The sequence below is a fragment of the Cohnella pontilimi genome (assembly GCF_005049045.1).
GTDB lineage: Bacteria > Bacillota > Bacilli > Paenibacillales > Paenibacillaceae > Cohnella > Cohnella pontilimi.
Window position 1 is genome coordinate 173,015 of record NZ_SUPK01000004.1, and the last position, 57,671, is coordinate 230,685.

A 57,671-nucleotide genomic window follows, 5' to 3' on the forward strand; every position below is an offset into this window, starting at 1 on the left:
GAAAAGTTTCAAGCAGGCTCGTCACGATGGGGGCATAGGCGGAAATCCGCTTCAACCGATTCCAGGCTCCGTTGTCTTTCGCGGGATCTTCCCCCGCCGCCGGCCCGGCATGGGCGGTCATCTCCCGAATATGCGAGCGGAGCTTCTCCGTCTCTTCTCGGGTGAGCAGCGGGCTCAGCTTGACGTAGCGGTCCGGCTCGACGGGCAAATCGATCGTGCTGATGATCAAATCGTATTGGTCGTCCGGTACCCGTGAAGCTTCGTACCAAGAGTAATTGCCGATCAGGTCGATTTGCGGAATTTCTTTGGAAATCCGCACGGCCAGAAGCTTCGAGGAACCGATTCCGCTCGTGCATACCAGAATGGCTTTCACGTTACCGGGGCTCAGCTTCCAACGTTCTTCCGCCGCTCCGAAGTGCATCGTCAAATACCCGATCTCTTCGTCCGGTAAGGACAGTTCCGGCCAGACTCGGCCGGCGCACCGCCGCACCGTGTCGAACAACTCGCTGTAATCTTTACGAATTTGCTGCAGTAAAGGGTTCCGAATCGTTTCACCTCTCCGGATGCGGTCGAGCGCCGGACCTAGATGCCGGATCAGGCCGTCCAGCAGGGAACGGTCTCTGCTGAGCTCAATTTCCATACGATTCTGAACGCAGCGGATGAACGTCACGGTCCGGTCGGCGAGTTGAAGTCCGTATTTCTCTAAAATGACGGTCGACGCGTCGGCCGCACTTTCTCTCGCTTCGTCGAACATAGCTTGGAGGAAATCCGCTTCTTTGGCGGGCAGCTCGAGTCCAAGCGTTTCGGCGAAACGGGAAAGCTTGATGTTCGACCCGATGGTCTGTCGCGCGCCAATATTGTCGTCTTTGTCGGAGGCGGCGGTATCCAGTCCATGCTTCCGCTTGATTCGCGTAATCACCACCGACAATCGGATGAGCAGCTTGGTGTACTCAGATTCACCCACCTTGGCGCCCCATTCCTCGGCTTGCTGCCACAACGCCTGCTCAATCTGCAGGAACGTATCCTTGCCGACCAAATCGAGCAGCCGGCGGGTTACCGGCGATTGCAGGGAGTTGTCGGCGGGAGCGCCGAACCAGTCGGAGTGGTCCAAATACTCTTCCGCCATCCAGACGATAAACCGCCGCTTGGCCGTTTCCGGACCGGCGATCTCCACCCCGTAGCCTCTTCTTCGGACGAGCTCCAATCCGTGTCTCTCCAGCTCGGGATGCAATTCGTCCAAATCGCGGCTGACCGTCGGGATCGCCGCCTGCACCTCGCGGGCTAAGGTGAACAGCTTGGCGGGCTCCTCTTGTTCGAGCAGCCGGCACAGGAGGAGAACTTTGCGCTCGTCCGGCGAGTAAGCTTCCGTCTCCGAGCGGCGCAGCTCCTCCTGAAACCGGGCCAGCAGCGAAGGGCTGCCTTGCAGGGAAATGCCGACCCCCGATTTCTTCACCAGGAACAACCCATGCTGCTCAAGGACGGGCTCCAGCTCATGCAGCTCGCGGTGAACGGTTCGGGCGCTTACGCCGGCTTCCGCGGCGAGCCGGCCCGCGGTCACTTCCTCCTGCCGGCTGAGCAGCACTTCTAATATGCGCCGCTGCCTGTTCGACACTTTCATCCGCGCGGACTCCTCTCCACCATCCATACCGTACAAACGGGCGAAACGCCGACGTAATTTATACGTCAGCGTCACGCTTCCTTGCTGCTTTGCCGATTATTTCCCTAACCGTTTCACGAGCGCGTCGTATTCGGGGCTGTTCATAAAATTGTCGATCGAGATGTGCTCAGCTTGTGGAGCTTTGTCTCTCGCCCGGTCGGTCAACGTTTTCTGGGTGATGACGATATCTGCGTCCGCGGGAATATCGTTGATCGCCGTGTTGACCACGGTCACGTCGCTGCCGGCCGTTTTCAGCTTCTTCCGCAGCACGGAAGCTCCCATGGCACTTGACCCCATTCCGGCGTCGCAAGCGAACACGATTTTGTCCACACGTGCCGCCGTGTTGGTTACAGCTGGAGCCGCAGCGGCAGCCGCTTGCCCTTTGGACTGGGCTTTCATTTCCTGAACTTTGGCCGTTGCCGTTTCCAGATCGTCCGCCTGATTTTTACGCGAAGTTTTCAGGAGCAGCGAAGCGACCAGGAAGGAAGCCGCCGTCGCAAGGATGACACCCAGGAGAACCGGGAACAACCCGCCTTTCGGCGTCATGGCGATGTAAGCGATGATACTGCCCGGCGAAGGAGCCGCAACCAAACCGGCACCTAACGCCGCGAAAGTGCCCGTACCGACAATGCCGCCTGCAATTGCCGCCAGGAGAAGGCGGGGATTCATCAGCACGTACGGGAAGTAAATCTCATGAATCCCGCCGAAGAAATGAATGATGATGGCGCCCGGCGCCGAATTTTTCACCGTGCCACGTCCGAAAAGCCAGTAAGCAAGCAGAATGCCGAGACCCGGACCCGGGTTGGACTCGAGCATGAACATGATCGACTGGCCGACTTTAGCGGATTGTTCCACGCCGATCGGGCCGAGAACGCCATGGTTGATCGCATTGTTAAGGAACAAAATTTTGCCGGGTTCAATCAGGATGTTGACCAGCGGCAGCAGGTGGGCGTTCACGAGCGCATCGACGCCGTTGGCCAGCCCTTTGCTGATTGCTTCCACGACAGGTCCGATCCCTTTGTAAGCCAGCACGGCAAGCAAGCCGCCGATAATGCCGGACGAGAAGTTGTTGACGAGCATCTCGAAGCCCGATTTGACCTTGCCTTCGATCGATTGGTCGAACTTCTTCAGGATCCAGGCCGCGAGCGGTCCCATGATCATCGCTCCGAGGAACATCGGAATGTCGGTTCCGATGATCACGCCCATCGTCGCGACGGCGCCGATGACGCCGCCCCGGTGTCCGTGTATCGCATGACCGCCCGTGAAACCGATCAGCAGCGGAAGCAAGAACCGGATCATCGGACCCACAAGCTCTGCCAGGCTCTTGTTCGGCAGCCAGCCGGTCTCGATGAACAATGCGGTGATCAAGCCCCACGCGATGAAAGCGCCGATATTCGGCATCACCATGGCGCTTAAGAATCGGCCGAACCGTTGGATGGCCACTCGGGTTCCGCCGTCAGGCGAGCCTTGCTGTTTCGTTATGTCGCTCATAAGAGAAACTCATCCTCCTTCTAATATTACCCATTTACCCGGAATGGTACATATGATGCACCAGCTTTCCTTTTCTCATCATAAATCGTAAGCGTTTGCAAGATCAATGAAAGGAAAAACAGCTTTCGTCATGAAAGCTGTTGACAGGATGTTACTCGGAAGAGGTTCTATTTAGATTCTAAAATGGAACTGTGAATCGTTAACTGGTCGTTGTTGTAGCTAATGACAACATAGTGCTGCTGTTTTGTTGCTGTCGTCGCGAATTGTTCCTTCGCCTGTTTTCCATTAGCCTCGACCTCAAATGTATAGACGTTGGCGGGAAGCTTTAGGTAATAATTTTGTGCGCCGGATGAAGCAAGGCTTTTCGTCGCAAACCTCTGACTGTTGATGGAAATATCGAAATTAACTTTTTGCTTGATCGCACTGGCATTTTCTATAAGGAGAATGACGTTCGGTTGATCATCCATGCCGGCTACAACGTATCGTTCAAACGATTGCTTTTTTTGCATCTGGAACAAAAGAAGAATGACCACTGCTAGGACAATAATGGAAGCGGCTATTCCGATGGTTGTTTTTTTGCTTACCAATGGTCATTCGCTCCCTTTAGCTCGGTACTACCGGTCTGCTGAATTAGACACTTGGCACTAGGGAATAGTTGCAATCCCCAAAAAACTACCACCTATGTGGTCCAAGGTACCGCAACTGTCTCCAGTCCACACTCCCTATTCCTCACCGATGTCTGACAGACGAGTCAAAATGTGCCATGTCGATGCCACGCCAAATGTTGTTCACCCTCACTTGCTCCGGATGATCGAATACCAGGAACGCAGTCGGCAAGTAGCGAGGCCCAGCCTTGCTCGCCGGCCGGTTCATGACCTGGTTGTCCTTCACCAGTACGGTGGAGGACCCGCCGTCCAGATTGGCCGCGGTCACCGCTCCTTTTTCGAGCAGGATCTTCTGCACGTCATATAGAGTGGCGCCGATCGAGTATCCCGGCTGCCGGCCGTCGATGATCACGAACATAATCGTGCCGTCTTTCCGCTGGGCCATGCAGGTGCGCGGCGCGATGCCCCAGCCGTCCGCTTCGTTACGGACCAGCCCTTTGCCGTTCACGATAAATCTCGGCTGGAAAGTCACCGCTTCGCTGACGCCCATGTCCAGCAGTTCGGACGGCTTGTATTTGCCGGCTACCATCAAGCCGTTGCGGTCGATTCCGACCACATTGACGGGCGTATTCATACCGACATCCTTATACAAAATTTTACCGCCCGACATGACGATACCGGCAGGCTTGAAGCCATTGCCTCTCCAGTTCGGGTCGTCGAACGCCCCGCCGTTCACCCCGGCGATCGCGCCGGTTCGCTGCACCATGCTGAGCACCCGCTCTCCCCGGCCCACCGTATTCGTGGTCACGACTCTGAGCATTTTCGGGTCATGGACATACAGGATGTAGCCTTGAAATTTTTTGCGCGAAATCGGCTCGATCTCCACACTGTCACTCGGGTGAGACGACAACCGGATATTGTGCTGATCCTTCACCTTCGCCATGGCGTCGAACTCTTTAAAGTAATTCGCTACCCGCCGATCCAGTTCGGCCTGGCCGATTAAATACTTCGCCCAATTCCGGTGCTGGCTCGTAATGAGCGTATCCGCCATCATGTAGCGTAAATCGGATCCGGAAGGCGTGAAATAAAACCAGCCGCCAGCGCCCAGTACGACGATCAGCAGTACCGCGAACCAACGCGCAAACCGCTTTTTCCTGCGTTTCGGAGACTTATGAGCCTTTTTACGATATGTCTGTCTGTTTGTTCTCGTTGCGATATCGCGCTCCAAAATCCCACTCCTAACTGTCTGAATGATTGCAGCAAGCCACATCTCAGACAGCATAGCGGAATCGGATTAACTAACCATTAAAAATGGGATGATTTAACGCGTTTTCCGCTCATTTCCCAACGCCAGCTCTATTGCCCCATACAACCCGGCATCGCTCTCGAAGCGGGCCAGTACCAGCTGAGGCGGATACGGCACAAATTGCTCCACCCGCTTCCGTAAATACGGCAAAACCTCTTCATTCCTCGCAGCCATTCCGCCTCCGAACACCACAATTTCCGGATCCCACGCAATGACGAGATTGATTAAATGGAACGCGATTTCCTGATACCTGTCATCGAGAAACTTCCGCGCCGCTTCATCCGTCGCAGCACGAGCGTACAGCTGCTTGGCGGTCAACGGTTCACCGAAATGCTTGCTGGCCTGATCTCCGATTCCTTTGCCTCCGCAGTGCTCCTCGAAGGGGGCGACTCCTTGGTGATAACCGGCCTTCTCGTCTTGGCTCCGGAGGAAGTAAGCAACCTCTCCGGAAGCCCCGTTGTGTCCTTGAAGGACGCGGTCTCCGAGCGTGAAAGTAATGGCAATGCCGGTGCCCATGTTCACATAGATCCCGTAGTCCTTCCCCTGAAGGGCACCTCTCCGGACTTCCGCCAACGCCGCCGCTTTCACGTCGTTGTCGATGCGGATCGGGACGCCGGGAAACGCGGCTTGCATCGCGCCGGGAATGTGCAGTTGATCCCAACCGGGAACGTTCGGCGCCATCTCGACCCGGTCCGCGTGTGTAATCCCCATCGTCGAGATTCCTACACCCGCCAGTTCTCCACCGTACGATTGCTTCGTTCGCTCCACGAGCTCCCGGCCGGCGGACAGCGCCTTCTCCAACGCCGTCGGACCGTCACCGCATTCTACCGTGCTGAGTTCCACCCGCTCGAGGATCTCCCGATCCGGCGTCGCCGTCGCGATCGCCATCTTGGTACCGCCGAAATCGAATGCCAGTACGAATGATTTCATCCTCATAACCTGCCTTAGTAAATGTCGTTACAGCGCATAAACGAAACCCCTCGACAACGAGGCTTCTGTTTCTATCCGGGAATCTACCCTTTCCTTGGCTCGTAGCCCCAGGCTTGATAAATCATCTCCGTCAGCTCGACGACCCGAAGCGCGAACTCGCCCGGCACGAGCACCTCATGACGGCCCATTATCGCGTCGATGAAGCTCTTGTCCTGATTCGTCGTCTGCTCCGGGATCTCCGGATACTCTGGCTCCTGCTGCATGCGGCGGATGGAGATTTTGCCGTTGTCATAGAAAATGCCGCCCGTCTCGCCGCAGAACACATACGTCTCATGCCAGCAAGGCGCATGTCCGACGATGTTCAGCCCCGCAGTCGTGCCGTCCGTGAACCGGATCGACGTGAACGAGTTGATCTCAACCGGCGTCCCCTGCTTATGCAGCTGCGTCGAAACCTCGGCGGGTGTCAGTCCGGTCGTCCAAAGCAACACATCCACAATGTGGCTGCCCGAATCCATCAGCATGCCGCCGCCCGACAGCGACGGATCCTGCCGCCAGGTGCCGGTCGTAAGCTGCGCCCATTCCTGGTAGAGCGACGCCGTGATCGACGTCAGCTTGCCGATGACGCCGGAGGCGATCGCTTCTTTGATGTACAGAAAATCCGGCTGAAAATGTCGCTGATACGAAACTTGAAGCAGTTTACCCGTACGCCGTGACACCTCAATCATGCGCTTCGCCTCATCGGACGAGCAGGCCATCGGCTTTTCGATCAGCACGTGGCAGCCGCTTTCCATCGCCTTCGTCGCTTGCTCGTAGTGAAGCGTGTGCGGGGAGCAAATCACGACCGCGTCGGGCTTATCCTGCTCGAGCAGAGCACCGTAATCGTCGTATTCATTCACTTGTACCAAGCCGAACTTCTCGATGAACTGCTTGCGGCTTTGCGGATTCGTATCGGCGAGTGCGACAATTTCCACTTCCGGAAGCTCCAGAAGCTGCCTGCCGTGCCAATGCGAAATACCGCCCGTTCCAATCATTCCGATGCGTAATTTGCTCATTTTCCCATTCCTCCCCGAATCCTCGTTTTCCCGGTCCCCCGGTCATCCCTTTCGCTGTTTCAACGCATCGACCCCGAGCGCCAGCGCACCGCACAACCCGGCATTGTCGCCCAAGCCCGGTGCTACGATGTACTGCTCAATCTCAGACAGAATGGCCTCATGCTGAACATAGCCGTTCAAATTGCGCTGCACTTCCCGATGGATCAGCGGAAACAGCTGCTCCTGATGCATGACGCCGCCGCCCAAAATCACCTTCTCTGGGGACATCAGCAAAATCGTCGACGCGACCGCTTGTCCGATATAGAACGCTTCGATCGCCCATGCGGGATGGTCGGCGGGCAGCTCACTCCCCTTCGTGCCCCATCGTTGTTCGATCGCGGGACCGGCGGCCATGCCTTCCAGGCAATCCCCATGATAGATGCAGCATCCTTGAAAATCATCTTCCGGATGTCTCCGCGTCAAAATGTGGCCGCCTTCCGAATGGACAAGCCCGTGCACTCTCTTCCCCTCGACATAGACGCCTGTGCCGATGCCCGTACCGATCGTGAAATACACACAGCTTTGAAGATTCTTCGCCGCTCCCCACATCGCTTCGCCATACGCGGCCGCATTCACGTCCGTATCCCAGCCGAACGGCACGTCGAACGCCCGCTTCATCGTGCCGAGAAAATCGAATCCCGCCCAGCCCGGCTTCGGCGTTGTCGTGATGCAACCGTACCGGGGACTCGACACGTCCACATCGATGGGACCGAAACTGCCGATCCCGATCGCATCCGCCTGCCGGCCACGGAAATACAAGATGACTTGGCTCAGCGTCTGTTCCGGATGCTCGGTTGGAAAGCTGACTCTTTCCTGAATTTCTCCTTCCTCATTGCCGATCCCGCAAATAAACTTCGTGCCGCCGGCTTCAATCGCTCCGATTCGCATCGATCGCCTCTCCTGTTCTGTTATCCCTGCTATCCATATTGTAGTAAAAAAACAGGCCATTGTCGCAGCCTGTTTTGCCCTCGTCCTATTAAAAAAATCTCTCCGCACACTCGTCGCACATGTTCACCATTTGGGACGTCCACGTGTCCATCCGTTTTTTCGTGGCCGGCTTCTGCTTGCAGCTTTCGCAAGGACCGCTCGGCGGCTCGCCGTCATCCTGCCAGGGGAATCCCTGAATTTGCGGCTTCGGTTGCTCGAACAATACTTCCACCGTCAATCCCTTCTCCTGGGTCTGGTGGTAGAAAGCCGGCTCGAACAGCGACCAGGTTCGGTCCCACTCGCTCTTCAGTATTTTCACATAGAAAATGATTGTGTGCGTAACGGTGCTGCACGTTTGGCCGACATGCATCAGCGATCGGGTGATGACTTCCGCCGCCGGCAGCTCGCCGTCAATCAAGCTGAGCAAGACAGGCTTACACGCGGACGGCGTTCCGTACGGAATCGTGTTGCAATCGTCGGACCGCAGCCCTCCTTCTACTAATGCTGCCTCATTAATTTCGTCCATGATCGGGCTGAAATCGTATTCCGGATGCATCGGTACTCTCCCTCGTCAACTCGTTGTTGTCAGCCTTCCGCGAGATTTTCCCCTGAGACGGCTCTGCTGCTGGTCATATTTTTGCCGCTTCGTTTGGCTTGGTACAGCAGGCTGTCCGCGGCTTGAAACCATTCATATTTCGTGTACGCTGGCGCAAACGGCTCCACGCCGATACTGACGGATACCGCACTGTTTCCGATTTCCGGTATGTTCGTGCGCACGATGCTGGACCGTATTTTTTCCAACGTCTCGATCGCCGTCGGCAAACTTCTATCTACCAGCACGAGAGCAAATTCTTCGCCTCCGTAACGGGCCGCAAAATCGTCCGGTGTAAGCTCCTTGGAGATCACTTCCGCCAATATCCGAAGGGCCGCATCTCCCGCTTGATGTCCGTAGCTGTCGTTAATCGTTTTGAAGTTGTCGATGTCGATAATCGCGAGCACGGGCGGGACGCCCAATTGCGGCGCGTACCCGATCAAATGATCCAAATAATCGTGAAACGCCACATGATTGTATAGGCCGGTGAGCCCGTCGAGCTTCGTAATCCGGTTCATTTCGACATTTTGCTCGATCAGCATCCGGTTGGAGGCCGTCGTCTCCCGGAGGAAGCGGACCACTTGCCGGTTCCGTTTCAAAATTTGCAAAAGAATGACCATGACGCCGATTTGCAAAATGAAAACGGTAATCAGATCGAAGGTCAACCCTTGATTCCGCCAAGCCGGATTCAGAGAATAAACCGCAACCAGCAGCGCTTCGGACAATATAAACACATAAAGCGAAAGCTTCCGGTTGTAAAAAATGTGGGACACCACAAGCGGAATCATGATCACGAGCATGACCGACTGCACATCGTGATGAAACCAAATCGCGACGGATGCGGCCAGCGACATACCGGTCATCAGGTAATAGTCGACGCCGGGCATCGAGAGAAATACGGCCAATTCGCATGCACAGAGGATGAGCATCATCCAACAGGTACTGGGGATCAAACCCTTCGTCAAGAAATTGGGATAAACAGAGTCCGGCAACAGGAACAAAGAGGCAAGCTGCGCAATGAGATAAAGCCCCGCGCAGATCCACAGACTGTTCATGATCCGGCGGCGCCACTCGGCCATATTCCGTTGCAGAAACTCTTGTTCATCCATGATGTCACCGCGTTTCTGTGCGTTTAGTATGAAAGTTTCAAGACCATCTACCTATAAGATACTCGTATTTCCGATAATTTTCCAGAAAAAAAGTGGAAGCCTCGCGGCTTCCGGTTCACATCTGTCGATCACGCGTGGAGGTATCTTTGGCTCGAAAAGGCTTCGTCAACATCAGCGCATACAGATGAAAATCCGCACGAAGCGACCAGAAGGGATGACCGAATGTGGCCGGCTTATTGCCTTCGATGAAAAAGTGGCTGAACCAAGCCAATCCGTATGCGATCACGGGAGCGAGCAGCAGCAGCCAGTAATTGTTGAGGACGACGGCCAGTATGACGCAAACAAAGACGCACGACGTCCCGACGAAATGCCAAGCTCTCGTAGAAGATTTGCTGTGCTGTGTGAGATAAAACGGCCAAAACTCGGAATAGTTTCGGAATTTCATCTGAGCAGCCTCCTAGGCGGCAAAGTTTATTCAACTCTCTGTTAAGTATTTGAGCATGGAGGCCTGAATTCCTGCTGGAGGAGTTGGGTCAGCGGTGAGCCTCGTACCGGTTGGCCAATGACATACGCCGGATAGCAGCCGCTTCTTCGTCGCTGAGCGGCGGCACTTCGGCGGCCGCGATGTTTTGCAGCAGCTGTTCGCGCGTGCTTGCGCCCGGAATGACCGCCGCGACCGCCGGGTGGCTGAGCGAATAGCGGATTGCCATCTGCGACAGACTCCGGTTCCCGCCCGTCAGCGTCTGCAACTGCTTCCTAAGCTGGATAATCTGCTCCGGCGAGTGGTTCAAATAACCTTTCTCCACTTTCTTGCCTTCCGCCAGTGCCCCGCTCGCGACCGGTCCTCTGGCAATCACGCTGATTCCGCGTTCCTGCAGAAGCGGCAGCACAGCTTCTTCCGCACGCCGATCGAGGATGCTGTACGGATTCATCACGCTGACGATCGACGACCGTCCGGCGTATTCCCGGATCACGTTCGGACGGATCGAAGAAATGCCGTAATAACGAATCACGCCTTCCCGCTTCAGCTGCTCGAACGCTTCGATCGTTTCGTCGATCGGATCGTCGAGCGTGCCGCCGTGAAGCTGGTATAAGTCGATATAGTCCGTGCCCAGCCGGCGCAGGCTTACTTTCACCGCGGACAGGATGTAAGCCTTGGAAGGATCCCACGTCCAACCCTCTTGACCCGGAATGCGCCGGTTGCCCACCTTCGTCGCCAGCACCACTTGATCGCGGCGGCCTTGAATCGCTTTTCCGACCAGTTCTTCGTTGCGCCCCGCATCGTATAAATCCGCCGTATCCAGCAGGTTCACGCCCCGTTCGAGCGCCTCATGAATGATCGATATCGCCTTCGATTCATCCGTGCCGAGCGTCATGCAGCCGAGTCCGATCTCTCCGACCATGAGCTCCGACGAGCCTAGACGGTTCTTTTTCATACCAGTCTCCTACCTTTCGATCACGATTGGTGCAGCAACCCTTTCCTATATCATAAAGCATTTGGCAGTTGATCACGAATCATCTGCCTCGCATCTCCCCCGAAGAGCGGCGGTTGGCAAAACTGCGCCTATAATTGTGACGGATTTTTCGCTATGCTGAGGGTAAAGCGATTCCAAATCCATGGGAATGGAGAGTTGGGCATGGGACTGTTCGCGAATGATTTGCTGAAGGATAAAGTGGTATTGATCACCGGCGGAGCCACCGGGCTCGGACGCGGCATGGGAGAAAAGTTTCTGGAGCTGGGAGCGAAGCTGGCGATTGCCGGCCGGCGGGAGGATGTGCTTCGGCAAGCGGCTGAGGAGATGGGCCGGGACGGCAAGGAAGTGTTCTTCCATCGCTGCGACGTACGCGATCCGGCTCAGGTGCAGGAAATGGTCGAAGCCGTGGAGCGGCATTACGGCCATCTCGACGTGCTGGTCAACAATGCGGCGGGCAACTTCATCAGTCCGACCGAACGGCTCTCTCCCCGGGCGGTCGACGCGGTGCTCGGCATCGTCCTTCACGGCACCTTCTATACGACATTGGAGGTCGGCAAAAGGTGGATCGCGCAGGCCCGCGGAGGCACAATGCTCAACATCGTGACGACATACGCTTCCTCCGGCGCCGGCTCCGGATTCGTCGTGCCTTCCGCCGCCGCGAAAGCCGGCGTCCTGGCGTTAACCCGTTCGCTCGCAGTCGAGTGGGCGCAGCACGGTATCCGCCAGGTCGCCATCGCGCCTGGTCCGTTCCCGACGGACGGTGCGTGGTCGCGTCTGGCCCCGACTCCCGAGCTGGAGCGGAAAATGCTCGACCGCGTCCCGCTTAGGCGGGTCGGCGATAAAGAAGAGCTGGCGAACCTGGCCGCCTATCTCATCTCCGACTACGCAGGTTACATCAACGGCGAAGTGGTCACGATCGACGGCGGAGAATGGCTCAAAGGCGCCGGTCAATTCAACGATTTGCTCGAGGTCACGGAGGCACAATGGGATCGGCTCGCTGAAATAACCCGCAAAGGGAAATAAGTCACGATTCGACAGGAATTTCGCGAAAGGAGTCGAATTCATGATAGTTAACGATTGATCAGATCTTGGAGGCCTCGTACGTGTCAATAAAAGCAAAGCTCTCACTGTTTATTTCCCTGATCGTAACCGTCATTCTGGCGCTCAATATATCGATCTTTTATTTTTCCACCAAGGCGGGCCTTCAAAGGAACGCCGAGCAGCAAATGGTCACGATCGCCAAACAGATCGGAACCTCTCTCGAATTGTCGGAACAATCGAGACGCTACATGGAAGACGCCGTCGGAGAAAGACTTCGCGCCGTGGCGATCGCAGCCAGTAAAGAATTGGATCCGCACGTGGGTCACGTGACGAAGGAGCAGCTGCGCGCGCTAAGCCTGAAGCTCGGCGTAGATCATATCACGCTTCTGGTCCGGACGGAGAACGACATCGTCGGGAGAAAATCGTCGGATCCGAAAGAGATCGGCATAAGCACGAAGACGTGGGATTACTGGTACAAAGCGTTTAACCAGCTGTTCGACCTGCAATACGTCGACATCCCGCAAGGACAGAAGCTTCGGAACTTTTGGTCCGGACCGATCCAATTCTCCACTTCGAATCCCTCGCAGGTCGACAAATGGGGCTATTATTACGACGGCACGACCGACTATATCATCAATCCGTATATTCACGCCGAGGAGCTTTTGCAGTTTTCGGACACGCACGGCACGAATGCGCTGATCCGCAAGCTGCTGGATGACAATCCCGACATCGTCGAGATCACCGGCTTTAACTCGGAGTTTTTCGGCAAACCTCCGATTATGAAAATCAAGAACGGCGTGCTCGTCCGCAATCTGGATGTCCGTGATATTGAGTTCGGGAATTATTCGTACAAAGACGAACTGGACGTCGCCAACGTCGAGCGCTCTTCGCAAACAGGCCAAGTGTTCACCACCGAAAGCATGGTCGGCGGCAAGCGTGTGCTCAAAAGCTTTATCCCGCTGAGCGAGGGAAAGAAGTACGTCGTCGGCGTCAGCTTCGACGGGAACGTCATCCGGCAGGATTTGAACCGGCAGCTGATCATTCACTGCGTCATCTCGCTCGGACTGGTTGTCGCCGCTTGGATTTCAAGCTACTTCATCGCCGGCTTCCTCATCCGGCCGCTCAATCAAATCGTGCGGCATGTGAACGAGATCGCGCAAGGCCGGTTTACCCGCAAAATCACCGTCCGCCGTCATGACGAGCTCGGCCTGCTCTCCTCCCGCGTCAACACGATGGCCGACAGTCTGCAGACCTATATGGGGCAGCTCATCGATACGGCCAAAGAGCTGCGCGGAACGAAGGAATCTTTGGAGTCTTTCTTTAATCATACGTCGGACGCGATACACGTTACCGACCTGGAAGGCCGCGTCATCCAGGTCAACAAAGCGTTCGAAAAAATGTACGGGTGGACCGCGGAAGAAACTTTGCACCAGCCGCTCATGATCATTCCGGAGGATAAACGCGGGGAGTTCGAGGAAATCAGCGTCCGCATCCTGAATGGGGAATCGGTCACCGACTATGAGACGGTGCGGGTCACCAAAGCCGGCCAAACGATCGATACAAGCATCACCGTCTCTCCGATCCGGAGCGAGAGCGGAGAAATCGTGGCCATCGCCGTCATCTCCCGCGACATTACCGCGAGGAAACAGACCGAGGAGCTGATCCGCCGTTCGGAGAAGCTCTCCGTGGTCGGGCAGCTGGCTGCCGGCGTCGCGCACGAAATCCGTAATCCGCTGGCGACGATCCGCGGGTTCGTCCAACTGATTCAAGAGCAAGGTGCGCTCGCCCAGCCCTATGATAAAATCATGCTTTCCGAATTGGACCGGATCAATTTTATCGTCAGCGAATTCCTTGTGCTGGCTAAGCCGCAAGCGCAAAACTTCGAATCCGCGGAGCTGCGCTCGATCCTCGACGACATTATTGTGCTGCTGGGTTCTCAGGCGATTCTGCACAATGTGGAGATCGTCCCCCGCTTCGCTTCCAGCATGCCGCCGCTCGTCTGCGAGGTGAACCAGCTGAAGCAGGTATTCCTAAACGTGCTCAAAAATGCGCTCGAGGCTATGCCGGAAGGCGGCAAAATCACGATCGATCTTTTCGAAGTTCCGGATGAAAATATGGTGGCGGCGCGGATTTGCGACGAAGGCGTCGGGATACCTGCAGACCTGCTTCCGAGGCTGGGCGAACCGTTCTTCACCAACAAAGAAACCGGAACCGGCTTAGGGCTGATGGTGTCCCAGCGAATCATCGCCAACCACAAGGGCAGCATGAAAATCGAGAGCGCTGTGGGACAAGGAACCTGCGTTGAAATCCGGCTCCCCGCGGCCGTTATCCCAAGAAAGGAGCAGGCTGGATGATAGAGTTCACCGCCTCTAAAGCGCAACTTGAAGATACCGATGCCGTGAAGCGATTGCTGGTCCGAACGGCGGAATGGCTGAAGAGCAAAGGCTCCACCCAATGGAGCGGGCTTCTTCACGGAGAAGATTACCACGATACCGCCGGAGCGATCCGGCGCGGAGACGTGTATGTGTTTCATGTGGGCGGCGTGCTGGCGGGGACGGTCATTTTGCTGCAGCAGCCCAGCGCGTGGGACCGCGATCTATGGGGAGACGAAGGGCATGAACCTTCGATCTACCTGCATCGGCTGGCGATCAACCGCGAGCTCGGCGGCACGGGTCTCGGCACCCGGATCATGCGCTGGGCGGAGACGGGCATCCGTTTTCCCGGCAAGGACCGTATCCGGCTGGACTGTATCGCGGACAATCCGGTGCTCAACCGCTTCTATTCCGGACTGGGTTACGAATTCAAAGGCACCGCGCCTACCGGCTTCAACCTGTATGAGAAGAAACTGTGACGGAATTCGCCGACTATGACGCTATATAACGGGGAATACTATCCGCGATTTTAGCGCCATGAGGGGGCAGTATGGTGAGCGACGAGCTGGAAGTGGATTCCGACGTCCGAGAAGACCGCGGGCGGGAAGCTTTGTTGGACGAATCGTTTAACAATTGGGTGACACGTAATATCGATCAACAAACTAGGCAGCAGATGGATCTCACGGATGTCCCGAACGGCAACGTATGGGACTCCGCGGACCGTGTAGACGGCGGTACATAAACAGAGGACCATCAGGGATCCGAACATTCCCTGACGGTCCTTTTTACGCTTCAAAGCCGGCTCCCCTTCTGCTGTAGTCCGAATTCGCCGAATTGCACAGCTATGCCCGCCGATTCTTCACTCTGTAGTCCGATTTTGCCCACTTAGACGCGCAAGTGATGAGTGCTATCAAGGAAAAGCGTCCATTAGCTGGGTTTTTTCGGATTAGAACAGATGTGATGGACGATACCGTAGCAGTAATTGGGCAAAACCTGACTACAGCAGCAGTGGATGCTCCGTTGCTGTAAAAATGTTACCCCTTCGTCCCGCCTTGCATGCCGAAGCCTTTGGACATGAACCGCTGCGAGAGTATATACAGCATAACCGACGGAATCGCGTACAGTACCGAAAACGCCGCCAATTTTCCGTAGTCCACCATTCCGTATTGCCCGAAGAACTGATAAAGCTTGAGCGAAGCCGGGAATTTCTCAGGTGTGTTCAGCAGAATATACGGGACGAAAAAATTGCCCCAGCTGCCCGAGAACGTAAAGATGGCGACCGTGCAAATGCCCGGAATCATCAAGGGCGCGACCACTTTGCGAATGCCGGCAAACACCGATGCCCCATCGACCCACGCCGCTTCTTCCATATCGTTCGGCACCGAATCCATGAAGTTTTTGAGCATCCATATGCCATAAGGCATCGCAGACGCCACATAAAACAAGATGACCCCGAAAATGTTGTCGTACAGCTTGAGGCTCAGGAACAATTGATAAACGGGCACCATCACGGCGGTAATCGGCAACGACGTCATGAACAAAATGGTCAGCATGAACGACTTCTTATACTTCAATTGATAGCGGGACAACGGATACGCCGCCAGCAGTCCGATGACCACCACGAGCAGCGCTTGTCCGAGCGACATGAGAAGACCGATCCCGAATGCGCGCTGATTGGGGCGGCTGCTGACGACGTCGATATAGTTGTTCGCGGTCACCTTGTGCGGCATTTTCAGGGACTGCATCGCGTTCGTATCGAGCGACGACACGAGCACCCACAGCAGAGGAAGCAGAAAACAGATGCCGATGAACGTTAAAATCGCGTATGGCATGATGCGGTAAATGATTTTGCGCTGTTTCGCATTCATACGATGTCTCCTTGTCCGATTACTCTTTCACCGAGCGAATATAGAACAAGCTCAGCACCACGCCCATGATGAGCAGGAGTAAGGAGATGGCGGTTCCGTAGCCGAGCTGATAATTGACGAAGGCCTGGTTATACATAAAAATCGGCAAAGTTGTCGTGGAGGTACCCGGACCTCCTCCGGTCATCGCGTAGATGAGTCCGAATACGCCGAGCGTCTGCAGGGTCACCAGCATGGCATTCGTTGTAATGGTTTGTTTGATATAGGGAAGCACGATCCGGTACAATATTTGCCACCTCGACGCGCCGTCCACAACCGCCGCTTCTTCGATCTCATTCGGCACATCATCTAGCGCCGCTTGAAACACGAGCATCGAGAATGCGGTGCCGTGCCAGATGTTGGCCAAAATAATCGTCAGCATAGGAACGGTATACAGCCACGTGACAGCCGAAATGCCGAAAAACTCAAGGATCATATTCAGCGTGCCTTCATCTCCGAAAAAGCTGTACAGACACAGTGCACACACAATTTCCGGCGTAACCCAGCCCGCCAGCACGACCGTACCGATCACACGCCGAAACGTTCTATTTTTATGCTTCATGAGTAAGGCGATGATGAATCCCAACACCTGCTGGCCGATGACGGCCGAACCCATCAAGAACACGAGCGTATTCCAAATGCTGATTCGGACGGTTGGGTCTTCCCACATATGAACGTAGTTATCGAATCCGATGAACTTCAATTCCTTCGCGGCTTCACCGGTCAGGGCCAAGTTCGTGAAGGAATACAAAAAGGTCAGCAAAATCGGATAAATGAAAAATACGAGCATGATGGCGATCGAGGGGAATAAAAAATAGAACCATGTGAAGTTTGTCCTTCTTCTTCTCTGATAGAGAACATTAGCCGTCACGCTGCTCATGCATCGCTCTCCTCCCGCGCGCGGTAAATAGCAAAAACCGCTTGCCCAAGCACACCTGCATCGCCGCAGGATCCGCTTGGGCAAGCTTGCTTCCTATTACTTCTCGACTATTTTATCCTTGCCGACAATCCGGGTGACATCCTGCGCATATTTCTTCGCGGCATTTTCCGGCGATGTGCCCGATGCGACCGATTCGACCATCGTCTGGATTTGCGTGGACACTTCCGGATATTTGTCCTGTGCGGGACGGAATTCCGCTTTCTGCAAAAAGTCCGTAGAGATTTCATTGAACGGCATCGCCGTATACTCCGGATCTTTGCCTACATCCGCGCGAACCGTAATGTTGCCGGAGGCGAGGATGAGCTTTTTCGTATTGTCTTTATTGAGCGCGTATTTGATAAAATCCCACGCCTCGTCTTTATGCTTCGCATTCGCCGGAATGGACAATGCCCAGCCTCCGGCAAGCGTGATGGCACCCGGGTCCTGGCCTTTGTTGGTCGGGAACGCCGTAAAGCCCAGCACGTCTTTGTACTCCGGCCATGGAGCGGCGCCGTTGGACAAGTAATTGCCCGCGATCCAAGAGCCGTCCAATGAGATAGCGAGCTTGCCTTGCGGCAAATATTCACGAGAGGAAGTATTGCCGGCCTGACCGTTCAAAACTTTGGACAACGGCGGACCGAGCTTCTCTTTGTTCACGGTCGAAACGAAATTCAGAGCATCGAGAATGCCTTGACTCTTCACGATCCATTTACCGCTGGCATCGTCGTAGAGCCGCTCGCCCGTTCCGTACAGCAGCATCTCATAGGTTTGCATGGAGGTGGCTTCGCCAGTGGCCTTGCCCATGTTCATCCAAATCGGAACGACGTTTTTCACTTTTTCTTTGACGGTTCTTGCTGCTTGGAGGACTTCATCCCAGTTTTTCGGATGCCAATCTTCCGGAAGACCGGCTTGCTTGAAAATCTGCTTGTTATACCAAAGTCCGCGGGAATCGGTGTTATAAGGCACGCCGTACACTTTGCCGTCGCTGGCCGTCACGCCCTTTTTCAACGCTTCGATGAAGGAACCGTTCGTCCAGTCTTCCCAACCGCTTACTCTGTCGTCCATCGGTGTCAGGTATCCCGCGCTGGCGTCGGAGTTAATCATGAAGGTGTCTTCCGTCACGATATCCGGCGCCGTGTCCGGCGACTTGAGCGCCAAGGCGATCTTCGCGAAGTAATCGCCTTCGGACGCCTGAATCGGTGTTTGTTTGATTTCGACATTTTTGTTCGGATAGCTGGCTTTCACTTCCTCGATCCACTTATACAGCGTTCCTTCTGGTCCCCGTCCGTCATCCCGGTATGTAATCGTGATTGTCGTCTTCTCTGCAGGTGTCGTCTCGCTCGGCGAAGCGGACGGACTCGGTTCGGCCGATTGGCTCGGCTCCGCAGAAGGACTGTTGGACGCCGGCGGGCTGCTGGCCTCAGAGTTGTTTCCTTTGCTGGAACAACCGGCGATTAGCAATGCGATACATAATAACGCCGAGGTGATGATCATCCATCTCTTTTTACTTCTAACCATGCTTTCCCCTCCTTTGCTGTTTCTCACCTTTCTTCCTCCTTTAACCAAATTTACAAGATAGTTAACAAGTAAATAGTAAAGGTTTACATCGGAATTTGTTGTCGATGCGTACTGCTGAAAGGATGGAACTATCGTCGAAACAACAAAAACCGGCTCCTATTTTCGGGAGCCGGCCGGCATGGATTTAATTTTATGAGATTAAAAAATACAAGAACCAGACGGCATGGTTTTGCTCGTCGGCGGCTATGCGTCTGAAGCTTTCTTTAATGAACGGGTCGCGAGCCTGATCCGAAGCTGCGAGATAGAAATCGACCGTATCCTGTTCATCCTTAAACGCAAATTGCAATCCCGCCCGATATTCGGCAGGACAGCTCTCCGTGATTTGCGGAACAGGCTGTCGACCGGTTAATACCGTGTAGATCTGCGAAAATATGTGAAAATGACGAATTTCATCTTGCCGGATTTCGAGAATCTGCCGACGCACTTCCTCATTTGGAGCCAAGCGGGCTAACCTTTCGTAGCACGAGATCGCGCTGTATTCCCCGTTTATCGCTTTTGTTAGGTTCTGAATTAACGTTGGATCCGCCTGCGGACGGAAATCATAACCGTAATCATACATACGAGCTAACCCCCATGGATAATGTCACTGCCAACATATGAGCAAAAATAGGCAGGTGTACATTGTCCACGGGCTCGGTTGAAACAATAACTCATCTCACCACATTGATTGATTTTCCCTTCAGGAAAGCCTCCACATTCTTCACGGCCGCATCCAGAAGTCTCTGCCTCGCTTCTTGGGTCGCCCAGGCGATATGGGGCGTAATCACACAGTTTTTCGCCGTCAGCAGCGGAGAACCGTTCCGCGGAGGTTCGGCCGACAGCACGTCGAGGGCGGCTCCTGCCAGACGTCCCTCGTTGAGCGCGTCCGCGACATCCTGTTCGACAAGCAGCTTGCCCCGCGAAGTATTGATTAGAAAAGCCGACGGTTTCATGCGCGACAACGCCCGGCGGTCGATCAGCCCCTCCGTGTCGGGAGTAAGCGGGCAATGCAACGACACGACATCTGACGTCTCCAGCACATCGTCCAGACTCGCCCACTCGATGAAAGCGTGCGGCGGAGCCCCTTCCATGCGCCTCGTATATGCCTTCACTTTCATGCCGAAAGCCGCCGCTATCTCGGCCGTTCGCGCGCCGATGCGTCCCATGCCGATGATACCGAACGTTTTGCCCGCCAACTCCAGCAGCGGTGTACGCCAATAAGAGAAGTCGATGCTGCTTGTCCATTCTCCCCGCTTCACCGACTCATCGTGCCGCCCGACATGGTGACACAGCTCGAGCAGCATGGCAAATACAAATTGCGCCACAGAATCGGTAGAGTAAGCCGGCACATTGGCGACGACAATTCCTCGCTCGGACGCTTCTTTCGCATCGACCACATCGTAGCCGGTCGCGAGCACGCCGATGTACCGCAGCCCCGGCAGCTCTGCCAAGGTTTCTTTCCGAAGCGGCGTTTTGTTCGTCAATAAAATTTCCGAACCCCGAGCCCTCTCGATAATCAGATCGGCAGGCGTGCGATCATATACCGTCACGTCCCCGAGCCGCTCAAGCCCACTCCAGCTTAAATCTCCCGGATTCAATGCATATCCGTCTAGTACGGTAATTTTCATTTAGCCTTTCACTCCACCGGCTGCAATGCCCTCGATTAAATAACGCTGGAAAAATACAAACATGACAAACACGGGAATCAAAGTAAGGAACGACATGCTGAACAAGGCGCCCCATGAGCTTTCCCCCATTGAATCCGTAAACATGCGAAGCGCCAGCGCGACCGTGAATTTGCGGATATCACTAAGATACAGCAGTTGACTGAAAAAATCATTCCAAGTCCATATAAACGTGAAAATGGTCGTGGTAATCAAAGCCGGCAGCGTGAGCGGAAGAATAACATACCCGAACATGCGGATCGGTCCGCAGCCGTCGATTTCTGCGGCTTGGTCCAATTCTCTGGGCAGTGATCGGATGAATTGCACGATGAGGAAAATAAAGAATCCTTCCGTGGCAAAGAACTTCGGCAGAGTTAAAGGCAGGTAGGTATTAATCCAGTGCAGCTTATTGAACATGATATACTGCGGGATGACGGTGACGTGGAAGGGAAGCATCATCGTCGTGAGCATGATGGCGAAAAAAGTGTTTTTCAAAAAGAATTTCAACCGCGAAAACGCGTAAGCAGCCATCGAGCAGGAAAACAAAGTGCCGATGATGGACAAAAGCGTGATATAAAAGGTATTTAAAAAAAACGTGCCGAAAGTGACGCCCGAGACGCCTTTCCACCCCTGAACGTAGTTATCGAGAGTAACTTTCGTCGGGATCAATGATGTATTTGTAAAGATTTCCGTATTGTCCTTGAATGAGCTGATGAGCATCCAGATCAGCGGGTACAGCATGATCAAGCAGCCGGCGATGATCGGGATATGATAGACCAGTCTGGCGCTTCCTCTGATGGGCACGAAACATCACCTCTACTCTTGATAAAACACCCATTTGCCGGATGACAGGAACATCAGCGCCGTGACGAACGCAATAATGAGCAGCAAAAACCAAGCCATCGCGGAAGCGTAACCCATCAGAAAGTGGGTGAACCCTTGCTGGTACAAATATAAGGTATAGAACAAGGTAGAATTCAGCGGCCCGCCGGTACCGCCGCTGACGATATAGGCCGGCGTAAAGGCTTGGAAAGCTGAAATGATATGCATGACGAGGTTAAAAAAGATAATCGGCGTCAGAAGCGGTGCGGTGATGTTCGAAAATTGCTTGAAGCGGCCCGCTCCGTCGATTCTGGCAGATTCATACAAGTCCGTCGGAATCTGTTTTAGGCCGGCCAGGAAGATCACCATCGAGGAGCCGAACTGCCAAATCGTCAAAATGATCAGCGTATACAGCGCGGTGCTAGGACTGGAAAGCCAGTTCATGCCCTCGATGCCGATCGATCCGAGCAAGCGGTTGACCAAACCTTCCGCTCCGAACAGTTGGCGCCACAAGAGCGCAATCGCGACGCTTCCGCCGAACAGCGACGGCAAGTAGTAGACGGCTCGGTAAATACGCAATCCTCCGATTCCGCGATTCAACACAAGGGCGATGAACAAAGCGAAAGAGAGCTGCAACGGCACGCCGATCAGCACGTATTTCGCCGTTACTTTCAAGCTGGCGATAAACTTTCTGTCGCCGAACATCTCTATGAAATTATTCATGCCTATCCAGTGAGGAGCAGAGAACATATCATACTGCGTAAAGGCCAGATAGAGGGAGAATCCCATGGGGAACGCGCTAAGACATACAAATCCGATCAGCCACGGACTAAGAAACAGATAGCCGACCCAGTTGTTTTTCACGAAAGTTCGAATGGCGTGCATAGCATCGCTCCTTCAACGGGGCCGAACGGAACCGTGTCGGCTCCGCTCGGCATTCCGCCAGTTCACGAGATTGGTCTTATTTTTTCAAAATGGCCTGCGCCTTGGAAATGAATTCGTCAGCTGCCTTATCCACCGATATCTGGCCGAAAGCGAGAGCCTCCGCTTCATCGGAGAGCACCTCATTCACTTGTCCTTGTCCGGCAGGCGGCAGCGGAAGTTTGCCGGCGATTTTGAGCGTATCCTCAATCGCTTTTACTGCCCGTTGCTGCGCAGGATTGAGCAAAGGCTTAATGATTTCGTTCCCTTTTGTGGATCCTAACGCTCCTTGTTCGGTCTTGAAAATTTTGACCGCTTCTTCGTTATTGACGAAGAAGCTGATGAATCGGGCAGCTTCTTTAGGATGCTTGGATGTTTTGGATACGCTCAGGTAAGCGCCTTCAATAAACTCGCCGTCTTTGCCGCTCGGATCCGTCGGTCTGCGAAGCGCGCGCACTTCTCCTTCTTTGGTAAAGTTCTGATAGTTGGGGATCTGATTATAGGGAACGGTCGTAAAGGCAACCTTGCCGGTTATGAACATACTTTGTTCCAACGGAACGCCCGTGTATTGCGCGTTCGTGGCCGCGTCCGGAATCAGCTTCTCTTTGCGGAATTTGTCCCAGCGTCCGAACCAGTCCACCATATCCTGCTTATCCACACCGAGCGAGCCGTCCTCATTGAACAGGTTTTTGTCTCTTTGGCGTGCAAACATCATCAGACTCGTCGCGTCCGAGGACAGATCAGCGGACGGCCAGAAGTTCTTTTCTTGAGATGCCGCCCGAATTTCTTTCAGCTTCGCTTCAAACTGTTCCCACGTCCAATTGAAGTCCGGCGGCTGAACGCCCAATTTGTCCAGTTGCGAGGAGTTGTAAAAAATTCCTGTCATCGTTACACCTTGCGCTACCATCAGCATTTGGCCGTTCAACTTGCCGACCTCCACAACCGCAGGCGGGAAATCATCAAGGTTGATGTCCCCGGAATCTACATAGGGGGTTAAATCGAGCAGCGCTCCGCGCTGAGCGTAGTTCGCCACTTGGGTGGCATGCATGCCGACGACGTCGGGCGCATTGCCTCCGGCCGTTTGGGTGGCCAGTTTATTCCAATAATCGTCCCAACTGCCGAATTCTCGTACAACCTTGATATTCGGATTTGCTTTCTCGAATAAATCGGCGATCGCGTTGTATTTCTCATGCCTCTTCGTATCACCCCACCAAGTGAACCGGATGCTGACCTGTTCGCCGCTGCCGCTGTCCGCTTTGGACTCCGACGGAGCAGGCACCGATCCCGAGCTGCCGGCCGACGGTTGGGAACTGCTGTTGCTGGAATTACCGGAACCACTGGAGCATGCGGTGCTAATCAACATCAATAAGGCCATAAATCCGTATAACACCACTCTTGTGATCTTCAACTAAACTCCTCCTCAACATAAGATAGATTTTGGGCTGAATCCATCAACTCGCGGGCGGACTCCAGCTCGAGCTCGTGCAATTTGCGTACCCTTCTTTGAAAATGCTCCTCGGTGCTGAATTTTGCGGTGAGGAACGTTCGGATCAGATCTTCCGCGAGCCATGATCCAATGATCTGCGCTCCAATGCACATAACATTCGCGTTGTCGTGCTCGACGCTTTGATGTGCGGAATGCACATCATGGCAAACCGACGCCCGGATTCCTGGAATTTTGTTGGCTGCCATGGCGGCTCCCACACCGGTGCCGCAAATCATGATTCCGCGCTCATACTCTCCATTTCGTACGGCGTCACACACCTTGCGGGCGATATCCGGAAAGTCGACGGGTTCCGTAGACACACACCCGAAGTCTGTAAACTGGCACCCGAGTTTCCGGAATACCGGCAGCAGCGCGGTTTTCATTTCATAGCCGCAGTGATCGCTCCCGAGCGCGATTTTCATCACGTTTTTCACTCACCTCCGCCTTTCGTGTAGACGACTTTCGTTCCCGTAAAAAATTCCTGGTTGCTGTGACCGATCGAGAATGGGCCGAATCCGGAGTTCTTCACACCGCCGAAAGGGATATGAGGTTGGCTAGCGGTACCATGGTTGATATGTATCATGCCGCTGTCAATCGCATGGATCATCCGGTCGGCCGTGCTCAGGCGGTTCGTAAATACACAGGCCGCAAGCCCGTATTCCGTGGAGTTGGCCCAATTCACCGCTTCTTCGGCGTTTTCCGCTTCAAGCACCGTGAGTACCGGCCCGAATATTTCTTCCCTCGCAATTCGCATTTCCGGCTTAACGCCGGCGAACAAAGTCGGCGCCATGTAGTATCCGGGATCATCCGTCCGAATCCGGTCACCGCCGGTCACCAGACGCGCGCCTTCCTCCAGTCCAATGTCGATATATTGCCGGACGGATTGATAATGGCTCTTGTTGATGAGCGGCCCCATGTTGGCCCCCTCTTCCCAAGCAGGCCCTACCTTGACGGCGGTCATGCCGGCTTGCAGGTGACCGATGAGTTCCTCAGCGCGATCTTTCAGCACAATGACCCGGCTGACGGCTGTGCATCGCTGCCCCGTACAGGTGAACGCGGCGCTTACGATTTGGGAAGCCGCATCGGAGAGGTTTTCGTAATCCAGTACAATCGCGGCGTTTTTGCCGCCCAGCTCCAGCTGCGTTCTCGCAAACCTTGAAGCGGCGCTGATATGAATCTTTCGTCCGAGGGCGGTGGAGCCTGTGAAGCTGATGCCGGAAACAAGCGGATGAGCAACCAGCGGATCGCCGACTTCGGAGCCGGAGCCGATGACCAGGTTGACGACTCCCTCCGGCACTCCCGCTTCCTCAAGCAGCTGTACGATGCGAACCGACGACCAGGGGGTGACGGAAGCAGGCTTGAGCACGACGGTGCAGCCGAATGCGAGTGCAGGTGCGATCTTGCGAACCGGTGTGACGATCGGGAAGTTCCAGGGAGCGATCGCTGCGACGACACCGATCGGGTAACGGAGCGTCTCACAGCGCACACCCGGCACCGCACTGGGCAGCGTTTCGCCCTGTATTCGGGCCGCTTCCCCGGCAGCAAACCGTGTCTCATCCGCCGCGCGTTTCACTTCGCCGAGCGATTCGGCTAATACCTTGCCCTGTTCCGCAGACAGCACATAGGCGAGTTCCTCGCGATGCTGATCCAGTAATTCCGCGAAACGGTGCAGAATGGAGGCTCGGTAGGCTCCCGGTGTGCTTCCCCAGGACTTGAACGCTTCGTGTGCCGACTGTACGGCAAGCTCTACATCCTCATAGCCCGAGTTGGGAAACTCGCCAAGCCTATGTTCCGGCAGCGCGGATTCATATAAGGTGTAACTTTTATCGCCCGCCGCTGCCCGCCATTCTCCGCCGATATAGTTGCCGTAACGCCGGCCCGCATTCTCCTCCAGCCATTGCCGCATGTTCATGCTGATGGCTCTCTCCTTTCACATCGCCTGCCGGCAAATCTGCTTCAGATCCTCATGCGTGGGTTGGCGCGGATTCACCGGCACGTTGCCGCTGGTCATCGCTTCTTCCGCGACCAAGTCGAGGTGCTCTTCCTTGACGCCGTAATCGGATAAAGTCTGCTGAATGCCGATGTCATCTTTCAGCTGACGTACGGCTTCCACTGCCAAAACCGCGGCATCCCGGGAAGAGAGTCCCTCCGTCGGCATTTCGAACAGCTTGGCGATGTCCACAAATTTCGGGATATTGCTCCACACGTTGTATTGCATCACTTCCGGCAGCAAAATCGCGTTCACGGTGCCGTGGGGAATATGAAACCTAGCGCCTAGAGGCATGGCCAACGCATGCGATAGGCCGAGTCGTGTCGGATTGAACGCCATCGCCGCCATCAGGCTGGCGAGCAGCATATCGAATCTCGCCGCCAAGTTGTCTCCTTGGGCCACCGCAACCCGCAAGCTGCGCGCGATCAGCTTCATTGACTGAACGGACATCGCTTCGGAGATCGGCTGTGTCGCCTTATTCACATAAGACTCCAGAGCGTGAGTCAGAGCATCCATTCCGGTCGCCGCTGTTAGGTTAGGGGGAAGCGATACGGTCAGTTCCGGATCGCAAAGCGCAACATCCGGGCAATTGTAAGGGCTGCCGACACTGAGTTTCACCTTGGCCGCCTTATCGGAGAGCACCGACCAGATCGTGATCTCGCTGCCGGTGCCGGCAGTCGTCGGGATCGCGACCACCGGCGCCCCTTTGCACGGCACTTGACCGATGCCGACATAATGCCGGATGTGCCCCTCATTCCGAAGCATCAGCCCGACCGCTTTGGCTGTATCGAGCGCGCTTCCTCCCCCCAGACCGACTACACAGTCACACCCTTCGCTTTTGGCGGCGTCGCGGCCTTCCATAACCCCCTCGATATCCGGATCAGGTTCAATATCGCTGTAAATATGAAACGGAATCCCGCTTTGCTCGAGCACATGCGTCACGTGTTCGGCCACTCCCGCTTTGACAAGGCCCGGATCCGTCACGAGCAGTACTTTACCGCCGTTCAGCCGCTTGATATGATTGGGCAAATCTTGTACCGCACCGTTTCCGAATTCGATGGCCGTTGGAAGTTCATATCTGAATACCCGGTTGATCGTCATGATTCAAACCCCTTTCAAGCGGTGGAAGCGGGAGTCAGCAAAGCATCGGATAATTGCAAGCCGTACTGCTCGCCCCAAAACCGCAGTTCTCCCTCAACCCGGGAGGGCAGCACAATCCCTGTTTTCATCCGTTCTAAGGACATTCGGTGTTCGAGTTCTCCCGGAATGAAAATTTCGCTCACACCCGGCGCTTTGGGCTCCGCCTTGATTTCATCGATGTATAAATCCATGCGGTCCTTAAACTGCTGCACCGGCATGAACCGGGCGATATCCAGGCCGATGAAGAAATGGCCGACATTTTGCGTTTGTTCCCAATTCTCATACATGTTGTTCACGTATTTTCCAAACCCCGCACCCGTCAAAACCCCGCTGAGGATATCGACGAACATCGAAATGCCATAGCCTTTGGCTCCGCCGACCGGCAGCACCGAGCCTGCCAGCGCCGCATTCGCATCCGTCGTCGGATTCCCGTCCTTGTCGATGGCCCATCCCAGCGGAATCGATTCGCCGGCTTGGGCGGCAGCGATGATTTTTCCTCTGGCGACTACACTTGTCGCCATATCCAAGATAAAAGGCTGATGCCGTCCTGCCGGTACGCCGACGGCAAACGGGTTCGTTCCGATGAACGGCCTCACACCTCCTGTTGGCGGCATCGTTTGGGACGCATTGGACAGCACGAGGAGAATCATATCTTTGGCGATCGCTTTGAGCAGGTAGTAGGAGCACGTGCCGAAATGATTCGACCCTTTCACCCCGACAACCGCCACGCCATTTCGCTTCGTCCCTTCTTCCGCCAATTCCAACGCCCGGCTGCCGACCACCGCCCCAAAGTGATTGCCTCCGTCGAGAACGGTGACCGGTCCGTCCGTGTGAGCCTTCATTTCGCCGTCGACCGCCACCATTCCGGCTTTCAACCTCTTCAAATAGATATCCGTACGAATGACGCCATGGGAGTCCACCCCCCGCAAATCCGCCTGAACCAGCGATTCGGCGATTACCGTTGCTTCCGCACCGGGTACACCGGCTTTCTCGAGTAATGCCGCGCAGTAATGCTCCAATTTTTGATAATGATAGACTCCGTTCATGGCAGGACACATCCTTTTTGCCTCAGCGCCGCATCTACCCAAGACCGGTCGACCGTACCGTCCTCAATCGAAGCGAGTATGGCCTGCTCCCGCTTCAGCTGTTCCTCCGCCAATCCGACAATTTGTTCGGCATGATCCAAAGGAACCGCCACCAAACCATCGTGGTCACCAACGATAATGTCGCCGGGATGCACGACCATTCCTCCCACGACGACCGGCACGCCAATCTCTCCCGGCCCTTCTTTATAAGGACCTCTATGCGTCACTCCTCTTGCGAAGCATGGGAAATCGAGTTCCTGGAACGCTCTCGAGTCACGGATGGCGCCATCCACAATAAATCCGGCAATTCCTTTCTTCTTCGCCAATCGCAGCATGATCTCGCCCAATATCGCTTGCGTCATGTCTCCGCAAGCGTCTACGACGATGACATCTCCGCTCTCTGCCATATCGATCGCTTTATGCACCAATAAATTGTCTCCGGCTCTGGTCTTTACCGTGAATGCCGTGCCGAGCAGCCGTCCGCTGCCGTGTATCGGCCGCAGCCCTGCTGCCGCTCCTTGCAGCCGGTTCATATTATCGCTGATCAGCGGCGAAGCCGCTTCGGCGAACCGGTCGAGCAGCGATTGAGACGGCCTGCGCTCCAGGGGTTTGATGCGAAAGCCGAGGTTTTCCGTCATTCCCATCCCCCTCAAGTCAGCAATGGTTTGCCGACAGCGGAGAAATCGAGTTCTCCATATTCCGCTTCGGTATCCCGATACAGCTTCAAAACAAACTCTGTTAACGGCAAGCGGAGATCTTCCGATTCCTGGGCGGCAATTTGAATATCCTTGGTCATCAATCGATGTTTGAAGCCAGGCGCATACTCTCCTTGCAGCAGGCCGTCCAGCTTGTTCAGAAGCATCCATGACGCACCGGAGCTGCTTCCAATGACCTGTTTGAGGATACCCGGATCGATGCCGAGCTTCCCCGCAAGCGCCGCAGCTTCCGCTGTCGCCGCCATATGGATGCCGGCCAGCATCTGATTCACCGCTTTCATTCCTTTGCCCGCTCCGATGTCTCCAACCCGATAAATCTTGGCGGCCATCGCCTCCAGCACGTGGCGGACGGAGTCCAGCACCGATTCATCCCCGCCCGCCATAACGGTCAAAGTTCCCTTCTCCGCTCCGACGGTACCACCGCTTACCGGAGCGTCCAGTACCCGGACTCCTCTGTCTCCGCAAGCGGCCGCTACTCTCTTCATCATGCCGGGAGAGCCGGATGTCATTTCGATCAGGATCCCGCCGTTTGAAGACAAGCCTTCGAGCACTTCCCCGTCCAGCAGCACGTCGGACATCTCTTGGTCTGCAGGCAGAATGCTGATCAAAACGTCGCAGCTTTTCGCGACTTCCGCTGCGGAAGAGTGCTCCACGGCGCCTTCGTTGCTTAGTTGTTCGACAGGCTTCCGGTTGCGATGCGCCGCAATGTGCAGTTGAAAGTCTTTCTTAAGCAAATTGTGCGCCATCGGGAGGCCCATAGCCCCCAAGCCGAGAAAGCCGATGTTCCGGTAATCCATCCTCTTCACTCCCCTCCAAAGAAAGTACAGGAGCTAATTCATCCGAGATGTCATTAGCCCCTATCAACATTTTCTAGAGTTTTAATCAAAATATGGTATATATTGCGATGATGAAAAGCCGTTCAAGTGACGTAACCATACGCTGTTGAAGGCCTTCTCTGTAGGTTTCCGTTATCTTTAATCTAATACTGTCTCGTCAAGTTCCCATCCGAGCTGTTGATAAAGCCTTCTGCGTCCGGCTTTGTCTCCGCGAAGTTCTTGTGTCGCATATTTCGCCACGTCGCGTGCCATTTTACGAGGAACTACGATGACGCCGTCCCCATCCGCCACAATGACGTCTCCGGGATAAACCGCAACTCCGCCCATGGCAACCGGAATATCCTTCTCGTGATAGCGGATTCGCGCCTGGTCCATCCCTTGGGATACGAATTTCGACCAAACCGGTATTTTCTGCATGATCACTTCATCCGTATCCCGAATGCCGCCACCGTTGAGAATATATCCGCGGCAGCCTTTGAGCAGGCAGGATAACGTGTTGTTCGAGCCGAGTAGACCGACGTCCAATCCGCAAACGTCAATCACCATAATATCGCCGTCCACGATGTCCTCCGCCCACGGATCGTAGCATACCTCTTTGTAATACCAGCTGACCCATTTCGTATATTCCTCCGGCGTAAGCTTGGGAGCAGGACCCTCGAAAGGAAGGTAACGGGCTGTACGGGCAATGCCTGTAATTTTGGTCCGCCACAGCGGTTTGATATCCCGGTGCATCGTGCCGTAATGGTGCATGCCCATCCAATCCATCCCGTCCCGTACATCCGTAACCCGCAGATCCTTATAAAGCTCCAAAATCTCTTGGCGATCGTCTACCGTCGTCTGGTTCGTTTCCACTGACATGTTCTTCACTCCTTCAATGATTTTTCTACTCCGATTACGCTTCGACACTTTTGTTCAGAAGCAAGCCCGAAAGAGAATTTCACCTCCTTTAATCGGGAGTCACGACCGGACGGCGCCGCATGACTTTCGAACGATCAATTCCGGTTCAAGAACAATCGTCTCGGGCTTCGGCTTCCTTTTGGCCTTTATCGATTTGATCAGCATTTGCGCAGCCAGATAGCCCATTTTGTAGCCGGGCTGCATAATGGTGGTCAGCGGAGGGTCCAAATGCTGCGACCAGACGGTCTCGTCATAGCCGACAATGGCGATGTCCTCCGGCAGCTTCAAACCCATCTCCTTGACCGCCTCGATGATCTGCAAAGTTAACATGTTGTTCGTGGAAAATATTCCGTCGATCTCCGGATGCTCACCCAAGTAGCGCATAATTGTAGATTTGGCGGTGCCCCCCTCCAACTCCAACTCTAATATCCGCAACTCCTCCGGTGAACGGCCGCTTCCTTGCAATGCCTCGCGATATCCGTCAACGCGTTCCTTCCACGTACTGACATATGGGTTATCGTAGACGAATGCCGCGATGTTGCGTCTTCCGTTGTGAAGCAGCTGATGCACGGCCATCGTGGCACCTTTCATGTTGTTCATAATCACGTGATGAACATCGAGTCCGGGCACCCGCCGATTGACCACAACCATCGGATATTTGCTGGCCGCCAGTTTGGTGTACAGCTCCAAATTACGAGCGGTCGGATTTATAACAATCCCGTCTAATCGCCGCATTTGAAATTCTTTGATGTATTGCTCTTCCATCGCCGCTTGTTCGCTGGAGTTGCAGATCATGAGATTGTATCCGAGATGCCGGCATGCATCCTCAACCCCTTCAAGGACGACCGTCCAAAAAGGATTTTTCAGGTTGGACAACACGATTCCGAGCACATTCGTATGTGACGATTTCAACCCTTTGGCAAGCGCGTTGGGGCGATAATCCAATTCCTGTATCACTTGCAGGACACGATTTTTAGTCTCATCGCGCGTGTGCGCAAAATTGCCGTTCATGATCCGGGAGACAGTGGTTTTGGATACCCCGGCTCTTTCCGCGACAAGGTCGATCGTAATTTTCAAGAGGATCCACCGTTTCTTTCATGGATTTGGTTATCGATTTCGGAAACCGATTAACAAATGCGCGGCGGGTTGGGGAACGTTTTTGGAAACCGATTCCCAAACCAAATGTAAGCGCTGTAACTTCTGGCAACACGAAACTATCATGCGCCCCGAACAGCGTCAATGCTTTCGACAAACACTCTAAAAACGTTATCGGATTCAGCATAGGCGACAAAAAAACGCCCCGTTCATGCACAAAGGCACAAACGGAGCGATTAATGTCGATATTATGATTACTGCAAACTATCCCCTTCAAACGCCGTAATCTTCTCCCGAACTACGTCGGGCAGCGGTGCGCTCTTGCCGGATTTTTTATCGATGTATACCATGGCTCCCCGGCCGACCGCTTTCGGCTGCCCGGTCGATTGGTCCACGATCGCATATTCCAAATCGTACGAGGAACGCCCCAGCTTCGCCACCCTTACCCGCAGATGCAACGAATCCTTAAGATAAATTTGCTGCAAATACTGGCACTCCAAATCCGCGACGACCACGACATTTTCCTCGTTAAACAGGACTCCGGCAACCCCAAGATTCTCCATATACTCAACCCGGCCCTGCTCGAAATAAATAAAATAACTTACGTTGTTCACATGCCCCGACATGTCGGTCTCGACGTAACGAACCTTGATCGGGATCGAAAAATGGAACTTGTCCAGCCACCCCTGCGGATCGGGCTGAACGTACGAAATTGGCCGCAACCGACTCTCTCCCTATGCTGTGATGTTTTTGCCGTAAAAGATCTCATCCATTTCCTTTTTTAATTTTTCGGTAATTTCCGCTTGTTCTCCTGCCTCCAGTTTATCTTTCGTGTAGCCGAACAAGTAATTGTTCAGGTCGAATTCCCGCAGCTGGCACTTCGTATGGAAAATGTGCTCCTGATAGACGTTGACGTCGATCATATGATACTGTTCGATCACTTCGTCCGGAATATAATTTTGGATGGAACTGATTTCGTGGTCGATAAACAGCTTCTGGCCGTGCACGTCCCGGGTGAAGCCGCGCACGCGGTAGTCGATCGTCATGATATCCGTGTCGAACGAGTGGATCAAATAGTTCAGCGCCTTGAGCGGGGAAATCTCTCCGCACGTCGAGACGTCGATATCCGCGCGGAACGTGCTGATGCCTTCGCTCGGATGATACTCGGGATACGTATGTACCGTAATGTGGCTCTTGTCCAGCTGGACGACGACCGATTCCGGCAGCGGACCCGGCGATTCGTCATAATGTTCCGCCGGAACTTCAACGACAGGACCTTCGGATACAAGCATGGTGACGCTGGCGCCTTGGGGAACATAATCTTGCTGGGCGATATTGAGCGTATGCGCTCCGATGATGTCTGCCACGTGCTGCAAAATATGCTTCAGCCGATCCGAGTTGTACTGTTCATCGATATATTCGAGATAGGCTTCACGTTCCTCTTTCGTTTTGGTGTAACAAATGTCGTACATGTTAAAGCTCAACGTTTTGGTCAAATTGTTAAAACCATGCAGTGTGACCACCTGTTCCGGCGTCAGTGGCATCGCTCAAACCCCCACCTTTTTTGTCGAATATGTATTATTCCCCTATTTCAAGGGAAATAAAAAGCGGACTGTGTACAAGCGCAATTCTGCCGGAGCTATGCGAATACACGGACATGCCGCGCAAAATCGCCATACATTAACTGTGTGATGTTTGTTCATCACAAATCCGCAAAGAGGGTGGTGATTTTATGAGTTTTGCAGGGTCCTGCGCGTCCTGCGCCGGATTTGGTATTGGTCGTATGGCTGCGTTCGTTCTGGTGCTTTTCATCCTTCTGGTGATCATCCTGAGCGCCGGCGTCATTTAATCAATCGAGCCCTCTAACCACAATGAAGAAAGCGGCTTGCCGCCTAGGGCAAAGCCGCTTTCTTCTAGTCCGCCGGAAAGACAAGCCCCATTTGCCTGCGCGCTTCGTCCATGATTTCCAAGGCGGCCAGCGAACGGGCATGCGTGTTCACACCGGATTCCAAGCGTCCGCTTTGGATCAATCGGATGAACTCTTCTACTTCATACCTCATCGTGAGCGGGTCTTGCGGCTGCGTAATGTCCTCCACGGTTCCGTCCCGCATTCGGATCTCCACCTTTTGCGGTTGGCTGATTTTGTGGATGATCATGCTGCCGTTCTCGCCCTGAATTTCGGAAGGCAAGGAAGACTCCGTGATTTTCGAGTATAGGACGACAGCTTCCATGTCCGCATATTTCAGCAGTATACTTCCTTCGCCGTCGACTCCGGAATCCAGCATGACCCCGGTCGCTTTCACTTCATCCGGCACGCCGAACAATGCGACCATGGGATAGATGCAATAGATACCCAAATCCATCAGAGCGCCGTTCGAAAATTGAGGATTGAACGCATTCGGCAAATTTCCCTGTTTATAGGCATCATATCGGGACGAGTACTGGCAGTAGCTCGCAAAATATCGGCGCACCTTGCCCAGTTTATGAAGATTTTGCTCGATCGCCACAAAGTTCGGGAGGAAGGTCGATTTCAACGCTTCCATGAGCAGCACATGGTTGCTTGCCGCAGCTTCGACCATTTGCCGAAACTGCCCGGCATTGGAGGCCGCCGGCTTTTCGCACAGCACGTGAATCCCCTTGTTCATGAACAGAATGCTCTGCTCCGCGTGCAGCGAATTCGGACTGGCGATATATACCGCGTCGATCTCTCCGCTATCGGCCATCGTCCCGAGATCCGTGAACGTTCGGCTCACGCCGTGCTTGGCCGCAAATTCGGCCGCACGCTCCTCCGTGCGGGAATACACCGCACTCAGCGAGAAATCGCTCACCTTCCGAGCGGACTCGATGAACTGATCGGTAATCCAGTTCGTTCCGACAACTCCGAATCGTATCATGAGATACTTCCTCCGCCGTGTTTAGACGCCTGTTCGTTTCTTTTGATTGTTCGGCCTCTTTTTAATCTGGCTCTTCATTTTTTTCGTCTCGGTGCTAAAGTGATCTTGCTTCCCTTGGTCCTGAGAATGTGCTTGCTTTTTCTGCTGAAGCTTCTGCTTCATCGCCTCGGCCAGACTGATTTTTTTCGGTTCCTCGCTCAAGCTTTCACCTCAGATCCGGCTGTTGAAGCCCGTCCAATTCGTCGAAGCCATTATACCGGACGGCAGAATGAAGGTCAAAGCGATTTCCCTGCAAATAAAATAAGAGCCCAGCTTTACAAGCTCGGGCTCTTGGCCATATTCCGTTATCCTTTGGAGCCGGTAATGACAATTCCTTGGATGAAATACTTTTGCGCGAAAAAGAAGAGCAACAGCGGTGGAATGACCGCCACCATAGAGGCCGCCATCAACAAATTCCAAGGTGTGGCGGCGTAAGCGGCCGTGAAATTCGACAGACCGAGTGAAAGCGGGTATTTGTCCCCTGTGCTTAAGTAAATGAGCGGGCCGATCAAATCGTTCCAGCGGTACATAAATTCCAGAATGGCGGCTGTGGCCAGAGCCGGAATGGACAGCGGGAGAATGATCCGGAAGAACGTCGTCGCATACCCGCCGCCATCGATTTTCACCGCTTCGTCCAGATCCTTGGAGATCCCCAGGAAGAACTGTCTGAGCAGGAATATAATGAAGGCGCTGCCCCCAAAGGCGGGAACGACGAGCGGCAAATAACTGTCGATCCAGTTAAATTGGTTAAACAGCAAATACTGCGGAATCAGGGTAACCTGCGGCGGAATCATCATCGTGCCGAGCACGATGGCGAATAACACGCCGCTTCCCCTGGCCTTCAACCGGGCGAATGCATAAGCGACAAGCGCCGAGCTGATCGCGACCGCAAATACGGTGATCGCCACATAAATCACCGTGTTCCAGACATACGTCAGCAGCGGCACGTCATCGAAAATTTGGGAGTAGTTGTCCCACTTGAATGGGTTGGGGATCCAGCTCATCGGCATCCTATGAACGTCGCCGAGCTCCTTCAAAGAGGTGATGATCATCCAATATAACGGAAAAGCGAATAAGAGCAATCCGAGAAGCAAAATAGCGTACACGAAAAATTTACCTGCAGCGCCCAATTCTCCATAAGACACCCTGACGCTTCTAAACATAGTCCGTCTCCCTCCTACCCTCTACTGTCATATTCGTAATAGACGAGTTTTCTGGAAAGCACTAATGACAGTAAAGTTAAAAGAAATACGATGACGAACATGACCCATGCCAGAGCGGACGCGTACCCCATTCTAAAGTGAAAGAACGCGGTATCGAACAAGTAATAAACATAGAAGTACGAATTCCAATCAGGCCCGCCTTTGGTGATGACATAGGACTGGGTGAAAGCTTGAAAAGACGAGATGATGCCGATAATCGAGTTAAACAAAATAACCGGGGAAATCAAGGGAACCGTAATGCGGAAAAACTGCCGCATGCGGCTTGCGCCGTCCATCGCAGCCGATTCATAGAGGTCAGACGGCAAGCTCTGCAGGCTGGCAAGAAAAATAACCATCGTGCCGCCGATGGCCGTCAGCTGCATAAGAACCATCGAAGGAATGACGAGATGGGCATCTGTAAACCAACCGGGACCTCGGATGCCAAACCACTGGCCTAACAAAGAATTGACGACACCGAATTCCGGATTCAGCAGCCAGGACCATAAGTACGCCACGGCCACGCCTGAGATTATCGAGGGTGTATAATAGAGCGTTCTGAATAGCGGCTGGCCTCTCACCTTCTGATTCAGGAGCACGGCGAGCAGCAGCGAGGAAATCATGGTGAACGGAACGACGAGAACAACGTAGTAAGCCGTCACGCTAAGCGATTTGTAAAACAATCTATCGTCAAATAGTCCAGAAAAGTTTCCGAGTCCGATGAATTTCGGGGGATCGATGACATTATAGTCTGCAAAGCTCAAAACAAGCGAAGCGAGAATCGGGCCGCCCGAAAACAATATAAATCCGATCACCCAAGGGGAAATGAACATCCAGAACGCGCGTTCCTCGCGCGCTCTTTCCGGGTTCCTTCTTTTCTTCAGTTTGGCAGCCGACTCTGCACGAAGCTCCGTCGCATTGACCGCACTCAACCGCTTCACCTCTTTTGGGAAGAATGGTTTCCCTTGGGGGAGCCCCAAGGGAAACCGGTACCACGTACAGTTACGATGATTAGAACTTTAAGGATCTGAGGTTTTTGTCGATCTCCTGCAATCCTTGGTCTACGCTCTTTTGTCCGTTCCACAAAGAGTTGGCGGTCTGGTTGATCGTCGTGCTGATGACGGCGAACTTGTCGATCAGGTGGTTATCCGCCTCGCGGCCGTTCTGAACGGCACCCTCGTTCAGCTGCTTCACTTCTTCAACCTTCATGCCGGTTTTATCCGCCATCTGCTGATACCATTGATCGGCGAGCGATGTATCCGCAGGAGTTGCGGATGTTTTCTCCATGAACTTCTTACCGCCGTTATTCGGGTCGACCAAGTATTTAATAAACTTCCAAGACTCTTCCGGATGCTTACTCTTCTCGCTGATACACCACGGGTCTACGAACAGCGGCACTTTGCGGCCGTCATGGTAAGGAATCGGCGCAACGCCCCATTTGAATTTCGCCGGCCCATAAGCCCAGAAGCCCCATCCTCCGTTAATAACCATGGCAACTTTGCCCGTCAGGAACGGATCCCCGACTGCGCTTACCGCGTCAACCGTCGCCTGGTTCGGAGCGACCTTATGCTTTTGGATCAAGTCTACGTTAAATTGCAGCGCTTCTTTGTTCTGCGGATTCGTCAGCACGGCCGGTTCGCCCATAACGGCGGAAGTGTAAGCCTCGGGTTTGAACATATCTCCGCCGAAGCCCCAGGTTTGCAGGTTCGGACTCATGGAATTCAGCACGCCGAACACTTGCTTGTTGGCGTTGCCCACGTCATGCGTCAGCTTTTGGGCTTTCTGCAGCATCGCGTCATAATTCCAGGACGTGTCGTTCCAATCCGTCGGCGGATACGGAACACCGTCTTTATCGAAAAGCTCCTTGTTATAGAAAAGGAAGCTGCCGATCGCGAGCATCGGGATTCCGTATGTTTTGTTGTCGATTTTGTAAATATCCATGATCTGCTGGTTGATGGTACTAATGTCTCCCGAATCTCTCTCGATAAAAGAAGTCATGTCCTTCAGTGCGCCCATCTTCATATAGCTGGCGAACCCGGAGTTTGCCCAGTTAGGTGACCATACATCCGGAACTTTACCGCTGGAAATCATCGTGGTCAGCCGCTGGTCGATTTCGGCTTGAGGAATGGTCGTCAGTTTGACCGTGATGTTCGGGTTATCTTTCTGAAAGCCTGCGATCATATCTTTCTCCCAGTCGATCATGTTGGGATCCGTGCGCACGAGCCATTCGATTGTCACTTTGTCCCCGCCGCTGGAGCCGGTATCCCCGCTCGAAGCGGCATTATTGGATTTCCCCTTGGAGCATCCGTACAGCAGCGAAACGGATAAGAACAATGCGAGCAGAAGAGCCGTTGTCTTTGTCTTCATTGTCACACTCTCAACCTCCAAAATAATTTGTTTTCCAAGCACGATCACGTTTACGGGTTAGTTTCCGAAATAGACCCTCCAGCACCCCCCACACGATCTGTACAAGCCGTTACATTCGTTTTAAAATATGAATGTAATCGCTTTCCTAAGATTGTAGATTAAAAAGTAAATTTTGTAAATTAAATAAATTTTGTCGTATGTTGTAAGGGATTGTTAACTTTTATCATCTTTTCTTCGAAATTTGTCGGATAGCGTCAGTTTCGGCTGCAGCAGATACAAAAAAGCCCAAGCCATTTTGGCTTGGGCTTTACGAATGATGCTGCTTTTCGGCCGAATTTACTCGGCAGGACGGTTTACCGTTTCTGTCTCGCGATCGAAATCATCGTCCGGTCTCGCCAATTTAGGCGGCAGCTGCCAGGCTGTCACAACAGCGAGAAGCACGAACACAATATCCATTCCGCCGAACAAATCGGAGAAGACTTCTTGGAATAAGGTGAACGTGACACTATCGAACATACCCGTCATACCTTCGTTAAACATATAAGCGAAAATAAAATATTTGCCCAGCAAAATGCCGATCAGGCTTGCGACAACTGCGATGATCTGGTGCGTCACACCGGTACGCCTACCGGATAAATAGGAAACAGCGTACCCCGACATCCCGCCGATCGCCCAAGCGACCAGGCCGAGTTCATAATCCGTCACAACCGCGATCAGCGCCCACAGCACGCCGCCGATCACCGCAGCGGCCAAAGCTCCGATTGTGGGTAAGACGACTCCGTTTCTTTGCACTTCCCAATTCCTCCTCATAGTTGCATTAGCTTGTGATATTCAGTTTGCGTTCCCCCTAAACATTTCTCCAAACGACACGAAATTCCTTTTTTAGACAAAGTTCTGCATTAGAAAACCTGGAACGCGATTCAAGCGCTCCAGGTTTCGGCATGGGTAATGAATCGTTATTTTTTTGCCGCGTCGTGCGGCACCGTAACCGTGACGCTGGCCGTAGTCCGGTTACCGGCATGATCCGTAATGAGATAGGTTATCGTATAGATTCTTCCGGTCCCATTACCGGATCTTTCAGCCCGCAATTCGAATGAAGTATCGCCGGTTCCATATTGTGCGCCGGCAATGTCCGCCGATGTGTTTCCGTCTCCCGCTCCATTGGCCGGCTCGCTGCTGGAGATGGACTCCAATATGATTTGGGCCACCTGGGAGCCGGAATCTTTCGCGTTCAAGGTGACCGTGACCGGAATCATTTTATGGTTGGCGGGCCATAGTTGGGATGGGTTGGCGGAAATGGTGAAGGCGGGTGCCGTATGATCCACCTGGATGGTTTCCTCCCGAACCGGCTCGGTATTTCCAGCCAGATCCACACTGCGATATTCTACGCGATAGACTCCTTCCGTCAAGGTGAACGGACCCGAGTAGGAAACCCAATCTCCCTGATTCAAGCGATATTCGGTTCGGTTCACTCCGGATAAAGCATCGGATGCATCGAAGGACACAACCGCGTCCGCATCGTACCATTCGCCGCTGCCCTTCGGCTCGGCTTGATTGATCGCGATGGTCGTTGCCGGAGCCGTATGGTCAGATTTAAAGGAAATCGACTTTACAGTCTCCATGTTCCCCAAATTGTCGGAACTGCGGTAATCGATGACGTGCTGTCCTTCACCGAGAACAATACCGTCTGTATACGTAGTCCAGTGTCCGCCGTTCAGCCGGTACTCCGTCTGCGCAACACCGGACAAATTGTCGACTGCCGTAAACTTAACCGCCGGATCGCTGATGTACCATCCGTTTGCCCCGTCGGGTACCAAAGGAATGATCTCCAAGACGGTGGTCGTCGGAGCATCCGTATCGAAAGTGACGGATGTTTCCGCATAGGCGCCGCCGACAGCGACGGCCTTGATGGCAGCGGTTCCTGAGACGCTGCTCGATACAGCAGCTTGAGCTATGCCGTTCAAGTCGGTCGTGGCCGTCGGTTGAATCGTCCCGATTGTCGTGGAGAAACTGACCAACTTGCCAGCCGCCGGGGAGTTATCGTGATTTTTCACTTCTACGGTCACGAGGCTCGAATCGTTCGTTAATGCCGGGGAGGCCGATGCCGTCACTTGGGTAGGTGCGGCTTCATAGATGTCAATATCCGTATCGATCACCGTGTTGTCGTTATCGAAATAAAAGTTACGGATATCATGATTTCCCCAACCGCTGCCGGTCGAAGACGTAAAGCCGACAAACACTTCATCTTGATTGAGCACCACTTCAAATCCACATCATAGGACAATATAGGCGACGCCGGACGAGATTTCGAATTTTGCGAGGCGCGAACCTCCAGCTTTTTCGTGTCTCCGTTATAGTTCACCCAAGCATACCAAATGCCGCTTTTCAGATTGCCCGGCAAGTTCGTCGCGGTGACTTCCGAAATCATGTTCCCGTTAAGATTGATCCCGATATGATTATCGTTCGGATCCCGCGCATAGGATTCGTCATTTCTCCACGTATCGAATTCCACTGCGATACTCGGGCTGATTCCCTGATACCCGATACCGCCGCCGTTGCTGCCGACATTGTTATTGACCGTTTGAATAATGAAGCTCAGTCCGTCCGCCCCTGGTATGCCGAAGTCGCCGCCGGAAGCGGAGATCTGAAATGAAAAATGCGCGCTGAAAGAACGCTGGTTGACCAGCGATACCCTTTTGGTGAAAAAGGCGCTTCCAGATTGCTGTCTGGCCGCTCTCGTCAATCGCAGCACTCTTTGCCCGTCAGGTCCTACAGCCCCCGTGCTGCCTGGGTTGTTGGACAAAGTGCTGTTGTTCAAGGTGAATTGCGACAAATCATTAAAATTTTGAAACACTGCGGTAATCACTTTCGGTTCATTAGCCGCTGAGATGGAGCCCCCTATTGAAAATAAGGCCAGGATGAAAATCAAAACTCCGAATATCAGCTTGTTCCAAAATTTCTTCAATTTCAATCGTCCTTCCGCGGGAATTTTATCGGAATCACCGACTGTTCAATATATAGGTCTACCGATGAGAATAGTCCTCCGCAGGACGTTAGCTTGGTTGATGAGATCGCCCTTGATGTTCTTCGGATCATTCGAAAGATCGAACTGGCCCTGCTTTTTTTGAGATTCCCTTGATATAGGAACGTTTGTTCCCATATAATAATACCACGCGATGCCCCGCGCGCATTCGACGTGACGAATCAAGGAGGCTTTCCCGGTGAATCAATCCCAAACCCAACAAAAAACGGAATTGAAAATTTTGGTGTGCTTCAACTGCTCGACACAATATCCCGTTCCGGTTCATACAGGATGTTCGATCTGCCCGACCTGCGGCCAGAAATCCTGCTCGGAGTAACGGAAACATGAAGTTCCTTCGTTCACATACCCGGCCGTCAAAACGGACAAATTATGTTCGAACGGCACTTTGCGGAAGAGGAGTCACGATCCTCGATGACCATGCACCCGAATAAACACGATCTCGCGGATTTGGTAAACAACAGAAGCCGCTCCGTATATGTATCCGGCCTGGACATGCAAGGACAGGATCCGACAGAGGTCGATAAAAGCGAACGAAAAGTCCTAGATGATCCGACCGCGCTTTATGATCTGGGTGTTCCCAACGCCTCGCCTCCACAATAACGGACACGGATTTCAGCGACACAAGCAATGGAAGCGGGACGAACTGGAGGTGAAACCATAGATGGCAGAGGAATTTAAACAGAATAAAGGCAACATGCTGCGTGAGCACGGAGAAGAGTATGTGGAGGACGTGCTGCGCAAAAATCATAAACATCACGCGCAGAACAACCCGAAGGAAAGGCATACCCAAAAGCCGTAACCTGATGAAGTCATGACAGGAGCGATAACATGGGCATTTTGGATGGAAATTCGAAACACGAGCCTCTCCATTACGGAGAAGTTTTTCAATTGTGGGAATATTCCATGTTAAGTGGATTAGCTTTGTCCGCTTTTCAAAAGTTTAAATCTCATGCCGGCGACAAAGATCTCAAGGAATTGCTCGAGGATTGCGCCGACCATGCGAAAAACAGCATCGAAGAATGTGACGAGCTCTTGAAGAATAACGGGATCGCTCCGCCGCCTTCACTGCCCGAAACGCCACCGGCCAAGCTGGAAGATATCCCGGTCGGCGCACGCTTCACCGATCCTGAAATCGCAGCCGCCATCACCAGCGACATCGCCATTGGGCTGACCGCGAGCAGCAAAACCATGGCGACATCCATCCGGGAAGATGTCGGCGCTTTGTTCGCGAAATACCATGCGGCGAAAACAGTATTGGGACTGCGAGCACTAAGACTCAACAAGGACAAAGGCTGGCTCATCCCTCCTCCCTTACACATTCAGCAGTCCGATTGAAGGAGCAAAAAAATGGACCGTCGGAGAAAACTCCGCGGTCCATTTTAGTTTACAGTCTTATCCTGTAGAGATTCGCGTTATTTTGTCAACACGCCGAATCCCGAAATCATTTAGTCGATAAATTCAAGGTATTGCAAAGTTTTAAGCAGGATGACCGCCGCTTGTGCCCGGGTTGACGTGCCGAGCGGATCAAACCGGCGTGTGTCCAAACCGCTCATAATACCTTTAGATACAACAAATTGGATGGCTTCCTTGGCCCATACCGCCGATCGACCGACGTCCGCAAAGCGTGACAGGTCAGTTTTCCCGGCATCCCGGTTGGGATCTACATACTTGATCGCGTTGACCGCCATGACCGCCATCTCCTGCCTGGAAATCGGATGGTTCGGATGAAACCTCCCATTATATCCGGACACCAGACCCGCTTGGCTGGCGATAAGCACATCCTGATTGTACCAATCGTTTGCTTGGATGTCTTTAAATGCACCAGGGGCTTTCTTATCGTAGAGTCCGAGCGCCCGGACGAGCAGGGAAGCAAATTCGGCGCGGGAGATCGGATCGTTCGGGTGAAAAGCAGAAGCTGATTTCCCGGAGACGATTCCTTTGGAGGCCAACTGATTGATGGCCGATTGCGCCCAATGACCGGTCAAGTCTTTAAAATGGGGATTCTTATAACCCACGGCATACGTGCTGTTTCCTGTACGCTGCAGAACCGCCGAAACGGTACCGTCCGAAGCGGTAAAAAAACGGGTAGGTACGGGTGAAAGACGTTGGCCGTCGCGGAGCATGAAAACGGAGGCACGATCCGGATTAACCTCTATTTTCCCTAACGAAATAGACCGGGACACAAACGTACGGTCAAAATCTTGGATCGTGCGGGTTACTCCCTTGTTTATAATCGACAGGCTGTAGGCTACGGCCGGGGCAGGCAGCAAGGTTATATTTTCATTTAAGGCTGCCGTTTTTAATTGATCGGCGGGTTCCGAGCCGGCCGGTACAATGGAAATGCGAATTTCCGCATTGTCATCAAAGCCTGCGTTGGCTTGCAGTACGGATAAAGGAAGCATGAAGGAACCCGTCTTCGTCAGTACAAGAATGGAACCTGTGAGGCCTATCTTATCCGCAGCCAATTTAGCCGCTGAAGAGGGAATCACGAAGACAGCGGGATCCTGGATATCGATTCCAACGGTTAATATTCGGGTATGCTCCGGCATGTCCCGAATAAGAGATGCTGCCAGTGAAGCATCCAAGCGAATTACGTACGCTCCATCGATTCTCTCAATTTTCATCGCTTCTTGCAGCGAAACAAAAGGCAAATTGCCGGTTAAATGAGCATTCGGCAGTAGAATGGGAGGCAGTTCCACTGGTGCAGGGCTCGCAGGCACAGGTGGAGGACCTCCGTCGCCGGTCGAACCGGCAATCGTCACGGAAGCGGTGGCAGAGGAAACATGGTATACATGATCTTTCGAGTCCAAAATATCCATGGACCGGTCTTGATTATCGCCTTTCAAAACAAATGTTTTTATACCGGCGGAGGCATTCAATCTAACTTTTAGTTTTACGGTAAATAAGGTCGAACCGTTCACAACCGGGTAATCAGCTTCCTGGTTTGCGACGAGATAAGTAATCGTGCCGGGGACAGTAGAATCCGTCTTGGCAGCGGATTTGATCGTTCCATCCACGAAGTAATCTTTTATCTGGCTTGCCGCTGGCTCAAAGGCGGAGGCATCATAGACAAAACGGAATGTTGCGCTATTCATTTTAGCCCCGGCTTCAAACCCATCCAGCTTGAACTGCACTTCAACCGGGTCACCCGGGTGATAGACGGACTTATCGGTAACAAGCCCCGCGGAAGGAGCCGCGAAGGCGGCTCCAGGCAGCAGTCCGACGGCGAGGCAAATGATCAAGGAAATACTTGCGGCGATACGAAACCCGTTTTTAATTGGACTCAAACTTTCTACCCCATCTCGTGGAAGTTTCGATCAATGTTTCCTGTAAGCGGCGGTCCATAACGAGAAATCCTCGTTATTCACAATGCCGTTCCTTGTGAAGTCCATGAGTGCTTGATTGTATGCCGATGCCGTTCCGCTTTGAATGTCTTGGAAAATTTTTAACCATGCCGAGAAATCGACGTTATCAATAATACCGTTGGAGCCGATCGCAAAGACGCCGTTATCAATACGTCCGACGTCCCCCGGGAGGAGAACGATAGGCTTGTCGACCGAAGTGCCCAAGGCGTTCGCTTGATCCGCAATCAGGTTTACGCCGGTTACCGGATGTACGAGATATCCGAAACCGCTAATTTCCACAATTGCATTATTCAAGGGTGTAATGGCCGAAATGTTTAATCTTCCGGTCACCCGATTATTGCTGTCGACGGCGGCAAGGTGTCCACTCGCTTGCGGCACCCAATAAGAACGACCCTGATACGTGACACCGGTATCTGTAGAAGACGATTTTACCGTGATCGTGAGATTTTCAAAGGCTTTGTCGATTTCCCCCGGCACCACTTTACCCAGCAGCAGGCTGTTGAGATTGGAGCTTTCATCGCCGAGATAGAGACTGACGAATGCAGTGATTTTGGCACCGCTTGTGATCGTGACGGCTGACGACACGGACGGCACCTGATAGACTTTAAAGCTGGAATCGAGCATGTTGATGGATAAGTCCGCATTCGTACCTTTTAAAGTAAAGGTTGATGTTCCTAACGGAGCATTCGGCTTCACCTTGAACCGTACGGAAAACACAACTGAATCGTTCACGACCGGATAATCGTTGCTCGGATCCGCCACCAAATACGCCAATGTGCCGGCCGTCGGTTCCGACTTTACATGCGCCGGAATGCTGCCGTCGACAATATCGGTTTCCGGGTTGCCAACCGCTAATTCAAAAGCTGCAGTGTCGTAGTCCAGTTTGAATGTGGCGCTGTTGATTTTATCCGTATTCGCAAACCCGCGCAGCCGAACGTATAGCGTCACATCATCACCGCGATTGTAAGCAGGCTGGTCCGTCGTCAACACGGCGGCCCGAACAGGAGAGTCTGAGGGAAACAAAACTTGAACGGGAGTCGATCGATCCGTCCATGTCCCGTCTCCAAGTTGCGCGAATTCATTATCACCCCAGGTCCAGACCGTTCCATCGCTTTTCAGCGCGATTGTATGATAACTACCGGCTGCAACGGCAAGTACACCGCTTAATCCGGCCACTTGAACGGGATTCGTTCTACTCGTCGTTGTACCGTCTCCGAGCTGACCTGCTCCATTAGCCCCCCAGGCCCAGACCGTCCCGTCATTTTTCCGAACGACCGTGTGCAGCCACCCGCCTGCTACGGAAGACGCACCGTTTATTTCGGGTACTTGAACCGGAATGGAACTATTCGACGTTGTCCCGTTTCCGAGTTGGCCTGATCCACCCGCTCCCCAGGTCCAGATCGACCCGTCGGCTCTCCGAACGACCGTGTGAATGGCCCCGCCTGCGATGGAGGTAACGCCGCTTAAATTGACTACTTTAGCGGGAATCGTTTTGTATGTCGTAGTCCCGTCTCCTAGTTGGCCGAATTCATTATATCCCCATGTCCAGACTGTCTCGTCGTCTTTTAGAGCGATCGTGTGGGCGGACCCGGCAGCAATAGCAGTCACACCGGTTAATCCGTACACTTGCACCGGCGTGTATTTATCCTCCTGATTGAACCGGTCTGTTCTTGTCCCGTCCCCAAGTTGACCGTAGCTGTTTGACCCCCAGGTCCAGACCGTCCCATCACTTTTTAGAGCGACGGTATAGCTATCACCTGCCGCGATGGCGATAACTCCGCTTAATCCGGACACTTGAACAGGTCGTGTTCTACTCGTTGTGGTCCCGTCTCCGAGCTGACCGGATTCGTTATTCCCCCAGACCCACACCATCCCGTCGTTTTTGAGCGCAACCATATATTCCGCGCCGCTCGCAATGGCGGTCACTCCGCTTAAGCCGGAGACCTGAACCGGCAATCTTCTATCCGTATTTGTCCCGTCCCCAAGCTGACCGAATTTATTCAACCCCCAGGTCCACACCGTCCCGTCGCTCTTCAGCGCTGCCGTATGCCCTATCCCTCCGGTAATCGAGGAAATCGGCGCGGATGCAGGGGTATCGGTTACCGTGACCGAAGCCGTTGCCGTATGGCCGAGATAAGTAACGGTAATGGTCGTTTGGCCGGCTTTGCTTCCAGACACCAGACCGGATGCGTTCACGGAAGCAATATCCGAATTCGACGATTGGTAACTTGCCTGATTTGTAACCGTCTGAGTCGTGTTGTCCGAATAGTGACCTGTCACGATCGTCTGATGTGTGTTTCCTTTGGAAAGGGTATAAGATGCCGAATCCAGTGTTATTCCTGTTAAGCTCGGCATCGGAGCTGCAGACCATTGAACCTGAACAGGGGCCGATCGATGAGTCGTAGTCCCGTCGCCGAGTTGACTTTCGAAGTTGCGGCCCCAAGACCACACCTTCCCGTCATTTTTTAATGCGAGAGTGTGAAGCCACCCGCCCGCTACAGCGCTTATCCCGTTTAATCCGGAAACTTGAACCGGAGTCCGCCGATCGGTCGTACTCCCATCGCCAAGTTGGCCTAATTGGTTGTTGCCCCAGGCCCATACAGTGCCGTCGTTTCTAATTGCGATAGTATGTAATCCTCCAGTTGCAACAGCGTTTATTCCTCTTAAATCGGTCATTTCAATCGGAGCCGTTCGATTCGTGGTGGTTCCATCTCCAAGCTGACCGTAACCGTTAGCCCCCCAGGTCCACACCGTCCCGTCGTTCTTCCGTGCGATGGAATGCCCTTCACCGCTTGAAATGGCGGTGATCCCGGTTAACCCGGACAGTTGAACCGGACTTAAACGATTCGTTGTAGACCCGTCTCCGAGCTGGCCGGCCGCGTTTAACCCCCACGCCCAAACCGTCCCGTCGTTTTTTACCGCAACGGAGTAAGAGAGCCCGGCTGAAATCGCGATGACACCGCTTAATCCGTTCACTTGGACGGGTGTTGACCGGTTGTTCGTGGTCCCGTCGCCAAGCTGACCGTTTTCGTTCGCCCCCCAGGCCCACAGCGTCCCGTCACCCTTCAGGGCAATCGTGTGGTTCCAGCGGCTTGCGATTGCGGTGACGCCGCTTAATCCGGATACTTGAACGGGTGCCGATCGATTCGTCGAAGTTCCGTCACCAAGCTGCCCTAATTCATTAATCCCCCAAGCCCACACCGTCCCGTCGCTTTTCAACGCGACGGTGTGGTTTCCACCGCCTGCAACGGAGACCGCACGTATACCCGGAACTTGGGCAAAAACCGGCCGATTCGTCGTGGTTCCATCTCCGAGCTGGCCGTAGGAATTGGCTCCTGCCGCCCAAACCGTTCCGTCGTTTGCCAGTGCGATCGAATGGTATCCCCCACCCGATAACAAGGTTATGGATGGTGAACTCAATGCCGGATCCCCGAACCCTTGAACTTGCACGGGAGTCGATCGATCCTCCGTTGTCCCGTCCATAAGCTGGCCGTAATAATTGTACCCCCAGTTCCAGACCGTCCCATCATTTTTCAAAGCGATCGCATGGTAGGCCCCGGCTGCAATTACGGTCGCACTACTGAAGCCCGAAACTTGAACCGGTACGGATTGATTCGTCAGGGTCCCGTCTCCAAGCTGGCCGAGGTTATTTTGTCCCCAGGTCCAGACGGTCCTATCGGTTTTCAGCGCAATCGAGAAGTTTTCTCCGCATTCAATTGCTGTTGCGCCGCTTAGTCCGGACACTTGCACCGGTGATAACCGATTCGTCGTTGTCCCGTCTCCAAGTTGACCGTGGCCGTTTTTCCCCCAGGCCCAGACCGTTCCGTCGTTTTTCAGCACGAGCGTGTGGTCACCTGAGCCTAAATCGAACGTTGATGATCCGTTACTCGCAACTGCTGTTACTCCGTTTAATCCGGAAACTTGAGCAGGAGTTGTTCGATTTGTGGTTGTCCCGTCTCCCAGTTGGCCGGTATTGTTGTCCCCCCAGGTCCAGACCGATCCATCGGTTTTCAGTGCTACCGAATGGGACCTCCCGCCGGCAATGGAAGTCACATCGCTTAATCCGTAAGCTTGCACAGGTGTCGTTCGATCGATGGTCGTCCCGTCTCCAAGTTGGCCTTGCCGATTGTCACCCCATGTCCAGACTGTTCCGTCGTTTTTCAGTGCCATGGAGTGGGATGCCCCTGCGGCAATTGCTTTTACCCCGTTTAAACTGGACACTGGAACAGGAGACAAAATTCCTGTCGTTGTCCCGACTCCGAGTTGACCGTAATCATTGCTCCCCCAGGCCCAGACCGTTCCGTCGTTTTTGAGCGCAAGCGTGTGGGATCCACCGCCTGCAATGGCGACGATTCCGCTTAATCCGGAAGCTTGAACGGGTGTGTACCTGACCCTGGTTGTCCCGTCTCCCAGTTCACCTTTTCCATTAGCCCCCCAAGTCCAGACGGTTCCGTCGCTCTTCAGGACTGCCGTATGCACTCTCCCTGCGGTAATCGAGGTAACCGACGCGGATGCGGCCAATAAGGGTTCAGCCGGTGTGCTCGGTTCTGAAGAAGCGAATAACAAAGTGGGTGAGAAAGTAGACAACAGCAATACGAGGACACACATCAAGCTAAGCTTTTTGGTATGTATTGCGTACCAGCCGTTCATCGAACTCCTCCTTCAATCCACGCATGATACATATTGTATCAAATTTAGGTTATTAAAAAAATGCAAGTTATCCTTTAATTGTAAAAAAACACTTCCTAAGCGGAAGTGTTCAGAGGGAAACGATCATAGACTTCGACAATACATGATCGTGGTTGGCTTTTATTCTTGCTTCGAGTCCGCCAACCGTTCGTATAGGAAATCGACGATATGCATGGCCTCCATCTTCTCCTGCGGCCGATGCTTCTCGATGCCGAGCTTCATTTGCAGCAGGCACCCCGGATTGCTCGTCAGGAGATATCGGGCCTGCGTCCGGTCGGCGTGCTCCATTTTGTGCTCGAGCAGCTGCCCGGCCATTTCCGGCTGGGTCACGTTGTAGATGCCGGCGGAGCCGCAGCAGCGGTCCGCCTCCTTCATCTCGACGAACCGCACGCCGGCCACTTGCCGCATCAGCGTCCGCGGTGCGTCCGAGCTCCGCATCGCATTGCGCAGGTGGCAGGAGTCCTGGTATGTGATGCACGGTTCACCGCCGCTTTGCGCCTCCGCGGCGAACACGGGAACACGGCCTTTTTCCACGATCAGCCGACTGACGTCGATCACCCGCTCGGCGAACCATCGTGCATCCTCGCGGCAGGACGGATCGTCCTTCAGGACGTGATCGTACTCGATCAACAAGGCGCCGCAGCCTCCCGCGTTCGAGACAATATAATCGACGCCCGCCGCTCGGAAGGCTTCGACGTTCTTACGCGCCAGCTTCCGCGCCGTATCCATTTCCCCGCTGTGCGCGTGAAGCGCGCCGCAGCACACCTGCGTCTCCGGAATGACCACCTCGAAGCCCGCCTCCGCAAGGAGCTTCACGGTATGCTCGTTCGTTTCGGCGAACAGCACGTCCATGATGCAGCCCCGGAACAGCGCGACCCGGGCGATCGGCTCGTCCTTGGCCGGATACAATGTGCCGAGCCGCTCTACCACGCCTCGCGCGGTCGCTTCGGGCAAAATGCCTTCCATTTCCTGCAAATGCTTCGGCAGTACGCGCAGGATGCCGGTGGCGCGGGCGATCTTCCGGAGACCGGACTTCTGGTAGAACCGCAGGGATCTGCCCAGCCACTTTAAGCGACTGCGGTGCGGGAATACGCCTCCGAACACCAGCTTGCGCAGGCCGGAGACCGGCGCGCTGTGAGCAGCGTGATCCTCGATGGCGTCCCGGGCTTGCTCGATCAGCTGCCCGTATTTGACGTCAGCCGGACAGACGGGTTCGCACGCGCGGCAGCCCAGGCAGTGGTTCATCTGGTCCTGGAACGCCTGATCAGGCTCCATCAGGCCGTCGGCGACCGCCTTCATCAAAGCGATGCGTCCCCGCGGGGACTCGGGCTCGACGCCGGTCTCCCGGAAGGTCGGGCAGGCGGGCAGGCAGAAGCCGCAGCGCATGCAGTTGGTCAACTGATCGTAGTCCAGCTTCTGAAGAAGCGTACGAGACAAGGGATTGTGGTGTTCGATCTCCGGTTTGCGGATTGCGCCGGAATTAGCCATGCTGCAAAACCACCCTTTTCCTCGTTTCTTTAGCGAACACCTTCCCGGGATTCAGCAAATGGTGCGGGTCGAACGCGGTCTTGATCCCTTTCATGACGGCCATGCCCGCCTCCCCGACTTTCCATTCCAGGTAAGGCGCCTTCACGACGCCCACCCCATGCTCTCCCGTGATCGTGCCGCCCAGTTCGATCGCGGCCTCGAATATTTCCTCGAAGGCCAGTTCGACACGGTGGATCTCTTCCTTGTCCCGGGCGTCCGTGGTCGCCGTAGGATGCAGATTGCCGTCTCCGGCGTGCCCGAAAGTCGCGATCGTGACGCCGTGCTTGCGTGCGATCTCGTTGATCCGCAGCACCATGTCGGCGATTTTCGACCGGGGAACCGTCGCGTCTTCGAGAATCGTCGTCGGACGCAGCCGGGCCAGCGCCGTGAAGGCGCTGCGCCGCGCGGTCAGCAGCCTCTCCGCCTCCTCACGGCTGGCCGCGACCTCAATCCGGTCGGCCCGCTCCTTCATACAAATCTCTGTGATCCGCGCGATATCGCGCTCCACCGCTTCAGGATCGCCGTCCTGCTCGATGATGAGAATCGCGGCCATGTCCTCCGGCAGCCCCAGCTTGGCGAAATCGCTCACGACCCGGATCGTCGGGTTGTCGAGAATTTCCAGCGTCGCCGGGATAATCCGGCCTTCGATGATGGACGACACCGTCCGTGCCGCTCCATAAATATCCTTGTACATCGCGAGCATCGTTTTCTTCGTTTTCGGCGGAGGAATCAACTTGAGCGTGGCTTCCGTCACGATCGCGAGCGTTCCCTCCGATCCGACCAGCAGCTTGGTGAGGTCGTAACCCGCCACATCCTTCATCAGCTTGCCGCCGGTGCGGAGGATGCGGCCATCCGCCAGCACCGCCTCCAAGCCGATGACGTAATCCTTGGTCGTTCCGTACTTGAGTCCCCTGAGACCGCCCGAGCATTCCGCGATGTTGCCTCCGATCGTGGAGATGCGCATGCTGCTGGGGTCGGGAGGGTAGAACAAACCGAGCGATTCGACATGGGCGATAAACTCCGCCGTGATGATACCGGGCTGGACGGTGGCCGTCAGATTCTCCAGGTCGACCTCGAGAATGCGGTTCATGCGGTGCATGACCATGACGACACCTCCCAAGGCAGGAACGGTTCCGCCGCACAAATTAGTGCCCGAGCCCCGCGTCACGAGGGGGATCCGGTATTCCGAGAGCACCTTCATGATCGCGGAAACCTCTTCCGTGGAAGCAGGGTAAATCACTCCGTCCGGAAGCGACTGCAGCATAGGCGTGCCGTCATAGGAGTGCGCCACCAGCGCTTCCTTATCGTCCCGGAAGTTTCTTTCACCGACGATTGCCCGCAGCCGGGCTGCCGCATCGGGATTTAACATGGTGAATTCTCCCCCTCTCGCGCGTCCTGCCGGCGGAGCGCCATCAGCGCCGCGCCGAACGACGCGTCCCGCTTGGCGGAAATCACGCGCAGCTCCGGTAGGACGCGGCCCAGCTTCTCTTCGAAGGCAGACCGGACGTAGACATTTTTCAGCAGCACGCTGCCGATCGGCGCAAGCTCACCCCGCTGCAGGGAAAGCTTTGCCGCCACCGGGACGACGAGTTCAACCAGAGCCGCGGCGCTTCGATCCGCGATGGCCAAAGCCGCTTCGTCGCCCAGCCCGCACGCCTCCGACAGAATCGGTGCGAGCGCCGCGACATCCTTCTTGCTCCGGCTGCGGTCGTATACGAACGCGATGACGTCGCCGACCGTCTTCGTGCCCAGCCGTTCGTGCACCATCGCGCTGATCGGCGTGGCAGGCGCCCGCCCGTCAAACGCTTTCACCAAGGCCGTGAGCAGCTCCCGACCGATGCTATAGCCGCTGCCCTCGTCATCGATGAGGTGGCCGAAACCTCCGGTGCGGTGGGTATGCCCGGCTTCGTTCCTGCCGTAGCAAATGGTGCCGGTTCCCGCGATCAGGATGATGCCCGGTCCGCCCTCATGCGCGCCGTAATGCGCCGCCTCCTGATCGCCCATAATGACCAGACCGCCGCGGTGACCGCAATGCCGGACCGCATTTTCAATCCGGGCGGTCACCGCCGGATTGCTGACGCCCGCTGCGCCAACGGCAACCTGCGCGCAGTTGTCCAGGCCGCCGCACGCTTCGGCAATCCCGTTGAAGATATCCCGGAATGTCCGGAGCACCGCCGCTTCGTCCGCTCCGTTAAAGTTCAGAGCGCCGGAACCGAACGTGCTAACCGTGCCGCCGTTCTCGTCCAGCACCGTCACGGCGGTTTTCGTTCCCCCGCCGTCCAAACCGGCAACGTATTTCATGCGCATTTCACGTCCTTAATCTTTCCAGGCGACCGGTATCCGGCCGGTCGGCGACGAGGCGCCGCCCAAGATGCCGATAACGGAATTGATCGCCAGAGAAGTGTATTCGAAAGCGGCCAAGCCGCAAATGTCCCCTTCCAACATCCCCAAATCGTAGGGCTTGCCCATCGCGACGGCGGTGACCCGATGACCGCCCGCAGTCAGCCGGTTCACCAGCTCCAATTGTCCGGGATTGTCCATGCCGTTAAGCAAACCGACAATGACATGGCGATACCCATTCGCTTGCTCCATGACGCGCCCGATTTCCTCGGCGTCCGGATTCATCGCCGTCATGACGTGCGGTATACCGAACGCCTCTGTCATTGCCGCCGGCAGCAGCAGCCGCGCGTTCACCTCGCTCGAGGCTTGATCCGTACGGTAGGGGTAACAGCCGACCGCAATCGTGTCCCCGGCCCCACGCACCACCGTTTCCAGGTTTCCCCGCAGCAGGCAGATGCTGTCCCGGCTAATCGCATTAATCGCAATCCTGTGCGTTTCGCAACCCACAACCGAGAGATCGCCGGCCGGCAGGCTGCCGTATTTTCCCTTGTACTTCAGCACCTTCTCAACGGCATCGTCCACCGTTTCCAAGGACAGTTCGCCGGATGCGACGGCCTGTTCAATCCGCTCCACCGCCTCTTTGACGAGCGACGGCGTGTGGCTGATAAAGACGAGATGAACCCCCGCTTTCAACGCCCCGAGCGCTCCCTCGGCGGTACCATAGTACTGGCGGATCGCGTCCATTTCAAGGCAATCGGATATGACCAGACCGTCAAAGCCCAGTTCTTTCTTCAGCACGTCCGTGATAATGGTTCTGGACATGGTGGCAGGCACCCGCTCCTTCTCGATGGAAGGAAATAGGATATGCGTCGTCATGACGCTCTCCGCACCGGCTTCGATGGCGCTTCGGAACGGGATGAGCTCCAGCTTGTGCAAGTCCTCCAGCGACTTCTCGATCACCGGCAGCCCCAGGTGGGAATCGACCGCGGTATCGCCATGCCCGGGAAAATGTTTGAGACACGGCAGCACGCCTCCGTCCATCAGGCCTTTCATCATCGGCAGTCCGAATTTCTGCACGGTTTCCGCCGTATCTCCGTACGACCGCACGTTGATGACCGGATTGCGCTTGTTGTTGTTAATATCCAGCACGGGCGCCAGGTTGAAATTAATGCCGAGAGTCTGCAGCTCCCGAGCCGTGATGCGCCCGGCTGCATAGGCGTTCTCGGGCTCGCCCGTGGCGGCGACCGCCATCGCGCCCGGCACGTTCGCGGCGTCGGCGGACAACCGCGTCACCCGTCCCCCTTCCTGATCGATGGAAATGAAAGGCGGCAGCCCCGTCTTTCCCGTAATCAGGCGCTGCAGCTCGCCGCATACCGACTTTAGCTGCTCTTTATGGATCACATTGCGGGTGAACAAAATGATGTTGCCGATTTTGTACTCGGATACGAGGTCCTTCAACTCATCCGTAATGTCCGGTCCCTGAAATCCGGTGACGACCAGCTGGCCGATTTTCTCTCGCAGCGTCAGGTTTTTCATACGATCTCCCCGTTAATAAAGATGGAACTGCCGCTTGAGCGCGGCGAACGCCGCGCTTTCATCTCGGAACCGCTCGAACATCGCGGGCAAATCCGCCGCGTTCGCGTTCCGGTACGTGTCTTCCCCGCCCAAGAGGTCGATAAAAGGACGCCCTCCCTCCCGATACGGCGGCAGGAACTCGAATTCCCCGAACATTTCCTTGATGGCAAAAAGAAGCGTGACACCCGTTTCCAGCGGCCGAATGGCGCGGGGGTCCGTCACGTACAACTGTACGCCTCCGCACAACACCCCTTGGTGCTTGGAGGTCGTCGGCTTGAAATAAACCGGGCGGAATCGCACCCCCGGAAGCCCTTTGCCGTTCATCACGTCCGCCAGCCGCTCCGCCTGAATGTAAGGAGCGCCGATCATTTCGAACGGGAACGTCGTGCCCCGTCCTTCGGAGACGTTCGTTCCTTCGAACAGACAAGTGCCTGGATAGAGCAGCGCCGTCTCGAACCGGGGGATGCCCATCGAAGGATGCACCCAGGTGCGGCCGGTTTCGGGAAACAGCATCCGCCGCTCCCATCCATCGCACCTGACGATGTGCAGCTCGGCGTTCCAGTTCATTTGCGCGTTGGCCATCGCCGCCACCTCGCCGGCCGTGAGACCATACCGGACGGCAAGCGGGTAGTTGCCTACGAAGGATTCGTAGCCGGGCTTGAGCACATTCCCTTCCACGGTGAGGCCGTCCAACGGATTCACCCGGTCCAGCACGACGAACGGCTTGCCGGCTTTCCCGCAATCTTCCAGCGCGTAGAGCATCGTATATATAAATGTATAATAGCGGACGCCCACGTCCTGAATGTCGTACACGACCAGATCAACCCGATCCAGCATCTCCGAGGTCAGCCGTTTGGAGTCTTTACGGTACAAGCTGTACACCGGGACCCCCGTAAACGGATCCTCGTACGCATCGACGAGGGCGCCGGCTTCCTGGTCCCCCCTGACGCCGTGCTCGGGCGAGAACAGGGCCGCCAGCTCGAACCGCTCGTGCAAAATCTGAATCGTGGAAACGAAGTCCGACGTCAATCCGGTAGGCGCGGTAATGAGTCCGAGACGTTGGCCGCGGAGCAATTCGGAATAGGCGTCGAGATTATCGACTCCGTTGAGGATCATGGCTCTCCTCCTCCTTAAATGCGATGAAGAAAAAGGGCTGCCCGCCGTCGGAATGATTCCGCTGGTCGGGACAGCCTCCGGGATGCCGCGATTAGAGCTCGGATTGGCGGAGGCGCATCGTCTCTTCCGGAATCATGAACGTCTCCGCGTACAGCTTCCGGGCCTCGATGCCGCGCACCCGCGCGAGATGCTTGTAATATTCCAGATAAGGGAACGACTTGCTTCCGGTGACGAACCAATGGGTAGACAGCGCCTTGACCCACAGATCGAAAGCTTCCTGAGAGAAATCGACATAGACGTAGGGTCGATAGTCGACGGCATCCTCCCAATTCTCCGCGTAATAGAGCTTGGAGGCGAAATGGGCAGGAAGCTCTCTCTCAAAAGATGCGAGACCGGCGAAAAAACGGGCGTCGTTCACGATCCGGTGAGTGGTGATATGGTCTTTATGCATGCTGTTCTTCCAATGGGTGATGAGCACATCGGCTTTCACCAGGCGGATCACGTCGGCTACGCGGAAGCGGACCGCCTCATCGTCGGGCAGCTGGCCGTCCGCATTGTCGTCGAACACGATCGCTTCCCCTCCGAGCATCTCGGCAAAGGTATGCGCCTCGCGGATTTTCTGCGCCTTGTACTCGCCCATATCCTGACCGGCCGGCACGCCGCGCTCGCCGGGCGTCAGCGCCAGCGTCACGATGCGGTCGCCCTTCAGGTAATGGCTCGCCAGCACGCCGCCGGCCGTCAGTTCCGCGTCTCCCACATGGCCGCCGATGGCCAGAATCGTCAACTTTTTCTCGCTCATACGTCAAGCTCCCTTCTCATGACCGCGAACTCTTTCACTTTTTGGAAGCCGGCTTTCTCGTAAATCCGAAGCGCCGGATTGTTGTATCCCGTGTATAGCGACATATATTCCGTCCCGATATTCCGGAAGGCCTCACACAATTTATTAAACAGAATGCTGCCCAACCCGTGCCCCTCGTGGTCCGGGTGTACACCGATGCCTGCGAAATAACCCCGGCCGTTCTCCTGCCGGATGACGGGGCCGGCGAACCCGGCCGCTGCGCCGCGGCACGACGCCATGACGACGGGCACTCCGGACGCCGTGCTCTGAGAAATCTCTCGCTTCCACAAAGGATTGCCGAGCGCCTCCAGCATGACCTCCACGCCAACGACCTTGCCGGCATCGTATAGTTCCACCGAATACCCTTCCGAAAGCGCCTTGGCCTCTTTGTCCCGTATTTCTTCCGGTACCCGGAAACCGGCCAGCGGCAGGTACATTGCGTGCTGCCTCGCCCGGTCTGTGTAACCCGCGCGCAGCAGGAAACGGTAAAGATCGCTCTCCACCGGCACCCCGGGCGCATTGTTGTGCTCATGCTTCGGCGTATTCGGAATGTACCAGGGCAACATCATCGGATTGAAGAACAGAACCTCGGCCTGCTTCTTCCCCAGCTCCCGGAAACGGTTTTCCAGTGCGCCCAACATCTCGTTGTACCGATCGTCGGTCCGGCGGTCTCCCGCCAATACGATGCAGGTGATATACCCCGCAACGTCGCCGAGCGGCAGTTCGTCTCCCGTGCAGCCGCAGGCGAATCCGACCGCCCGGCCGTCTTCCACCAGCAGGAACGCGGCCTCGGGATCGAAGTTCGGATGACCCGTAAAGGTTCGCGCGAAGCTCTCCTCCGTCATTTCCTTGTAGCCGTCCTTCACGGCTTCCGCGTTCCACAAATCGATCACGTCGTGCAAGTATCGGTCGTCCCAGGAAATGAGCATGACGGCGACACCCCCTTTGCTGAAATATTCCGGCTCCTTACCACGAGCCGCTTACCAGGAGATCTTGCCCAGCACCACCGGCCGGCTGGCACCGGTCGCGGCCGGGAGATTGCCCGGAATGC

General features: G+C 54.7%; 55 protein-coding genes (2 of these 55 running past the window's edge). 8 read left to right on the plus strand and 47 right to left on the minus strand.

From position 1 onward, the window contains the following. The 11 genes from E5161_RS09615 to E5161_RS09665 all read right to left on the minus strand — a co-directional run. A protein-coding gene (locus E5161_RS09615; protein ID WP_169306656.1) for a BglG family transcription antiterminator crosses the window boundary here: on the minus strand, positions 1-1,618 show its 5' portion. 461 nt of this gene lie to the left of the window's left edge; 1,618 of the gene's 2,079 nt are visible here — the first part of the coding sequence; its start codon is at positions 1,616-1,618; its stop codon lies beyond the left edge, outside the window. A gap of 96 nt (positions 1,619-1,714) precedes the next feature. Continuing rightward, positions 1,715-3,148 carry a PTS mannitol transporter subunit IIBC gene (locus E5161_RS09620; protein WP_136777510.1) on the minus strand — a complete coding sequence of 478 codons (1,434 nt, stop codon included), beginning with the start codon at positions 3,146-3,148 and terminating at the stop codon, positions 1,715-1,717. Between the two features lie 167 nt (positions 3,149-3,315). After that, on the minus strand, positions 3,316-3,735 hold the full coding sequence (locus E5161_RS09625; RefSeq protein WP_136777511.1) for a hypothetical protein: 420 nt from the start codon (positions 3,733-3,735) through the stop codon (positions 3,316-3,318). Positions 3,736-3,877: 142 nt separating this feature from the next. Beyond that, complete coding sequence (locus tag E5161_RS09630; protein ID WP_425456498.1) at positions 3,878-4,981, minus strand: phosphodiester glycosidase family protein; 1,104 nt, start codon at positions 4,979-4,981, stop codon at positions 3,878-3,880. A gap of 93 nt (positions 4,982-5,074) precedes the next feature. Then, complete coding sequence (locus E5161_RS09635) at positions 5,075-5,989, minus strand: ROK family protein (protein WP_169306657.1); 915 nt, start codon at positions 5,987-5,989, stop codon at positions 5,075-5,077. Positions 5,990-6,072: 83 nt separating this feature from the next. Beyond that, positions 6,073-7,041 (minus strand): Gfo/Idh/MocA family protein, encoded by a 969-nt coding sequence (locus E5161_RS09640; protein ID WP_136777514.1) that lies wholly within the window; start codon positions 7,039-7,041, stop codon positions 6,073-6,075. 42 nt (positions 7,042-7,083) lie between these two features. Then, the gene (locus E5161_RS09645) at positions 7,084-7,968 is read right to left on the minus strand and encodes an ROK family protein (RefSeq protein WP_136777515.1); all 885 of its coding nucleotides are present in this window, start codon (positions 7,966-7,968) and stop codon (positions 7,084-7,086) included. An 88-nt stretch (positions 7,969-8,056) separates the two neighbouring features. After that, positions 8,057-8,563, minus strand: coding sequence for a hypothetical protein (locus E5161_RS09650; RefSeq protein ID WP_136777516.1), 507 nt, complete (start codon positions 8,561-8,563; stop codon positions 8,057-8,059). Between the two features lie 29 nt (positions 8,564-8,592). Continuing rightward, positions 8,593-9,708: a GGDEF domain-containing protein gene (locus tag E5161_RS09655; protein ID WP_136777517.1), complete on the minus strand. Its 1,116-nt coding sequence runs from the start codon at positions 9,706-9,708 to the stop codon at positions 8,593-8,595. Between the two features lie 115 nt (positions 9,709-9,823). Continuing rightward, a complete protein-coding gene (locus E5161_RS09660) occupies positions 9,824-10,153 on the minus strand; it encodes an Mpo1-like protein (protein WP_136777518.1) in 330 nt (109 codons plus the stop codon). An 88-nt stretch (positions 10,154-10,241) separates the two neighbouring features. Beyond that, positions 10,242-11,144: an aldo/keto reductase gene (locus E5161_RS09665; protein WP_136777519.1), complete on the minus strand. Its 903-nt coding sequence runs from the start codon at positions 11,142-11,144 to the stop codon at positions 10,242-10,244. Between the two features lie 201 nt (positions 11,145-11,345). Here E5161_RS09665 and E5161_RS09670 point away from each other — a divergent pair, with 201 nt between their 5' ends. The 4 genes from E5161_RS09670 to E5161_RS09685 all read left to right on the plus strand — a co-directional run bounded on the left by E5161_RS09670 (position 11,346) and on the right by E5161_RS09685 (position 15,338). Continuing rightward, positions 11,346-12,206 (plus strand): SDR family oxidoreductase, encoded by an 861-nt coding sequence (locus E5161_RS09670; protein WP_211246722.1) that lies wholly within the window; start codon positions 11,346-11,348, stop codon positions 12,204-12,206. Between the two features lie 80 nt (positions 12,207-12,286). Next, a complete protein-coding gene (locus tag E5161_RS09675) occupies positions 12,287-14,578 on the plus strand; it encodes a PAS domain S-box protein (RefSeq protein WP_169306658.1) in 2,292 nt (763 codons plus the stop codon). Continuing rightward, positions 14,575-15,075 carry a GNAT family N-acetyltransferase gene (locus E5161_RS09680; protein WP_136777520.1) on the plus strand — a complete coding sequence of 167 codons (501 nt, stop codon included), beginning with the start codon at positions 14,575-14,577 and terminating at the stop codon, positions 15,073-15,075. Before E5161_RS09675 ends, E5161_RS09680 begins: the two co-directional genes overlap by 4 nt. 74 nt (positions 15,076-15,149) lie before the next feature. Next, positions 15,150-15,338: a hypothetical protein gene (locus E5161_RS09685; protein ID WP_246042169.1), complete on the plus strand. Its 189-nt coding sequence runs from the start codon at positions 15,150-15,152 to the stop codon at positions 15,336-15,338. Positions 15,339-15,630: 292 nt separating this feature from the next. Here E5161_RS09685 and E5161_RS09690 read toward each other — a convergent pair whose 3' ends face one another. From E5161_RS09690 to speD, 18 genes are all read right to left on the minus strand, one after another. Continuing rightward, complete coding sequence (locus E5161_RS09690; protein ID WP_136777522.1) at positions 15,631-16,464, minus strand: carbohydrate ABC transporter permease; 834 nt, start codon at positions 16,462-16,464, stop codon at positions 15,631-15,633. Positions 16,465-16,483: 19 nt separating this feature from the next. Continuing rightward, positions 16,484-17,380: a carbohydrate ABC transporter permease gene (locus tag E5161_RS09695; RefSeq protein WP_136777523.1), complete on the minus strand. Its 897-nt coding sequence runs from the start codon at positions 17,378-17,380 to the stop codon at positions 16,484-16,486. Positions 17,381-17,476: 96 nt separating this feature from the next. Further along, on the minus strand, positions 17,477-18,937 hold the full coding sequence (locus E5161_RS09700) for an ABC transporter substrate-binding protein (protein WP_246042170.1): 1,461 nt from the start codon (positions 18,935-18,937) through the stop codon (positions 17,477-17,479). A 190-nt stretch (positions 18,938-19,127) separates the two neighbouring features. Continuing rightward, positions 19,128-19,556, minus strand: coding sequence for a ferritin-like domain-containing protein (locus E5161_RS09705; RefSeq protein WP_136777524.1), 429 nt, complete (start codon positions 19,554-19,556; stop codon positions 19,128-19,130). Positions 19,557-19,647: 91 nt separating this feature from the next. Then, complete coding sequence (locus tag E5161_RS09710; RefSeq protein ID WP_136777525.1) at positions 19,648-20,604, minus strand: D-2-hydroxyacid dehydrogenase; 957 nt, start codon at positions 20,602-20,604, stop codon at positions 19,648-19,650. After that, positions 20,605-21,381 (minus strand): carbohydrate ABC transporter permease, encoded by a 777-nt coding sequence (locus E5161_RS09715; protein ID WP_136777811.1) that lies wholly within the window; start codon positions 21,379-21,381, stop codon positions 20,605-20,607. It lies immediately after the preceding gene. A 75-nt stretch (positions 21,382-21,456) separates the two neighbouring features. Then, entirely contained in the window at positions 21,457-22,347 is an 891-nt protein-coding gene (locus tag E5161_RS09720; RefSeq protein WP_136777526.1) for a carbohydrate ABC transporter permease, read from the minus strand. Between the two features lie 76 nt (positions 22,348-22,423). After that, positions 22,424-23,791, minus strand: coding sequence for an ABC transporter substrate-binding protein (locus E5161_RS09725; RefSeq protein WP_136777527.1), 1,368 nt, complete (start codon positions 23,789-23,791; stop codon positions 22,424-22,426). Continuing rightward, complete coding sequence (locus E5161_RS09730; protein ID WP_246042171.1) at positions 23,788-24,303, minus strand: RpiB/LacA/LacB family sugar-phosphate isomerase; 516 nt, start codon at positions 24,301-24,303, stop codon at positions 23,788-23,790. The genes E5161_RS09725 and E5161_RS09730 overlap by 4 nt, the downstream gene beginning before the upstream one ends. After that, positions 24,300-25,781, minus strand: coding sequence for an aldehyde dehydrogenase family protein (locus E5161_RS09735; protein WP_136777528.1), 1,482 nt, complete (start codon positions 25,779-25,781; stop codon positions 24,300-24,302). Before E5161_RS09735 ends, E5161_RS09730 begins: the two co-directional genes overlap by 4 nt. Positions 25,782-25,799: 18 nt before the next feature. Then, positions 25,800-26,960 carry an iron-containing alcohol dehydrogenase gene (locus E5161_RS09740; RefSeq protein WP_136777529.1) on the minus strand — a complete coding sequence of 387 codons (1,161 nt, stop codon included), beginning with the start codon at positions 26,958-26,960 and terminating at the stop codon, positions 25,800-25,802. A gap of 14 nt (positions 26,961-26,974) precedes the next feature. Continuing rightward, on the minus strand, positions 26,975-28,045 hold the full coding sequence (locus tag E5161_RS09745) for an Ldh family oxidoreductase (RefSeq protein ID WP_136777530.1): 1,071 nt from the start codon (positions 28,043-28,045) through the stop codon (positions 26,975-26,977). After that, positions 28,042-28,722: an RraA family protein gene (locus E5161_RS09750; RefSeq protein ID WP_136777531.1), complete on the minus strand. Its 681-nt coding sequence runs from the start codon at positions 28,720-28,722 to the stop codon at positions 28,042-28,044. The genes E5161_RS09745 and E5161_RS09750 overlap by 4 nt, the downstream gene beginning before the upstream one ends. Positions 28,723-28,733: 11 nt before the next feature. Next, positions 28,734-29,597 carry an NAD(P)-dependent oxidoreductase gene (locus E5161_RS09755; RefSeq protein ID WP_136777532.1) on the minus strand — a complete coding sequence of 288 codons (864 nt, stop codon included), beginning with the start codon at positions 29,595-29,597 and terminating at the stop codon, positions 28,734-28,736. Between the two features lie 177 nt (positions 29,598-29,774). After that, positions 29,775-30,494 carry an RraA family protein gene (locus tag E5161_RS09760; protein ID WP_136777533.1) on the minus strand — a complete coding sequence of 240 codons (720 nt, stop codon included), beginning with the start codon at positions 30,492-30,494 and terminating at the stop codon, positions 29,775-29,777. A 99-nt stretch (positions 30,495-30,593) separates the two neighbouring features. Continuing rightward, positions 30,594-31,610 carry a LacI family DNA-binding transcriptional regulator gene (locus E5161_RS09765; protein ID WP_136777534.1) on the minus strand — a complete coding sequence of 339 codons (1,017 nt, stop codon included), beginning with the start codon at positions 31,608-31,610 and terminating at the stop codon, positions 30,594-30,596. Between the two features lie 272 nt (positions 31,611-31,882). After that, the gene (locus tag E5161_RS09775; RefSeq protein WP_136777535.1) at positions 31,883-32,350 is read right to left on the minus strand and encodes an acyl-CoA thioesterase; all 468 of its coding nucleotides are present in this window, start codon (positions 32,348-32,350) and stop codon (positions 31,883-31,885) included. 12 nt (positions 32,351-32,362) lie between these two features. After that, positions 32,363-33,172 carry an adenosylmethionine decarboxylase gene (gene speD / locus E5161_RS09780; protein WP_136777536.1) on the minus strand — a complete coding sequence of 270 codons (810 nt, stop codon included), beginning with the start codon at positions 33,170-33,172 and terminating at the stop codon, positions 32,363-32,365. A 188-nt stretch (positions 33,173-33,360) separates the two neighbouring features. Between speD and E5161_RS20965 the strand changes: the two genes are divergently transcribed. Next, positions 33,361-33,477 carry a sporulation protein YjcZ gene (locus E5161_RS20965; protein ID WP_211246723.1) on the plus strand — a complete coding sequence of 39 codons (117 nt, stop codon included), beginning with the start codon at positions 33,361-33,363 and terminating at the stop codon, positions 33,475-33,477. Between the two features lie 64 nt (positions 33,478-33,541). On the opposite strand, the gene E5161_RS09785 is transcribed toward E5161_RS20965, so the two are convergent. From E5161_RS09785 to E5161_RS09820, 8 genes are all read right to left on the minus strand, one after another. Then, the gene (locus E5161_RS09785; RefSeq protein ID WP_136777537.1) at positions 33,542-34,522 is read right to left on the minus strand and encodes a Gfo/Idh/MocA family protein; all 981 of its coding nucleotides are present in this window, start codon (positions 34,520-34,522) and stop codon (positions 33,542-33,544) included. A 21-nt stretch (positions 34,523-34,543) separates the two neighbouring features. Continuing rightward, entirely contained in the window at positions 34,544-34,723 is a 180-nt protein-coding gene (locus E5161_RS09790) for a hypothetical protein (RefSeq protein ID WP_136777538.1), read from the minus strand. 143 nt (positions 34,724-34,866) lie between these two features. Next, the gene (locus E5161_RS09795; RefSeq protein WP_136777539.1) at positions 34,867-35,724 is read right to left on the minus strand and encodes a carbohydrate ABC transporter permease; all 858 of its coding nucleotides are present in this window, start codon (positions 35,722-35,724) and stop codon (positions 34,867-34,869) included. Between the two features lie 14 nt (positions 35,725-35,738). Further along, positions 35,739-36,692, minus strand: coding sequence for a carbohydrate ABC transporter permease (locus tag E5161_RS09800; RefSeq protein WP_246042172.1), 954 nt, complete (start codon positions 36,690-36,692; stop codon positions 35,739-35,741). Positions 36,693-36,771: 79 nt separating this feature from the next. Continuing rightward, the gene (locus E5161_RS09805) at positions 36,772-38,127 is read right to left on the minus strand and encodes an ABC transporter substrate-binding protein (protein ID WP_211246724.1); all 1,356 of its coding nucleotides are present in this window, start codon (positions 38,125-38,127) and stop codon (positions 36,772-36,774) included. A 336-nt stretch (positions 38,128-38,463) separates the two neighbouring features. Continuing rightward, positions 38,464-38,919 carry a hypothetical protein gene (locus E5161_RS09810; protein ID WP_136777541.1) on the minus strand — a complete coding sequence of 152 codons (456 nt, stop codon included), beginning with the start codon at positions 38,917-38,919 and terminating at the stop codon, positions 38,464-38,466. 164 nt (positions 38,920-39,083) lie between these two features. Next, complete coding sequence (locus tag E5161_RS09815; RefSeq protein WP_136777542.1) at positions 39,084-40,388, minus strand: OmpL47-type beta-barrel domain-containing protein; 1,305 nt, start codon at positions 40,386-40,388, stop codon at positions 39,084-39,086. Continuing rightward, entirely contained in the window at positions 40,280-41,092 is an 813-nt protein-coding gene (locus tag E5161_RS09820; RefSeq protein ID WP_169306659.1) for a lectin-like domain-containing protein, read from the minus strand. The genes E5161_RS09815 and E5161_RS09820 overlap by 109 nt, the downstream gene beginning before the upstream one ends. A gap of 489 nt (positions 41,093-41,581) precedes the next feature. Between E5161_RS09820 and E5161_RS09825 the strand changes: the two genes are divergently transcribed. The 3 genes from E5161_RS09825 (at position 41,582) to E5161_RS09830 (ending at position 42,505) form a co-directional block, all read left to right on the plus strand. Continuing rightward, complete coding sequence (locus tag E5161_RS09825; RefSeq protein WP_136777544.1) at positions 41,582-41,770, plus strand: hypothetical protein; 189 nt, start codon at positions 41,582-41,584, stop codon at positions 41,768-41,770. A gap of 61 nt (positions 41,771-41,831) precedes the next feature. Continuing rightward, entirely contained in the window at positions 41,832-41,969 is a 138-nt protein-coding gene (locus tag E5161_RS20770) for a hypothetical protein (protein WP_169306660.1), read from the plus strand. Between the two features lie 29 nt (positions 41,970-41,998). Beyond that, positions 41,999-42,505, plus strand: a complete 507-nt coding sequence (locus tag E5161_RS09830; protein ID WP_136777545.1) for a DUF3231 family protein — start codon at positions 41,999-42,001, stop codon at positions 42,503-42,505. Positions 42,506-42,615: 110 nt separating this feature from the next. Here E5161_RS09830 and E5161_RS09835 read toward each other — a convergent pair whose 3' ends face one another. The 10 genes from E5161_RS09835 to E5161_RS09880 form a co-directional block, all read right to left on the minus strand. Continuing rightward, on the minus strand, positions 42,616-44,457 hold the full coding sequence (locus E5161_RS09835) for an S-layer homology domain-containing protein (protein WP_136777546.1): 1,842 nt from the start codon (positions 44,455-44,457) through the stop codon (positions 42,616-42,618). A 30-nt stretch (positions 44,458-44,487) separates the two neighbouring features. After that, positions 44,488-49,185, minus strand: coding sequence for an RCC1 domain-containing protein (locus E5161_RS09840; RefSeq protein ID WP_136777547.1), 4,698 nt, complete (start codon positions 49,183-49,185; stop codon positions 44,488-44,490). 159 nt (positions 49,186-49,344) lie between these two features. After that, positions 49,345-50,712, minus strand: coding sequence for a (Fe-S)-binding protein (locus tag E5161_RS09845; protein ID WP_136777548.1), 1,368 nt, complete (start codon positions 50,710-50,712; stop codon positions 49,345-49,347). Then, complete coding sequence (locus E5161_RS09850) at positions 50,705-52,120, minus strand: FAD-binding oxidoreductase (protein ID WP_136777549.1); 1,416 nt, start codon at positions 52,118-52,120, stop codon at positions 50,705-50,707. The genes E5161_RS09845 and E5161_RS09850 overlap by 8 nt, the downstream gene beginning before the upstream one ends. Further along, the gene (locus E5161_RS09855; protein WP_136777550.1) at positions 52,114-53,052 is read right to left on the minus strand and encodes a BadF/BadG/BcrA/BcrD ATPase family protein; all 939 of its coding nucleotides are present in this window, start codon (positions 53,050-53,052) and stop codon (positions 52,114-52,116) included. Before E5161_RS09855 ends, E5161_RS09850 begins: the two co-directional genes overlap by 7 nt. A gap of 15 nt (positions 53,053-53,067) precedes the next feature. Beyond that, a complete protein-coding gene (locus E5161_RS09860; RefSeq protein ID WP_136777551.1) occupies positions 53,068-54,627 on the minus strand; it encodes a glycoside hydrolase family 3 protein in 1,560 nt (519 codons plus the stop codon). A 12-nt stretch (positions 54,628-54,639) separates the two neighbouring features. Then, the gene (locus E5161_RS09865; protein ID WP_136777552.1) at positions 54,640-55,782 is read right to left on the minus strand and encodes an exo-beta-N-acetylmuramidase NamZ family protein; all 1,143 of its coding nucleotides are present in this window, start codon (positions 55,780-55,782) and stop codon (positions 54,640-54,642) included. A 91-nt stretch (positions 55,783-55,873) separates the two neighbouring features. After that, on the minus strand, positions 55,874-56,581 hold the full coding sequence (locus E5161_RS09870; protein WP_136777553.1) for a PIG-L deacetylase family protein: 708 nt from the start codon (positions 56,579-56,581) through the stop codon (positions 55,874-55,876). Then, entirely contained in the window at positions 56,578-57,549 is a 972-nt protein-coding gene (locus E5161_RS09875) for a GNAT family N-acetyltransferase (protein WP_136777554.1), read from the minus strand. Before E5161_RS09875 ends, E5161_RS09870 begins: the two co-directional genes overlap by 4 nt. A 51-nt stretch (positions 57,550-57,600) precedes the next feature. Continuing rightward, on the minus strand, positions 57,601-57,671 hold the 3' end of the coding sequence (locus E5161_RS09880; RefSeq protein WP_136777555.1) for an anhydro-N-acetylmuramic acid kinase. It continues 1,102 nt past the right edge of the window; 71 of the gene's 1,173 nt are visible here — the last part of the coding sequence; the start codon falls outside the window, past its right edge; the stop codon is at positions 57,601-57,603.

Bases quoted from the DNA above. Each gene is read 5' to 3' on its own strand.
- E5161_RS09830 (WP_136777545.1), top strand. From the start codon at position 41,999: ATGGGCATTTTGGATGGAAATTCGAAACACGAGCCTCTCCATTACGGA.
- E5161_RS09865 (WP_136777552.1), bottom strand. From the start codon at position 55,782: ATGATCCTCAACGGAGTCGATAATCTCGACGCCTATTCCGAATTGCTC.
- E5161_RS09660 (WP_136777518.1), bottom strand. From the start codon at position 10,153: ATGAAATTCCGAAACTATTCCGAGTTTTGGCCGTTTTATCTCACACAG.
- E5161_RS09690 (WP_136777522.1), bottom strand. From the start codon at position 16,464: ATGAATGCGAAACAGCGCAAAATCATTTACCGCATCATGCCATACGCG.
- E5161_RS09620 (WP_136777510.1), bottom strand. From the start codon at position 3,148: ATGAGCGACATAACGAAACAGCAAGGCTCGCCTGACGGCGGAACCCGA.
- E5161_RS09710 (WP_136777525.1), bottom strand. From the start codon at position 20,604: ATGAAAATTACCGTACTAGACGGATATGCATTGAATCCGGGAGATTTA.
- E5161_RS09665 (WP_136777519.1), bottom strand. From the start codon at position 11,144: ATGAAAAAGAACCGTCTAGGCTCGTCGGAGCTCATGGTCGGAGAGATC.
- E5161_RS09870 (WP_136777553.1), bottom strand. From the start codon at position 56,581: ATGAGCGAGAAAAAGTTGACGATTCTGGCCATCGGCGGCCATGTGGGA.
- E5161_RS09720 (WP_136777526.1), bottom strand. From the start codon at position 22,347: ATGCACGCCATTCGAACTTTCGTGAAAAACAACTGGGTCGGCTATCTG.
- E5161_RS09695 (WP_136777523.1), bottom strand. From the start codon at position 17,380: ATGAGCAGCGTGACGGCTAATGTTCTCTATCAGAGAAGAAGAAGGACA.
- E5161_RS09850 (WP_136777549.1), bottom strand. From the start codon at position 52,120: ATGTTAAATCCCGATGCGGCAGCCCGGCTGCGGGCAATCGTCGGTGAA.
- E5161_RS09715 (WP_136777811.1), bottom strand. From the start codon at position 21,381: ATGCTGTACCCGCTGATCTGGATGCTCATCAGCTCATTCAAGGACAAT.
- E5161_RS20770 (WP_169306660.1), top strand. From the start codon at position 41,832: ATGGCAGAGGAATTTAAACAGAATAAAGGCAACATGCTGCGTGAGCAC.
- E5161_RS20965 (WP_211246723.1), top strand. From the start codon at position 33,361: ATGAGTTTTGCAGGGTCCTGCGCGTCCTGCGCCGGATTTGGTATTGGT.
- E5161_RS09760 (WP_136777533.1), bottom strand. From the start codon at position 30,494: ATGTCAGTGGAAACGAACCAGACGACGGTAGACGATCGCCAAGAGATT.
- E5161_RS09840 (WP_136777547.1), bottom strand. From the start codon at position 49,185: ATGAACGGCTGGTACGCAATACATACCAAAAAGCTTAGCTTGATGTGT.
- E5161_RS09785 (WP_136777537.1), bottom strand. From the start codon at position 34,522: ATGATACGATTCGGAGTTGTCGGAACGAACTGGATTACCGATCAGTTC.
- E5161_RS09795 (WP_136777539.1), bottom strand. From the start codon at position 35,724: ATGTTTAGAAGCGTCAGGGTGTCTTATGGAGAATTGGGCGCTGCAGGT.
- E5161_RS09825 (WP_136777544.1), top strand. From the start codon at position 41,582: ATGACCATGCACCCGAATAAACACGATCTCGCGGATTTGGTAAACAAC.
- E5161_RS09635 (WP_169306657.1), bottom strand. From the start codon at position 5,989: ATGAAATCATTCGTACTGGCATTCGATTTCGGCGGTACCAAGATGGCG.
- E5161_RS09650 (WP_136777516.1), bottom strand. From the start codon at position 8,563: ATGCATCCGGAATACGATTTCAGCCCGATCATGGACGAAATTAATGAG.
- E5161_RS09875 (WP_136777554.1), bottom strand. From the start codon at position 57,549: ATGCTCATTTCCTGGGACGACCGATACTTGCACGACGTGATCGATTTG.
- E5161_RS09705 (WP_136777524.1), bottom strand. From the start codon at position 19,556: ATGTATGATTACGGTTATGATTTCCGTCCGCAGGCGGATCCAACGTTA.
- E5161_RS09645 (WP_136777515.1), bottom strand. From the start codon at position 7,968: ATGCGAATCGGAGCGATTGAAGCCGGCGGCACGAAGTTTATTTGCGGG.
- E5161_RS09845 (WP_136777548.1), bottom strand. From the start codon at position 50,712: ATGGCTAATTCCGGCGCAATCCGCAAACCGGAGATCGAACACCACAAT.
- E5161_RS09640 (WP_136777514.1), bottom strand. From the start codon at position 7,041: ATGAGCAAATTACGCATCGGAATGATTGGAACGGGCGGTATTTCGCAT.
- E5161_RS09855 (WP_136777550.1), bottom strand. From the start codon at position 53,052: ATGAAATACGTTGCCGGTTTGGACGGCGGGGGAACGAAAACCGCCGTG.
- speD (WP_136777536.1), bottom strand. From the start codon at position 33,172: ATGCCACTGACGCCGGAACAGGTGGTCACACTGCATGGTTTTAACAAT.
- E5161_RS09750 (WP_136777531.1), bottom strand. From the start codon at position 28,722: ATGACGGAAAACCTCGGCTTTCGCATCAAACCCCTGGAGCGCAGGCCG.
- E5161_RS09700 (WP_246042170.1), bottom strand. From the start codon at position 18,937: ATGGTTAGAAGTAAAAAGAGATGGATGATCATCACCTCGGCGTTATTA.
- E5161_RS09735 (WP_136777528.1), bottom strand. From the start codon at position 25,781: ATGAACATGCGGCAATGGCTGGAGGAGAATGCGGGCCGGCGTTACGGC.
- E5161_RS09805 (WP_211246724.1), bottom strand. From the start codon at position 38,127: ATGAAGACAAAGACAACGGCTCTTCTGCTCGCATTGTTCTTATCCGTT.
- E5161_RS09655 (WP_136777517.1), bottom strand. From the start codon at position 9,708: ATGGATGAACAAGAGTTTCTGCAACGGAATATGGCCGAGTGGCGCCGC.
- E5161_RS09755 (WP_136777532.1), bottom strand. From the start codon at position 29,597: ATGGATTACCGGAACATCGGCTTTCTCGGCTTGGGGGCTATGGGCCTC.
- E5161_RS09745 (WP_136777530.1), bottom strand. From the start codon at position 28,045: ATGAACGGAGTCTATCATTATCAAAAATTGGAGCATTACTGCGCGGCA.
- E5161_RS09670 (WP_211246722.1), top strand. From the start codon at position 11,346: ATGGGACTGTTCGCGAATGATTTGCTGAAGGATAAAGTGGTATTGATC.
- E5161_RS09680 (WP_136777520.1), top strand. From the start codon at position 14,575: ATGATAGAGTTCACCGCCTCTAAAGCGCAACTTGAAGATACCGATGCC.
- E5161_RS09860 (WP_136777551.1), bottom strand. From the start codon at position 54,627: ATGAAAAACCTGACGCTGCGAGAGAAAATCGGCCAGCTGGTCGTCACC.
- E5161_RS09740 (WP_136777529.1), bottom strand. From the start codon at position 26,960: ATGACGATCAACCGGGTATTCAGATATGAACTTCCAACGGCCATCGAA.